Consider the following 56,966-nt stretch of genomic DNA (forward strand, 5'->3'; position numbering starts at 1 on the left):
GGCCCGCGGGGCCGAGGGTGGCGGGCACGGTGAACCCAAGGCCGGCACGTTGCCGCTCCTGGCCGAGGTACTCGACGCGGTGGAGTTACCGGTGCTGGCCGCCGGCGGGATCACGTCACCGCGCAGCGTGGCCGCGGTGCTCGCGGCCGGCGCCGCCGCGGCCTGGCTGGGCACCGTATTCACCACGTGCGCCGAGGCGTTGACGCCGGACGCTGCTCGTGACGCGCTGTTGGCGGGCACCGAGACCGAGCTCACCCGCGAATTCGACGTCGCAGCCGGATATCGTTGGCCGCCAACAATTCCCGAGCGAGTGCTCCGCGGTTCATCGGTCAACGCCGGGCAGGGTGTCGGGATGGTGAACCAGGCACTGCCGGCGGCGGAGGCAATCGAGCGGCTCTGCTGGGGCGCCGAAGCGCTGTTGCGGCGGTGGCTCTAGACACTCGCCGAACGTTGGCTTGTGTTCGAGATCTCGCGGAAAATTCGTACATAAGCCAACACTGGGCGAGGAGGACTATGTCGGGAAGACCGCCGTCCAGACTTCGGCTGGCTCTGGTGGGCGCCGTAGCCGCCGTCGGCTTCGCACCCCTGGCCGCCGCCATTGTCGCTGCGGTGTACCGGTTTCCGATCCCGTTCGCCGAGTATGTGACGGGTGTCGGCGGGATGCCCGCGGCGGCGCTGGCATCGGTGTTCTACCTTGCGCTGGGTGGCTTCGTCGTTCTTGGTGCGTTTGGCGGCGCGGCCGGTGCGTTGTTGGCTAGGACGGCCGCAGCCACGCGCCATGCCGTCGCGGCGTCTTTTGCGATCGCTGTAGTCGGCGCGCTGTCCTTGGCCCTACTCGAATACGTCATCGGGCCATGGTGAGCTCTACGATCTGTACGACCTTGCCGGCACCGTCTTCGGCGTCCAGGGCATCGGCGAGGCGCCGCGCATTCTCTTTGAACCTGCTCTGCGACAACGCCTTACGTATCGCGGCTGTCAAGGCGTCAACTGTCAGCCGACGTGACGAGATCGGTTCAGGCCCAACGCCGAGCGCGAAAAGCCGCCTGGCCCAGAACGGTTGGTCGCCGTAACCGGCGGGTACGGAGACGGTCGGGATGCCGGCGCGTAACCCGGCTGCCGCGGCGCCCGCGCCACAGTGGTGGACGACGGCAGCAGCGTGCGGGAAGAGCCAGTCGTGTGGCACGTCGCCGACGGCGATCACGTCGTCTCCGGACACGTCGAGCCCGGCCCAGCCCGCCTGGATCACACCGCGGACGCCGGCGGATCGAACCGCTTGTGTGACAAGGTCGGACAGCCGCTCGGCCTCGGCCTTACTGTTGACGGTGCTGCCGAAACCGATGACCACCGGAGCCCGCCCCGCCTGCAGGAAATCCGCGAGATCGGCGGGCGGTTGCCACCCGGCCGGGCGGGCCGGCCACCAGTAACCGACGACGTCGATGCCTGGCCGCCAGTCGGCAGGCCGCGGCAGGACCGTGGGCGAGTAGCCGTAGAGAATGGGCCACTGCGCTTCGGTGCGGCGGCGTCGCAGTGCCCTCGCCGACGCCTTCGGCAGACCGAGTTCGTCGCGAAAACCGTTGACCGTCTTGTTGTACACCCGGTCGATCACCACTTCGCCGAGCCGGGCGGCCGACTTGTTCCCGTAACGCCCGGCGCTCCAGGCGCCCAGCACGGCAGGCGGATGGTCCGCGGTGGCCGACAACGGCTGCAGCCGAACGCCGACGCTCGGGATGTCGAGCGCCTCGGCGAGCGGATGGCCGACCAGTTCGGCGAACGGCGAGAGCATCAGCAGGTCGAGCGGCTCGTCGCGCAACGCGGCAAGCACATCCTCGCCCAGCGCCCGCATGCCGCTTGGTGCGAAAAACGTCGCCATGGCCTTCGCGGCCTCCCGCGGCGCGACGTCCGACAGATCGGCGGCGTGGTCGTCCAGCCCACGAAACTCCAAGCCGCAGACGGTCACAAGGTCGGTGAACGCCGCATACGCGACCACGATGACGCGATGCCCCGCCTCTTGCAGGCGCACGCCCAGTCCGGTGAGCGGAGCGACGTCGCCGCGGCTTCCGATGGCGATGATGCCGATGGTGCTCATGGCTCAGTCGCCCGTTCGAAGAGTGCGACCACCTGTTCGCCGTAGCCGACGACGTCGTAGTCGGGATCGCGGGCATATTCGGCGGCGGCGCTGTCGAGCGCACCACGCAGCGCGTGCTTCATGAACACCGGTGACAGTTCGCGGAATTCGCCGTTCTTGAGACCGTCGTCGAAGATCGTCTGGGGATCCAGCGCGGCGAGGTCGCCGGTCGGCGGATGTTCTTGTACGGCCTTGGCGGCCGCTTGATCCAGCCGCAGGCCGTTCTCGTCACGGAAACCGGCCATCAGCTCGAGCATCGCGACCGCGGTCGACCGGTTCGCGGCGATAAACGCGATGTTGGTCCGAATATAGGCCGCTAGCTTGGCCGACGCGGACGTCTCGGCGACGACGGCGGGCACGATCGCCGCCGCACCGCGCTCGAAGATGTCGACGAACACCGCCTCGATGATCTCGGCTTTGGTCGTGAAGTGGTACAGCACAACGCTTTTGGCGACGCCGATGTGTGCGGCGATGCGGGCGAGCGAGGTCTGGGCATATCCGGACTCCGCGATCACCTCGGTCGCCGCGTCGATGATCTGGCGGCGTCGAGCTTGTTCGGTAAACGTCTTCGCACGTTCCGACCGCATGGTCCGAGATTAGACCGATCGGTCAGATCTTGGCAAGACTCTTTGGCCGAGCAGACGCTCCGGTACCCGAAACAAGACGATGTCGGGTACCGGAGCGTCTGCTCGCGAAACTCAGCGGATGGCGCGGCGATTCAGTTGCCGGGCACCGAGGATCAGCATGAACACGATGATCGACCCGACGACGCCCACACCCACGCGCACCGGGAGCGCGTCGGCCGGTGGGATCACCCCGGCGGCCTGAGCTGCCGACGGCTCTTCGGGTTTGGGCGGTTTCAGCGACGGATCGGGGTCGACGAGCGTGCCGACCTTGGTGCCCGGCGCGGTCGCAAAGCCGTAATCGAGAAGGCGGGCGGCCTGTTCCCACGGCGCGATCGGCACCCGCGTGCCTCTCAGCAGAACCGCGACCAGGCGCCGGCCGTCGCGTTCGGCGGCGCCGACGAACGTCTGCCCGGCATCGTCGGTGTAGCCCGTCTTGCCGCCGAGGGCCCCCGGGTAGTTGTAGAGCAGCTTGACGTCGTTCTCGACCGGATACGGCGGATTGCCGTCGCGCCCAGGAAAATCGAATGACTTCGTGGCGACGATGTCGGCGAACACCGGGTTCTGCCAGGCGTAGCGGTAGAACAACGCGACGTCATAGGCCGAGGTGCTCATCCCCGGACCGTCCAAGCCCGAAGGGGTCGCGGCGCGGGTGTCACGGCCGCCGAGCTTGCCCGCAAGAACGTTGATCTTCTGCATGGCGGTGTCCATGCCACCGAGCTGGGCGGCCAACGCGTGGGCGGCGTCATTGCCCGAGTGCATCAGCAGGCCGTGCAGCAGGTCATTGATCGTGTACTGGCCGCCGGGGCCGACACCGACGCGGGTGCCCTCGGAGTTCGCATCGTCCTGAGTGCCGGCCACGCGCTTGTTGAGGTTCAGCTCGTTGAGCGCAGCCATGGCCACCAGCACCTTGATGACGCTGGCGGGGCGGTGCCGGCCGTGCGGATCCTTGGCGGCGATGACGTCGCCGGTGTCGAGGTCGGCGACCACCCAGGCTTCGGCGGACACGTCGTTGGGCAGTGGTGGCGTGTCGGCCGCGGTGATGACACCGCAACCCGACAGTGCCTCACCGCCAACAGTCTTGACGGGAACCGGCAGCGGTCCGGGCGTGGGATCACCCGGTTTCGGCACCTCGGAGGCGTCGACGGCAGGGGGTGTGGTGACGCGGTAGGCGCAATCGGGCGCCGGGTCGGCGCCTGCCACGCCGGCACCCATCAACGCCGGACCGGCCAGCATCGCCAGTGCCGCCAGCGCGCCCAGCCCACGCTGTGAAGTCCTCCGCAAGGTCGCCATCGTGTCCGAAGGTTAGGCGATCCGGCCCGGATTTCCGGTTTGCCACGCTGTGACAAGTGTGACTGGTGTTAAAGATGGGTATACGCGAGCGCCGGATACTCGATCGTCGACATCCACAGCCGGTCGCCCGACTCGCACACGCCCGTGACGACACCGAACTCCGGGTGCTTGCATCGAACACCGCTGACGGCCGCACCGCTATCGGGGTCTAACGCGACCACCCACACCTGGGATTTGATCCGGGGCTGAAGTGCTTGCGGCAACCGCCAGATCAGTTGACGCAGGAGGGGTGAACGGGGCGCGAGCTTTTCGGCGGCCGGATTGATCGGACTCACCAGGGCCACCCAGATGCGCCCGTCGGATCCGGTGGAGATGTTGTCGGGCATGCCCGGCAGATTCACGGCCAGGGGTGTGACCGTGCCGGCTTGTGGGCCCGTGAGCCAGTATTTGGAAAGTCGTCGGCCCTGAGTCTCGGCGAACACCAGCGCCGACTCGTCGGCGGTCGCCGTGACGCCGTTCGTGAAGTACAGCCCGTCGACGAGCGTGGTCACCGCGCCGTCGGTGCCGAGGCGGAACAGACTGCCGCTGCCGCGAGCCTCCAGGACCGCGGCGCCGAAATGCTCATAGTGAAACCGGCTCGTCGACTCCGTGAAATATATTGTGCCGTCCGCTGTTTCGGTAACATTCGAGCAGAACATCAGCGGGCGGCCCTGCACTGATTCCACCAGCGTGGACAGCATGCCCGTCGCCGGATCGAGCGCGAGCAGCCCGCGGTGGCTGTCACAGATCAACACACGCCCGTCACGGGCGACATGCATGCCGAGCGGCCGGCCGCCGGTTTCGGCGACGACGGTGGCGCCACCGTCGGGGGAGACCCGAACGATGCGTCCGTCGACCAACCCCGTCCACAGGTGCCCGTCGGCATCGGCGACGACGTCTTCGGGTCCGTCCCCTGGCATGGGCACGATGGTCAGCTCGGCCGGGCCGAACTCGGGAAGGTCGTCGACGGGCGGTGGCGTCCAGCGGACGGGATCGATCGGCGGTTTGCGTGACACGCCGATGACGCTACGCCCGAAATGAGAACGGCCGGGCGGATCTCCGCCCGGCCGTCCTGACATCTAGCCCTTTACAGCATCTTGCCCGCTTCGCTGAGCACGCCGTGCAGGATGTCGTAGATGGCGTCGAACTCGGCCTGCCCGCTGATCAGCGGCGGCGCGAGCTGCACGACTGGGTCGCCACGGTCGTCGGCGCGGCAGTACAAGCCCGCCTCCCACAGCGCGGGCGTGAGGAAGCCACGCAGCAGCCGCTCGGACTCTTCGTCGTTGAACGTCTCCTTGGTGGTCTTGTCCTTGACCAGCTCGATGCCGTAGAAGAAGCCCTCACCGCGCACGTCGCCGACGATCGGCAGGTCGTAGAGCTTCTCCAGGGTGGACTTGAACGCCGGCGCCATGGTCTTGACGTGGTCGTTGAGACCCTCACGCTCGAAGATGTCGAGGTTGGCGAGTGCGACCGCCGACGAAACCGGGTGTCCGCCAAAGGTGTAGCCGTGCCCGAAGGTGGTCTTGCCGTCGTTGAACGGCTCGAACAGACGGTCGCTGGCGACCATCGCGCCGAGCGGCGAGTAGCCCGACGTCAGGCCCTTGGCGCTGGTGATGATGTCAGGGACGTAGCCGAAGTCGTTGCACGCGAACATCGAACCGATCCGGCCGTAGGCGCAGATCACCTCGTCGGACACGAGCAGCACGTCGTACTCGTCGCAGATCTCGCGGACCCGCTCGAAGTATCCGGGCGGCGGCGGGAAGCAGCCACCGGCGTTCTGCACGGGCTCCAGGAATACTGCGGCGACGGTGTCGGGACCCTCGAACTCGATGGCCTCGGCGATGCGGTCGGCGCAGTAGCGGCCGAACGCCTTCTCGTCGTGCGCGTATTCCTCAGGGGCACGGTAGAAGTTGGTGTTCGGGGCGCGGAACCCACCGGGGGTCAGCGGCTCGAACGGGGCCTTGAAGGCCGGGATGCCGGTGATCGCGAGCGCGCCCTGCGGTGTGCCGTGGTAGGCGATCGAGCGCGAAACCACCTTGTGCTTACCAGGTTTGCCGGTCAGCTTGAAGTACTGCTTGGCCAGCTTCCATGCGCTCTCGACGGCCTCGCCGCCACCGGTCGTGAAGAATACCCGGTTGAGGTCGCCGGGCGCGAAAGAGGCCACGCGCTCGGCCAATTCGATCGCCGGCGGGGTCGCATAGGACCACAGCGGGAAGAAGGACAGGGTCTCGGCCTGCTTGGCGGCGGCCTCAGCCAGTTCCTTGCGGCCGTGCCCCACCTGAACGACGAACAGGCCCGACAGGCCGTCGATGTAGCTCTTGCCCCGGTCGTCGAAAATTCGTACGCCCTCGCCGCGGGTGATGATCGGCGGGGTGATGCCTTCCCCGTGCCGGGCGAAATGGCCCCACAGGTGGCGGTTTGCCTTGGCGCCCAAGTCTGTGGACGTCGCTTCAGTGATATCTACGCTAGTCATCGCGTTCCCCAATTGTATTGCTGCTTAACGAGTTTCAAGTAAACGAGGGTTTCGGTGGATATCACTCCCGGTAATGCGCGGATTTCGGTGTTGAGTAGTTCGAGCAGGCTGTCGTCGTCTTCGCAGACCACCTCGCAGATGGCGTCGAAGGAACCTGCGGTCAGCACGACGTAGTCGACCTGCTCGATGTGAGCGAGCTTTTCGGCGAGCTTGGTGGTGTCCCCGGTGCAGCGGATGCCGATCATCGCCTGGCGTGCGAATCCCAGTTGCATCGGATCGGTGACGGCGACGATCTGCATGACACCGGCGTCGACCATCCGCTGCACGCGTTGGCGCACCGCGGCCTCGGAGAGGCCGACGGCCTTGCCGATTCCGGCATAGGAACGGCGGCCGTCCTGCTGCAACTTCTCGATGATCGCCTTCGACAGCTCGTCGAGCTGGAAGGCACCCGGTCGAGAGTGGTTCACGCGCAAGGGGACGGGCGCCAGCTCGTGACCATCAGGGTTGGTCATGCACCGATTGTGCACGGAATCCGTCGTTTGGGGCAACCGTATCGATGAAATCGTTTGTTTGAGGGTGCCTATGCCAGTGGAATACGTAGCCGAACCCTTGAAGCATCGGTTAGCGTTGGGCCATGAGTGTGGCGGTGAATGTTGCGAGCAGTTGGATCAATGGTGCCCCGGCGTCGACCACTGGGCCTACCCATTCCATCATCGATCCGGCGACCGGGAACACGGTTGCCGAATATGCGTTGGGTACGCCCGCCGATGTGGACACCGCGGTAGCCGCGGCCCGGTCCGCATTGCCCGAATGGTCGTCCGCAACGCCCGCGGAGCGCTCGGCGGTGCTGGCCAAGCTCGCCAAACTGGCCGACGAGAACGCCGAGCAGCTGGTGGCCGAGGAGGTCAGTCAGACCGGTAAGCCCGTGCGGCTGGCATCGGAATTCGACGTGCCGGGCAGCATCGACAACATCGATTTCTTCGCGGGCGCGGCCCGCCATCTGGAGGGCAAGGCGAGCGCGGAGTACTCGGGCGACCACACGTCGAGCATCCGGCGCGAGGCCGTCGGCGTCGTCGCCACCATCACGCCGTGGAACTACCCGCTGCAGATGGCGGTGTGGAAGGTCATCCCGGCGCTGGCGGCCGGTTGTTCGGTGGTGATCAAGCCGGCCGAGATCACGCCGCTGACCACCCTGACGCTGGCTCGGCTGGCCACCGAGGCGGGGCTGCCCGACGGCGTCTTCAACGTCGTGACCGGGGCCGGCTCCGACGTCGGAACCGCACTGGCCGGACACCGCGACGTCGACGTGGTGACGTTCACCGGGTCGACGGCCGTCGGCCGCAAGGTCATGGCCGCCGCGGCCGTGCACGGCCACCGTACCCAGCTTGAGCTGGGCGGCAAGGCGCCGTTCGTGGTGTTCGACGACGCCGATCTCGATGCCGCGATCCAGGGCGCGGTCGCCGGGGCGCTGATCAACACCGGACAGGACTGCACCGCTGCCACCCGCGCCATTGTCGCCCGCGACCTCTACGACGACTTCGTCGCGGGCGTCGCCGAGGTCATGAGCAAGGTCGTGGTCGGCGATCCGCACGATCCCGACACCGACCTGGGGCCGTTGATCACCGCCGCGCATCGCGACAAGGTCGCGGGCATGGTGGCGCGCGCGCCCGAGCAGGGCGGGCGCATCGTCACCGGCGGTGCGGCGCCGGATCTGCCCGGGTCGTTCTATCGGCCGACGCTGATCGCCGACGTGTCCGAATCCTCGGAGGTCTACCGCGACGAGATCTTCGGTCCGGTGCTGACGGTGCGGCCGTTCACCGATGACGACGACGCGATCCGCCAGGCCAACGACACCGTGTACGGTCTCGCGGCCTCGGCATGGACCCGCGATGTGTACCGCGCGCAGCGGGCGTCGCGGGAGATCAACGCGGGTTGTGTGTGGATCAACGACCATATCCCGATCATCAGCGAGATGCCGCACGGCGGCGTCGGCGCGTCAGGGTTCGGAAAAGACATGAGTGACTACTCGTTCGAGGAGTACCTCACCATCAAGCACGTCATGAGCGACATCACCGGTGTGGCCGAAAAGGACTGGCACCGTACGGTATTCACGCGTCGGTCCTGATCGCTCTTGCAGCCCGGAGTTGAGCCGTATATAACTGCCGGGAGGGTTTTGTGGCATTAAACACAGCTACCAAGGACAGGGTATGAGTTTGTACGCAGTAATCGATCCGGCGACCGGCGACGTGGTGCGCGAGTACCCGACGGCCACTGACGAGCAGATCGAGCAGGCGCTGGCCGCCGCCGCCAAGGCCCACCGGGAATGGTCGAAGAACTCGACGGTGGCCGAGCGCGCCGCACTGATCAAGCAGGTCGCCAAACTGCACGTCGAGCGCCGGGACGAGCTCGCCGCGATCATTCAGCGTGAGATGGGCAAGCCGCTGGAGCAGGCGCTCGGCGAGGTGGATTTCAGTGCCGCGATCTATGAGTACTACGCCGACAACGCCGAGAAGTTCCTCGCCGACGAGCCGATCGAATTGCTCGACGGTGAGGGCAGCGCGCTGATCCGGCGCAGCTCGGTCGGCGTGCTGCTGGGCATCATGCCGTGGAACTACCCGTACTACCAGGTGGCGCGGTTCGCCGGGCCCAACCTGACGCTCGGCAACACCATCGTGCTCAAGCACGCCCCGCAGTGCCCCGAATCGGCCGCCGCGATCCAGCAGATCTTCGACGACGCCGGGTTCCCCGAGGGCGCCTACGTCAACGTGTACGCCACCAACGAGCAGATCGCCGAGGCGATCGCCGACCCACGCGTGCAAGGCGTTTCGCTCACCGGGTCGGAGCGTGCGGGTGCGGCGGTGGCCGAGATCGCCGGACGCAACCTCAAGAAGGTCGTGCTGGAGCTGGGCGGGTCGGACCCGTTCATCGTGCTGTCCACCGACGACCTCGACGCCACCGTCGAGGCAGCCGTCGCCGGCCGGTTCGAGAACACGGGCCAGGCCTGCAACGCCGCCAAGCGGTTCATCGTCGCGTCCGACATCTACGACGAGTTCCTGACCAAGTTCACGGACAAGGTGCTCGCACAGGCCGACGGACTGGCGCCGCTGTCCTCGGTGGCCGCGGCCGAGCGGCTGGCCGAACAGGTCGACCGCGCCGTCGCGGACGGTGCCAAGCTCGTGAAGGCGGGCGAGCGTAAGGGTGCCTACTTCCCGCCGGGCGTGCTGACCGAGGTCTCCACCGACTCGCCGTCCTACCGCGAGGAACTGTTCGGCCCCGTCGCCACGGTCTACAAAGTGGACTCCGAAGAGCAGGCCGTCGAACTGGCCAACGACACCCCGTTCGGTCTCGGCTCCTACGTGTTCACGACCGACGAGGAGCAGGCCGCGCGGGTCGCCGACCGCATCGACGCCGGCATGGTGTTCGTCAACGTCGTCGGCGCCGACGGCGTCGAGCTGCCGTTCGGTGGGGTCAAGCGCTCCGGCTTCGGCCGCGAACTCGGCCGCTTCGGCATCGACGAATTCGTCAACAAGAAGCTCATCCGCCGGGGGTAGACGGACCTACCTAGACTTGCGCCATGACCGCGAGCGCTCGGGTCGGTGAGTTCGAAGACCTACGGCCACATCTGCTGGCCGTGGCCTATCGGCTCACCGGCACATTCGCCGACGCCGAGGACATCGTGCAAGACGCCTGGATCCGGTGGCAGGCCAACCGCGGGGAGATCAACGACCTTCGCGCTTGGCTGACCACGGTGGTGAGCAGGCTCGGTTTGGACCGGCTCCGGTCAGCCGCGCACCGGCGGGAAACCTACGTCGGGGAGTGGCTGCCTGAGCCGGTCGTCACCGGGTTCGACGGCAACGATCCGTTGGCGGCAGTGGTTGCCGGCGAGGACGCCCGCTTTGCCGCCATGGTGGTGCTGGAACGCCTGACCCCCGACCAGCGCGTGGCGTTCGTCCTGCACGACGGCTTCGGTGTGCCGTTCTCCGAGATCGCCGACGTGCTCGGTGTCAGCGCGGCATCCGCGCGCCAGCTGGCGTCGCGGGCCCGCCGCGCGGCGGCCGACACCCCGCCGCCGGTGACCGACGACACGCACAACGAGGTCGCCGGAGCGCTCATGGCGGCGTTGGCTGCCGGCGACATGGAAGGCGTTGTGCGCCTTCTGCATCCGGACGTCACGTTCACCGGCGACTCCAACCGCCGGGCGCCGACGGCACCGCGCGTCATCAACGGGCCGGAAAAGGTCGCCCGGTTCCTGTTCTCACTCGCCCGCCGCTACGGGCCCAACTGGCTGGCCGGCACTCAGATGGTTCGGGTCAACGGCGAGCTGGGCGCCTACACACCGGGCGCGCCACCCGTCGACGGCTATCCGGAACTGATGCCGCGCATCACCGCGATGACCGTCCGGGACGGAAAAGTCTGTGCCGTATGGGATATCGCGAACCCGGACAAGTTCACCGGCTCGCCGCTGCGCGGTGGTGCGGCATGATGCCGACCGATCCGGGCAATCTCGGGCAGACGTTCGGCAGGTTCATGTTCCGCGGCATGGACAAGATGCGTCACCGCGACGCGTTCGGCATCGGCGAGCCGACGGCGACCGATTTCACCGGGTTCGACCGCTACCGCCAGATCGTGTTGGTGACGTTCAAGAAATCCGGCGAAGCCGTCCCGAGCCCCATCAACCACGGTGTCGCCGACGGCAAACTCTACGTCCGCACCGACGCGTCCACCGCCAAGGTCAAGCGCGTCCGCAACAACCCGAATGTGCTTGTGGTGGGCAGCAATCTGCGTGGCAAGCCCAGCGGCCCGGTGGTCGCCGGCGTGGCGCGCATCCTGCCCGAGGAAGAACACGCGCACGCCGACGCCGTCATCGCCGCCAACTGGAGCCTGCCGATGAAACTGTTCGAGCGAAGCCTCGACCGGGGCAGTCAAACCTTCGGTGTGGCAATGGCTTTCATCGAGATCACGCCTGCTCGGGCTGGTCGGCCCACGGAACCCGGCACGCATCCCCAGAGTTGAAACCCTGCTCGGTGATGCCCAGCGCCGAGTACATCCGCGCGCGCATGTTCTCGGTACCGATCTGATACGTCAGCTCGATGACGCCGTCGTCGCCGAACCGGCGGCGCAGATCGGCGACCTGCTCGTCGGAGATGGTGTGCGGGTCTTTCGTCATGGCGTCGGCGTAGGCGATCGCGGCACGCTCGTCGTCTGTGAACAACGGTGACGTCGCGTAGTCGTCGATCGACTTCAGCCGGTCCACGTCCAGGTTGTCGAGTCGCATGAGCATGGACCCGAAGTCCACACACCACGAGCAGCCGACGGTACGGGCCGTCCAGAACACCGCCAGTTCACGCACGTTGGCCGGCAGCTTCTTCGAGCCGCTTTCCAGCAGGCCCTCATGGGCGGCGTTGGCGATCAGCAGCCGCGGGTGGTGGGCTGCCACGGTGAACGGTTCCGGCACCTCACCGAACTTGCGCTTGGCGAAGCTGTACATCATGCGGGTCATCAGGCCGGCTTGTTTGGGGGGCAGGGGAGCGATTCTCGGTGTCATACCTGTCTGACGAGACAGCCACGCGATGTGTGACAGCCGAGCGTGAAGAAGATGGCGAGATTCCGGCCAAACCTCGCGATCTTCTTCACGTTGGCGGGCGATGGAACGGCACTGACCCGCGTTGCGTCCTACCTTTATGCCGTTTCTGGGTTCGGAGGCGTTGGCCGCGGGCAAGCTCAACCGATACCACCTGACCACCCGCTACGAGATGCTGCACCGGGATGTCTACGTCCCGCGCGGCGCGAAGCTGACCCCGGTCGACAAGGCCGTCGCGGCATGGCTGTGGTCGGGGCGACGCGCAACCGTGGCCGGGTTGTCGGCGGCCGCGCTCCTTGGATCGAAATGGATCGACGCCAGGCATCCCGCCGAGCTGAACCACTCCAGCCGGCACGAAACCGCTGGCATCGTCCTGCACAGCGACCGACTGACCGACGACGAGGTTCGGATGGTCCGGGGAATCCGGGTCACGACGCCTGCCAGGACTGCTTTCGACCTGGGCCGCAGGCCAGGATTGACGGAAGCCGTCGTGCGGGTAGACGCGCTGCTGCAGGCCTGTGATCTGAAACTTGTTGATATACAAGCGCTTGTCGATACCCACCGCGGCGCGCGCGGCCTCGTGCAGTTAAGACAGGTGCTCGACCTCGCTGACTACGGCGCCGAATCGCCGCAGGAGACCAGGCTCCGGTTGCTGTTCACCGAGGAGGGCATGCGACCCGACGAGACCCAGATCGAAGTGTTCGGGCATTGGGGTGAACTGGTAGGGCGCATCGATATGGGGTGGCCTGACTGGAATGTCGGCGTGCAGTACGACGGCATTCAGCACTGGACCGACCCGAGACAGCGGACAAAGGACATCGACCAAGACGCGGAATATCGCGAGCTCGGCTGGAACATCATCCGCGTGGGCAATGACCTGTTGCGCTATCGCCAACGCGCCATCATCACCCGTACCCGCGCGGCTCTGGAAAAAGCAGGGCGTCCAACGTGAAGAAGATCGCGAGATTCTCGAGGATTCTCGCGATCTTCTTCACGTTCGAGTACAAAGACTTAGCGCGCAAACATCAACGCGCGCTTGACCTCCTGGATCGCCTGGGTCACCTGGATGCCACGTGGGCAGGCCTCGGTGCAGTTGAACGTGGTGCGGCAGCGCCACACGCCGTCGACCTCGTTGAGGATGTCGAGCCGTTCGGCGGCCGCCTCGTCACGTGAGTCGAAGATGAACCGGTGTGCGTTGACGATCGCGGCTGGCCCGAAGTAGGACCCCTCGCTCCAGTACACCGGGCAGCTCGTGGTGCAGCACGCGCAGAGGATGCACTTGGTGGTGTCGTCGTAGCGGGCCCGGTCGGTCGGGCTCTGGATGCGCTCCTTGGTGGGCGCGTTGCCGCTGGTCACGAGGAACGGCTTGACCGCGCGGTAGGCGTCGAAGAACGGCTCCATGTCCACCACGAGGTCCTTCTCCACGGGCAGGCCGCGGATGGGCTCGATGGTGATGGTCAGCTGCTTGCCCGCCTTCTTGGGCAGCATGTCGCGCATGAGGACCTTGCAGGCCAGCCGGTTGACGCCGTTGATCCGCATGGCGTCCGAACCGCACACGCCGTGGGCGCAGGACCGGCGGAACGTCAGCGTGCCGTCGAGGTACCACTTCACGTAGTGCAGCAGGTTGAGCAGCCGGTCGCTGGGCAGGCACGGCACGCGGAAGCTCTGCCAGCCTGCGGCGTCCGGATTGTCCGGGTTGAAGCGGGCGATCTTCAGCGTGACCATGACCGCGCCCTCGGGGACGGGCGGCAGCTCCGGGTCGCCGGTCTCTGGCTTGTCTATGACGGGTGCGCTCATCAGTACTTACGCTCCATCGGCTCGTAGCGCGTCTGGACCACGGGCTTGTAGTCCAGCCGGATGTCGGACAGCAGGTCGGTGCCCTGCTTGTAGGCCATGGTGTGGCGCATGTAGTTGGTGTCGTCGCGGTTGGGGTAGTCCTCGCGCGCATGGCCGCCGCGCGACTCCTTGCGGTTGAGCGCACCGACGACGGTGACCTCGGCGAGCTCAAGCAGGAAGCCGAGCTCGATGGCCTCGAGCAGGTCGCTGTTGTAGCGCTTGCCCTTGTCGTGCACGGTGATTCGCGAGTACCGCTCCTTCAGCGCGTGAATGTCGGTGAGCGCCTGCTTGAGCGTCTCCTCGGTGCGGAACACCGCGGCGTTGTTGTCCATCGACTGCTGGAGCTGGGTGCGGATGTCGGCGACGCGCTCGTTGCCGTGCTCGGAGAGGATGTCGCCGACCCAGCCGACCACCATCTCGGCCGGGTTCTCCGGCATGTCGACGAAGTTGTGGTTCTGGGCGTACTCGGCGGCGGCGATTCCGGCGCGGCGGCCGAACACGTTGATGTCGAGCAGCGAGTTGGTGCCGAGGCGGTTCGCGCCGTGCACCGAAACACACGCGCATTCACCGGCGGCGTACAGGCCGGGGATGACGTTGGTGTTGTCGCGCAGCACCTGACCGTGGACGGTGGTGGGGATACCGCCCATGACGTAGTGGCAGGTCGGGTAGACCGGCACGAGCTCCTTGACGGGGTCGACGCCCAGGTAGGTGCGGGCGAACTCGGTGATGTCGGGCAGCTTGGCCTCGAGCACGTCCTCACCGAGGTGGCGCACGTCGATGTAGACGTAGTCCTTGTTCGGCCCGGCGCCGCGGCCCTCGAGGACCTCGAGCACCATCGAGCGGGCGACGATGTCGCGCGGCGCGAGGTCGACGATCGTGGGCGCGTAGCGCTCCATGAACCGTTCACCCTCGCCGTTGAGCAACCGGCCACCCTCGCCGCGCACGGCCTCGGAGATCAGGATGCCGAGACCGGCAAGGCCGGTCGGGTGGAACTGGTGAAACTCCATGTCTTCCAAGGGAAGTCCCTTGCGGAAGATGATCCCCAGGCCGTCACCGGTCAGGGTGTGGGCGTTGGAGGTGGTCTTGTACATCCGGCCCGACCCGCCGGTGGCGAACACGATCGCCTTGGCGTGGAAGACGTGGATGTCACCGGTGGCCAGTTCGTAGGCGATGACGCCGGTGGCGACCGGCCCGGCGGGCGTGTCGGTCAGCGCGATGTCGAGTGCGTAGAACTCGTTGAAGAACTGCACGTCGTGCTTGACGCAGTTTTGGTACAGCGTCTGCAGGATCATGTGGCCGGTGCGGTCGGCGGCATAGCAGGCGCGGCGGACCGGGGCCTTGCCGTGGTCGCGGGTGTGCCCGCCGAAGCGGCGCTGGTCGATGCGGCCCTCGGGGGTGCGGTTGAACGGCATCCCCATCTTCTCGAGGTCATAGACCGCGTCGATGGCCTCGCGGCACATGATCTCGACGGCGTCCTGGTCGGCGAGGTAGTCGCCGCCCTTGACGGTGTCGAAGGTGTGCCACTCCCAGTTGTCCTCTTCGACGTTGGCCAGCGCGGCGCACATGCCGCCCTGGGCCGCGCCGGTGTGGGAGCGGGTGGGGTAGAGCTTGGTCAGCACTGCGGTGCGGGCCCGCGGCCCGGCTTCGACCGCGGCGCGCATGCCCGCGCCGCCTGCGCCGACGATGACGACGTCGTAGCGATGTTCCTGAATCATTTGCCTAACCCCCGATGTTCGCGTCGAAGGTGACCAGGACGTAGGTGCCGAGCACCAACGTGAATCCCGTCGCCAGCAACAGAAGCGAGTTCAGCCAGAACTTGGTGGTGTTCTTGCGGGCGTAGTCGCCGATGATGGTGCGCATGCCGTTGGCGCCGTGCAGGTTTGCCAACCACAGCAGCGCCATGTCCCAGATCTGCCAGAACGGCGAGGCCCAGCGCTGCGCGACGTAGTTGAAGTCGATGCGGTACACGCCGTCCTGCCACATCAGCATGACGAAGAGGTGGCCGAGCGCCAGAAACACCAGTGCCACACCGGAGAACCGCATGAACAGCCAGGCGTACTTCTCGAAGTACGGGATGCCGCGCGGCTTGCGGGGGGCGCGGGGGTGATCGAGCGCGGCCGGGCGGTCGTGCTCACGTTCCATGACGGGCGCGGGACGCCCCAGCCGGGATTCGCCGGCTCCTGGCGCGCTCACAGGAACCGCTCCACCATGTGCATGCCGATAACTCCCAGTGATGCGATGAGGACGATGAGGAAGACGCCGGCGACGACGGCCAGCATGTGCCGCTGGTAGCGCGGGCCCTGCTGCCAGAAGTCGATGAGGATGACCCGGATGCCGTTCAGCGCATGGAACAGCACCGCGCCGACCAGGCCCATTTCCATCAGCCCGACGATCGGCGTCTTGTACGTCTCGATGACCGCGTTGTAAGCCTCTGGGCTCACGCGCACGAGTGCGGTATCAAGGACGTGGACGAACAAGAAAAAGAAAATGGTGGCACCGGTAATACGGTGCAGCACCCAGGACCACATTCCCGGATCACCGCGATAAAGGGTGCGCCGGCGCAATTTCCTGGGTTGCGGAGCCGGTACCTCCGTCTGCGTACTCACTTGTCCCTCCAACGCCATCGGTGGACGTCTGGGACCGGTCTGTCGACTAGCCCCAAACCTCGGGGCGACTCTAAACCCATTTGTAGTACCGAACGAACTACGGTGGAGCGGTTCGGGGCGCTCAGCAGGGCAAAGTTAGGCTTACCTATCCTACTGCGCGGGTCGGGAATTGGTATTTTCGGAATGCATTCAGAACCGAAGTGGCGGTGCCGGTATGACCATCGAAATTGACTGGAATGTCTTGCGGCGCAAGGCGATTGAGGTGTCATCGAGCGCATATGCGCCCTACTCGGGATTTCCGGTCGGTGCCGCGGCACTGGTCGACAATTCCCGGATCGTGACCGGATGCAATGTGGAGAATGTCTCATATGGCCTAGGTCTCTGTGCCGAGTGCGCTGTGGTCTGCGCCCTCCATTCCGGAGGCGGTGGCCGGCTCCTCGCGCTGACGTGTGTGGGCCCCGACGGCGGTCTGCTGATGCCGTGCGGGCGGTGCAGGCAGGTGTTGCTCGAACACGGCGGGCCGGAGTTGCTCATCGACCATCCGCAGGGTCCGCGCCCACTGCGCGAGCTGCTGCCCGATGCCTTCGGTCCCGACGATCTGGCGCGACGGTAACGCCAAGCGGTTCAACGGCTCCGGGTCTCGCGACGGCTCCGGAACGTCGGCAGCGGGACGGCGATCGCGCCCGCCGCCGCGACGCCCGCGGCGACCAAGAATGCTGCTGAGAAACCGTTACTCGTCGGTAGCCCGGTGAACGACGCGGTGTTACTGGCGAGTAGGGCTGCGGCGAGCTGCCCGCCGACCGCGCCGCCGACGGTTCGCGCCACGGTGTTGACTCCGTTGGCGCTGCCGCTCTGTGCCTGCGGGCAGGCGGCGTTCACCATCCGCGGCAGCGACGCCATGGCCAACCCCCAACCCGCGCTGGCGATCGCGTAGTTCAGCACGGCCTGCCACACGGTGCCGTGCGCGAGCGCGAGAAGCGTCGCACCGATCGCGGCGACTGCCAGGCCGGCAACCAGCGGCCCGCGCACGCCGATGCGCCGCTCGAGCCACGGTGTCGTCCAGCTCGCCGGCACGGTAAGCAGGGTGCCGGGCAGCAGAATCAGTGCCGCGCCGGTGACCGACAACCCGAAGCCGGGGCTGCCCGTCGCGGGCAGTTCGGCGAGCTTCGGCACCAACACGTAGACCGCGAACTGATTGACGCCGAGCAGCAGTGCGCCCAGATGTGCTGCGGCAAGCGGACGCTCGGTGATCAACGAGGGGTCGACGAGCGGATGGGCGACGCGCGACTCGACAACGCCGAACGCCACCAGGAAGACGAGTGCGGCGCCGAACAATCCCATGACCGACGGTGACCGCCAGCCCCACGTGGGGCCCTGGGTGATGGGGAGCAGTGCCGCGATGAGCCCGGCCGTCATCAATGCCATGCCGGGGAGGTCGAGGCGTCCGGGATGGCGCTCGCCGCCCTCGGGAATCCACCGCGCGGTCATCGCGAGCGCGGTGATCACGAGGCCGGCACCGATCACGAACAGCCAGCGCCACGACCCGTGATCGACGACGAGGCCGCCGACGAGCAGGCCGAGCCCGGCCGTGCCGGTCACCAGTCCGGACGCCAAGGCGATGCCGGCGTGCACGCGCTCGGGCGCGAGCGCGTCGCGCATCACGGCGAACGACAGCGGCAACAGTGTCAGGCCGACTCCTTGGACGGCGCGGCAGGCGATCAGCACGCCGATGCTCGGCGCGACGATCGCACCAAGGGTTCCGGCGAGATAGACCGCGAGCATCCACAGCAGGATCCGGCGCTTGCCGTAGCGGTCGCCGAGCCGGCCCGCCAAGGGCGTGATGACGGCGCTGGCGAGCAGCATCGCCGAGAGCACGGCCCACGAGGCGGCGCCCGTGGTGGTGTCCAGATCGCGCTGCAGGACGCCGATTGTGGGCACCAGCATGGTCTGCATCAGCCCGTACGACACGACCACCGCCGAAACCGCGGTCAGCACGTGTGCCGGTCGGTGACGCGCCTGCGGGGATGGGGCATGCTGGCTGGCGATGACGTCCATCGATCTCCTGATCGCGCTGCGAAGACGGGTGCGAACACTGTTCGCGGCAAGCGCGGACAGCTTAACGCGAACACCGTTCGCATGGGGATCCACGTGAGCGGCGGGCGCCCTGTGCTGAGCAGGGACACGATCAGGGCGGTGGCCTGGCGGGTCGCCGACGCGGAAGGCCTGCCGGAGGTGACGTGTCGCCGGATCGCCCGCGAACTTGGCACCGGGCCGGCCTCGCTCTACCGCCACATCGCCGATCGTCGGCAAGTGCTGAACCTGCTCGCCGAGGACCTGGCCGCCGGCTATCCCTTGGTCGAGGTGGCGGGTCGGCCCGAGGCGCGGTTGATCGCGCAATGGCTGGCGATGCGCGACTACCTCGTCGCCCATCCGTGGGGGGCGCCCCTCATCGCCGACGGCGAGCACACGGTGTCGTCGGCGCAGCCGGTGGCCGACCGGTGCATGTCGCTGCTACGCGAACTCGGCCTCGATGACACCGTCGCGCAGCGCGGCTACCGCGCACTGTGGCGGCTGTTGATCGGTCACCTGCTCAGCCGCCACCCATTCGGGCACCTGCAGGGCGCGCCGCCCGAGGACGACGACTTCGAATGGGCCATGCGCACACTGCTCACGGGCCTTGTCGCCGAGTCGGGAAAATAGGAGTCCGCCATCGATACCTCAAGTGCAGTAACGCAGTTCGACGCTCCGTCGGTGATCCGCGCCAAACGCGACGGCGGTGCGCTGTCCGATGCGGCGATCGACTGGGTGATCGACGCCTACACCAACGGCCGGGTCGCCGAGGAACAGATGTCGGCGCTCCTGATGGCGATCTTCCTGCGGGGCATGACGCCGGCCGAGATCGTGCGGTGGACAGCGGCCATGATCACGTCGGGGGAGCGCTTCGACTTCACCGACCTTCGGCGCGACGGACGGCCACTTGCCTTGGTGGACAAGCATTCCACCGGAGGCGTCGGCGACAAGATCACCATTCCGCTGCTGCCGGTGGTCATGGCGTGCGGCGGGGCCGTCCCGCAAGCCTCCGGGCGCGGGCTCGGCCATACCGGCGGCACACTCGACAAGCTGGAATCGATTCCCGGCTTCTCCGCCGAGTTGTCGAAAGACCGGATCAGGCAACAACTTCGCGATGTCGGCGCGGCGATCTTCGCAGCCGGTGAGCTCGCGCCCGCCGACCGGAAGATCTACGCGCTGCGCGACATCACGTCGACGGTCGACTCGCTGCCACTGATCGCCAGCTCGATCATGAGCAAGAAGCTCGCCGAAGGTGCGCGCGCCCTGGTACTCGACGTCAAGGTGGGCCGCGGGGCGTTCCTCAAGACCGAACCCGAGTCGCGCGAGCTGGCCCGCACGATGGTCGAGCTCGGAAACGCCAACGGCGTCCCGACGCGCGCTCTGCTCACCGACATGAACCGGCCGCTCGGGCGCGCTGTCGGGAATGCGGTGGAGGTGGCCGAGTCGCTGGAGGTGTTGTCCGGCGGTGGGCCGGACGACGTCGTCGCCCTCACACTGGCACTGGCCACCGAGATGCTCGACGCGGCCGGGATCGACGGCGTGGACCCCGCCGACACACTGCGCGACGGGTCGGCCATGGACCGGTTCCGCGCACTGGTCGCCGCGCAGGGTGGTGACCTGAGCCAACCCCTTCCCGTCGGATCGGCTCCCGAAACCGTGACCGCGCCGCGCGACGGCGTCATGGGCGACATCGACGCCATGGGTGTCGCCATGGCCGCGTGGCGGCTCGGTGCCGGCCGGGCTCAGCCCGGTGAGCCGGTGCAATTCGGTGCGGGGGTGCGCATTCATCGCCGTCCGGGGGAGCCGGTGTCCGCGGGTGAGACGCTGTTCAGCCTCTACACCGACACCCCCGACCGGTTTCCCGCCGCACTCGCCGAACTCGACGGCGCATGGTCCGTCGGCGAATCCGCGCCGGCGGACCCGCCGCTGCTCATCGACCGGGTCGGTTAGGGCGTTGCGAGTGGTGCGGGCGCCGGCGGTGCGGGTGGTGCGGGTGCCGGTGGAGCCTGTGGTGCGGGTAGCTGGTCCCATTGAGCGGGTGGCGCCGCCGGTGGGCCGGGTTCCAACCCGAGGCGGCTCGCGGCGAAATCGACCCCTTGGGTGATCAGACCGTCATAGCCGTAGGAGGTGTGCGCGGCGAAATTCAGCCCGTCCGAGCAGACGAAGTCCTCGGGGGCGCACACCTTGAGGGTCTTCGGCTCGTACTCCGGGCCGATGATGACGGGCGGTTCACCGAGGAAGTTCATCGCCCGGAGGTTCGGCGTCCCGTAGAGCACGACGGCCGCGACGTGCTCGGCGATATCGGGCTCCAGCGGTTTGGGCACGGTCGCGGGATCGACCCCGTCGGGTACGGCAGCCGAGGTGACGAAGCCCATGACGGCCGCGCCCTGCGAGTACCCGCCCAACACCATCTTGGTGTCGGGGCACGTGGCGGCCATTCTCGTGACGTGGGCACCCGCATCGCGGATACCGTCGACACCGGTGGTCCATTGGTCGGTCGCGGGGTAGTTGACCGGATAGACCCCGAGTGTCTTGTCGCCGACCCGTTGGCGCAGGGAGTCGACGAACGCCTGCCCCGTCGGCCCGACCCCGGGCGGCTCACCGGTGCCCCGGGCGAACACGACCTCCACGTCGGGACACGGCTCGGCCGATGCCGGCGGGGTGCCGATCGCGAAAAACATCGGCATCATGGCGATTGCGGCCGCAGTCAGAACATCTACACGCACGTTTCGTATCCTTTGCTGACTCGAAATACCTTGTCGTGCAGTGGCCGGCGTCGTCATCGACTCCCTGCCACGTGGTGTGTGGTTGCTCGCCAGTCAGGTAACTTTTGCACCGACGCCAAAGCCGCTGTGAGAGATTCGCTTACCGGCAGCACACCGTCGCGATCGCAGCTTCTCAGCAGTCGCGACACCGCGCGGCCGGCGACCAGTGACCACCTCACATCGAAATGTGCGCAGCGGGCGTTGACGGTGTGCAGCGCGTTCATGCTTGCGACGTCAATGAATTCGACTGCGGTCAAGTCCAACACGAGCCATTCGCAACACATCGCACGGTGGACGTGATCGAGGAGCTGGTCGGCATTGTCGGCGGCGAGTTTGCCGGCAACACTCAGCAGTCTCCCGGTACGGCCTTGGTGCGTGGTGAAACGGGCGACAGCCTGCTGGGCCGATCCGACGATCGGTGATCTTGATTGTGTGATCATGACATCGACGACCCCCGAGTCGATGATTCGGTGCCGCTGGGGCAACGCGAAGGTGCCACAGCATGCCAGTGATTTATCGCGGCAGGCTCGGGCTCAACCTTGTCGCAAAAACTACTCCCACCCGTCAGGGTCGGCAACCGTTTTCGGCGACGAGCCGGTTGAACGGCGGCATAACTGTTCGGGGATCCACCGCCCGCGATGGGTGACGTCGCGGATGATGGTGACATGAGTACGCCGCTGACCCTCGACAAGATCCGCCACGCCCCCAAGGCCCTCCTGCATGACCACCTCGACGGCGGCCTGCGGCCGGCCACCGTGCTCGATCTGGCCGGGAAGTTCGGCTACGACGACCTGCCCGCCACCGATGTCGACGAGCTGGCGACGTTCTTCCGCACGGCAGCGCACAGCGGGTCGCTCGTGCGTTACCTGGAGCCGTTCGCCCACACCGTCGGCGTCATGCAGACTCCCGAGGCGTTGCACCGGGTCGCTCACGAATGCGTCGAGGATCTGGCCGCCGACAATGTCGTGTACGCCGAGATCCGGTTCGCGCCCGAACTGCACATCGACCGGGGCCTGTCGCTCGACGATGTCGTTGATTCGGTACTCGCGGGATTCGCCGACGGGGAGAAGGCGGCCGCCGCGGAAGGGCGTTCGATCAAGGTGCGGTGCCTGGTGACGGCGATGCGGCATGCCGCGCGGTCACGCGAGATCGCGGAGCTGGCAATCCGATTCCGCGACAAAGGCGTGGTGGGCTTCGACATCGCCGGAGCCGAGGCCGGCTACCCTCCCACCCGTCACCTCGATGCGTTCGAGTACATGCGAAGCAACAACGCGCGCTTCACCATTCACGCCGGTGAGGCGTTCGGTCTGCCGTCCATCCACGAGGCCATCGCGTTCTGCGGCGCCGACCGGCTGGGGCACGGGGTGCGGATCGTCGACGACATCACCGAACTCGACGACGGCTCGCAGAAACTCGGCCGCCTGGCATCCATCCTGCGCGACAAGCGCATTCCGCTGGAGATGTGCCCGAGCAGCAACGTGCAGACCGGTGCGGCGCCGAGTATCGCCGAGCACCCGTTCGACCGGCTGGCCCGGCTGCGGTTCCGCGTCACCGTCAACACCGACAACCGGTTGATGAGCGACACCACCATGAGTCAGGAGATGGCGAGCCTCGTGGAGGAGTTCGGGTACGGGTGGAGCGACCTGGAGCGATTCACCATCAACGCGATGAAATCAGCGTTCATCCCGTTCGACGAACGGCTCGCGATCATCGACGAGGTCATCAAGCCGCGGTACGCGGTGCTGGTCGGCTGAGGCGGGCGCCTGATCTCACGCCGCGCGGTAGACGGTCTGGCCGCCGACGATGGTCTCGACGGGCCGGACCGCCCCGATGTCGCCCGCGGTGAGAATGTTCTGGTCGAGCACCACCAGGTCGGCCAGCATGCCCTGGGCGATGCGGCCGGTCCGGTCCTGGCCATTGGCGTGGGCCGAACCCGCGGTGTAGGCGTGTATCGCCGACGGCAGCGTGATGCCTTCCTGCGGTTGCAGTGGTGTGTCGAAGACGCCGTCGCCGATCGCATGTGGATCGGCGGGCGTGCCGGTGCGGTGCACGGCCGTGTGGATCGCCCACAACGGGTTCGGATCGGTGACCGGCCAGTCGCTGCCCATCGCCAGGATCGCTCCGTGCCGCTGGATCGACGCGAACGGGAAATGCCACGGTTCGCGTTCCGGTCCGAGCAGCGGGAGCTTGCGTTCGACGATCTCTTTGTCCCGTCGCGCCCACAGTGCCTGAATGTTGGCGATCACTCCGAGTCGTCCGAATCGGGGGATGTCTTCGGGGTCGACCACATCGAGGTGGGCGATCTGATGCCTGCCGTCGAACTCCGGGTGCTGAGATATCGCATGTTCGAGTGCGTCGAGACATTCGCGCACCGCACGGTCGCCGACTGCGTGCATGTGGATGCCGAACCTCTCGGCCGCCAGCAGGGCGGTGACCTTGCGCAGGTCGTGCGGATCGATGAACGACTGCCCACTCGGGATGTCGTGACCGGACACGGCGCGATAGGGCGCGAGCATCGCGGCCGTGCAGTTCTCGCAGATGCCGTCCTGCATGACCTTGACCATGCCTGCGGTGAAACGCGAATGACCGGCGCGCTCGCGGCGGGCACACAGGTGGCCGAGCTGCTCGGTCCCCTGCGCCGCCTCCCACCACAATGCGCCGACCACCCGAGCGGTCAGCTCGCCCGCCTCGTCGGCGTCGACGTAGGTCGGAAAGTTGTCCTTGAGCCCGAAGAAGTCCGCGCCAACCGCGGCGTCCTGCCAGCCGGTGACACCCACGGAATGCATGCGGCGTTGCGCCTCGAGCAGTGCGCGGCGCATGAATTCCGGTGTCACCTCCGGAAGTAGGGCGTTGACGGCGTCGCCGCCGCGATCCAACAGCACCCCGGTCGGTTCGCCCTCGTCGTCGCGGACGATCCGTCCGCCGGCAGGATCGGCAGTGGCCGCATCGATGCCGGCCAACTCCAAGGCGCGGGTGTTGACCCAGGCGCCGTGGTAGTCGTGACTGGTCAAGATGACGGGCCGATCGGCGACGACGGAATCGATGTCGTGGCGCGTGGGGAAGCCGTGCGGAAACGCGTCGCCGTACCAGCCGGCACCGGTGATGACCGCCTCGTCGGGGTGGCCGGCGGCGTAGTCGGCGACGGCGGTGAGATACGCCTCGCGGCTATGGGCCAGGCCGGAGAGATCGCATCGGAGCGCGGCCATCCCCGCGGCGACCGGATGTGCGTGCGCGTCGACGAACCCGGGCAGCAGACTCGCTCCGCCGAGATCACTGACCTCGGTGTGCTTGCCGATCATGCTTCGGTCCACGCCGTTGCCGACACCCACGATGACGTCGCCCTGCACGGCGACGGTGTCGGCAGGGGAGTCGCCTGGGGCTACGAACACCGCCGCGTTCGTGAAGATGCGGTCGGCGTGCCCGCCGACGGGTGGAGTGCGATCCGTCATCGTGAAGTCCTTCAGGCTCGGCCGACGGTTACGGTCTGCCGGTCGGCGAGCACCAGTGCACTGGCATGTTCGGCGACCGCCATGATCGTTCCGACCGGGTTGACCGAAGGGATGGTGGGGAACACCGAGGCGTCGACGACCCGCAGACCGTCGACCCCGCGGACGCGCAACTGTGAGTCACATACCGCCATCGGATCGCCGTCGGCGCCCATCCGACAGGTGCCGGAGACGTGGTACACGGTTTGATGCGTGGCCCGCAGCGCCTCGGAGAGGTCTTCGTCGGACTGGGCGTCCGGGCCGGGGAAGACCTCGCGGACCAGCCAGCCCGCCATCGGCTCGGTCGCGGCGATGCGCCGGGCGAGCCGGATACCGGCGATCAGGACCGCCTCGTCGTGGCCGTCGGGGTCGGTGAAGTAGCGGTAGTCGATCGACGGCCGGTCGGCGGGATCGACCGAGGTGATCCACACGCGTCCGCGGCTGCTCGGCTTCGCCACGTTCGGTGCTATCGACACGATGCGCTCAGGCATCGTCACCCCGTACGTCACGGCGTGATCGGCCACGGCTTCGACCGGGAAGTGCATCAGCACGTCGGGCCGGGCGGGGCCGTCGTCCGACAACCGCACCGCGGCACCGGCATCCCAACCGGTCGCGCAGCTGCCGGGGACGTCGGCGCCGGCCTCCCAGACGATCAGGCCCTCGGCGTGGTCCATCAGGTTCTCACCGACGCCGGGGGATGCCACCACGGTTCGCACGCCTGCGGCTTCGAGCACGTCACCCGGGCCGATTCCCGAGAGCTGCAGCAGCTTTGGGGTATCGATGGCACCGCAGCACACGATGACCTCGCGCTCGGCGCGGAATTCGCGGCGGTCGCCGTGGTCGTCGCGGGTGATCACCCCGACGACCCTGCCGTCCTCGATCACGAGCCGCTCGGCGTGCCTGCCGTGTTCGACGACGAGGTTGTCGCGGTCGGCGATCGCGTCATGCAGATAGTGCACCGAGGTGGAGGACCGCAAGTGGTTGTCCGGGGTGTAGCCGATTTCGAAGAAGCCGGCGCCGATTCCGGTGGTGGCGAACTCGGGATCGGAGTTCCAGGCCCGGCGGGCGGGAAGGTCCAACGCCCGCCGGGCGGAATCGACGACATCGCTGACATACGCGTTGCGGTCCTTGTCGGCGACCGGTCCCACCGGAACGCGGAGCCGGTCGAAGGCGCCGTGCACTGTCGCGGCATCCCACCCGGTGACACCCAGGGCTGCCCATTCGTCCAGATCGGCCTTGAGTGGCCGCCAGGTGATCATCGTGTTGGCCGTCGAGCAGCCGCCGAGTATGCGCATCCTGGCTTGCCGGATACCGGAGTTGCCCCGGTCCTGCGGCACACTGCGGTAGTCGAGGTCGTATTCGCTCTCAAGCATCTCCGCCCAGCGGCGGATGTCGCGGGCACGGGGCTCGTCCCGGTCGGAGGGGCCTGCTTCCAGCACCGTGACCGTGATGTCGGGATCTTCCGAGAGCCGGGCCGCGACAATGCATCCGGCGGTTCCGCCGCCGACGATCAGATATTCGCTCATGCCCGCACCACCGCGGGCTGCGCCACCGGTGCCGACACCTTCGAGCGCATGAGCGCGTAATACAACGGGCAGATGACCGCGAGCCCGACGATCCATGAGATGTCCACCCCGCCGAGGGCCGCCGCCGCGAAACCGGTGAACAACGTGGTGGACAGGAACGGGATCTGCACCGCGATGCCGATGAAGTAGCAGGCAATGGCGACCCAGTTGAACGTACCGTAGCGGCCGCCATCCCGTTCGAACAAGGCTTCGATGTCGTACTCGCCGTGGCGCAGCAGGTAGTAGTCGACGAGATTGACTGCGGTCCAAGGGATCAGCACACACAGCAGCAACGCCAGGAAGTTCGCGTAGTTGGCCAGGAAGTCGTCGGCGCTCACCAGTGCCGGGATGATCGCGATGACGAACAGGACCACCGCGGTCACCGCGCGGCTCATCGCGGCGGGCTGCCAGCGTGGGAACAGGTTCTGGCCCACCGTGATCGTCGACAGCGAACCGCAGTAGAGGTTCATGGCGTTGGTGGCCGCGATACCGGTCGCGAAGATCGCGAACACGCCCGTGCTGACTCCGTGGGTCAGCGTGGAGAGCCCGACGAGTGTGTCATCGGTCGGCAATGCGGCGCCCACCAATACCCCGAGCAACATCGGCAGGACGGAGCCCAGTACACATCCGGCGTACGTGCCCCAGAACGCGGCGCGCTGGCCGGTGTCCTTGGGCATATACCGGGTGTAGTCGGAAACATAAGGCGCATAGGCGATCTGCCACAGTGCGGCGACCGACAAGGTGGCCATGAACCCGGCCCAGCTGAATCCGTCGGTGTGCCAGGTGTCGGCGGGTACCCCGTTGACCCAGATCATCCAGACGAATGCGATGACCAGTGCTCCGCCCGCGACGACCGACAGGACCGCGGTCACGCGGTGGATGAGCCGGTACCCGACGATGGTGGCGACCACGCTGATCAACCCGATGACGGTGATGGACCAGTTGGTCGGCAGCCCGGTCACCTTCGACAGGGCCTGGCCGCCGAGAACCGCATTGGACGCGAAAAAGCCCAGGTACATGAACACCACGAGGATGACCACGAGAAGGCTTCCGTACGAGCCGAACTGGGCTCTGGTCTGCAGCATCTGGGGTACACCCAGCTGGGGCCCCTGTGCGGCGTGCAACGCCATGACCGCACCGCCGATGACGTTGCCCAGCACGATCGCCGAGGCGCCGGCCCACAGCGGCAAACCGAACACCGTCGTCGCCAGCGCACCGGTGATGATGGTGAGCAGCATGATGTTCGAGCCGAACCAGACGGTGAACAGGTCACGGGCGCGGCCATGCCGCTCGTCGAGCGGAACATGCTCGATGGTCCTGCGTTCCACGGATGGCGGCACCGGCGTTTGCTCGTTCATGTGATGAGTGGCTTTCTCGTGCGGGCAGTGCGGCATCATGCCGGTGATCGCGACTCCGACCAATTCAGTATTCGCACTGATGCCGTGAACGCAAAATGCATATTTCCGACGTTATTCATCACTTTTCGAGATGACGAAAACGTTACCGGACCATTGTCGCCGTGTTTCGAATTCGATTGGCGGCTAACAGTTCACAGTGCTATCCAGGTCGTCTTGAGGCCGGTGTACTTGTCGAGTGCGTGCAGCGACAGATCGCGGCCGAATCCCGATTGCTTGAATCCGCCGAAGGGTGTCTGTGCGCTCAGCGCGTCGACGGTGTTGACCGAGACGGTACCTGCCCGCAGCGCGGCGGACACCCGGTGGGCGCGCGAGAGGTCACGGGTCCACACCGACGCGGCCAGACCGTAGACGGTGTCATTGGCCATCGCGATCGCCTCCGTCTCGTCGGCAAATGTCTGCACGGCCAGCACCGGCCCGAAGACCTCCTCGGTGACCAGCTCGGCGGTCGCAGGCAGGTTCGCGACGATCGTGGGGGACACGAAACAGCCACGGCCGTCAACGGTCTCGCGGGCCCCGCCGGTGAGGATCTCGCCGTCGGCGCGGGCGCGGTCGATGAACCCGATCACCCGCCGGGTGTGGTGCTCGTCGACGAGCGCGCCCAACGTGGACGCGGGATCCAGCGGATTGCCGGGCCGTACCTCGGCCGTGCGTTTCACGAGCTCGGCCAGGAACTCGTCGGCGATCGAGTCGTGCAGCAGCAGCCGGGAATTCGACGAGCACACCGCACCCTGGTTGTAGAACGCCCCGAAGATCGCCTTGTCCACCGCGGCGTCCAGATCGGCATCGGCGAACACCAGGTTGGGGCTCTTGCCGCCGCACTCAAGCCACACCTGCTTGGCATTGGAGTCCGCCGCGTAACGCAGGAAGCGCTTGCCGGTCTCGGTCGACCCGGTGAATGCGATGACGTCGACATCCGGGTGGCGGCCCAGAGCCTCACCGGCTGTCGGGCCGAGCCCTGGAACGACGTTGAGCACGCCCTCGGGCAAGCCGGCTTCCACTGCCAACTCAGCCAGCCGGATAGAGGAAAGCGGCGCCTGTTCAGCGGGTTTCAGAACGACGGAGTTCCCGGCCGCCAGGGCGGGTGCCACCTTCCACACCGCGAGGTCGAGCGGGAAGTTCCACGGCGTGACGGCTCCGACGACACCGAGCGGTTCGCGGGTCACCAGTGCCAGATTTCCGGGTTCGGTGGGCGCGATCTCACCCGACTGCTTGTCGAGGGCCTCACCATAGAACGCGAAAAGCTCAGCGGCCGATGGCACATCGACGGTGTGGGCTTCGGCGACCAACTTGCCCATGTCGATCGAGTCCAGCAGCGCGAGTTCCTCGCCGTTCGCCAGGATCAACTCGGACAACTGCCGAAGTACACGTTTGCGGTGTGATGCCGAGGTGCGCGACCAGGCGCCCGATTCGAAGGCCGCGCGCGCCGAGGCCACGGCCGCGTCGACGTCCGCGGAGTCGCCCGAGGCGACCGGGGCGATCAGTTCACCGGTGGCGGGGTTCACCGAGTCGAACGTCGCGCCGGACAGCGCGGCCCGATACTTTCCGTCGATGAAAACCTCGGTGCGCGGCGTGATCTCACCGGCACGCCGGGTCCAGTCGTCGAGCGTCGTCATGTGCCTGCCTCTCAGGGGACGTAGATCGCGAACTGCTTGACCAGCGGCTCGGTGACGCGGTATTCGCCGCGCCAGCCCTTGGTCAGGGTGAACGAGTCGCCGGGGCCGAACGTGTGGGCGACGCCGTCGTCACCGGTCAGGGTGATCGATCCTTCCAGCACCCGGGTGTACTCGTCGCCCGGGTAGCTCTCGATGAACTCGGCGTAGGGCTCGGCGCGCCATGAACCGACCGTGAACTTCTCGTCGGAACTCGCGAGGTGCACGGCCTCGGTCTCCGCCGGGTCACCCTCGCGCAGGGTTTCGGCGGTGACATAGCTGCTGGGGGTCATGGCCGCGACGGCGTCGGGGCCGGCGGGGATCAGTTCAGGCATGGATTCTCCTCAGACGGTGGCCGGCTGGGCCGGCGTGATGGGTAAATAGGCACGGGTGCCCCGATTTTCAGGTGCGAGCTCTGCGGTTTCGCGTAGATACGGCACGGGGCCCGTGGACTGTGGTTCGTCGAGCTCCTCGGCGTAGCGGTGGCCCGACCACACGGCTGCGGCGATGGTGGCCGGGGCCCACACGTCGCCGATGGCCCGCACGCTCAGCAAGCCGGCGTCCGCCCATTCGCCCTCGCGGCTCAACAGCTCCTGATAGAGGCCGTCATGGGGCAGGCGCGCGGTCACCATGACCACCGAATCGGGGCTCACCGCGCCCTCGTCACCGGTGTAGACACACGCGGTCCGCACGCCGTCGGCCGTGACGGCCGTGACCGCGGTGTTGGTGCGCACATCGATGCCGGCCCGGATCACGCGCTTGCGGATCCGAGCGACCTCGAGCGTGTTGGTGGTCCACTGCGACACGTGCGCGGCGGGGGTGATCAGGGTGACGTCGAGGCCCTCCTTGGCGAGCAACTCGGCGATCACGCCGCCCATGTAGTAGTGGTCGTCGTCGAACACCACGACGCGCTGACCGCGCGGGCGGCTGCCGGCCATGATGTCGTCAGGGCTCAGAATGTCTGCGCCGTCGGCGATTTCGAGCGGCTTGGTGTGCCAGCGGCCGACACCGTCGGTGCGCCAACCGGCGCCGGTGGCGATCACGACGTGGTTGAAGTCGTTTTCGATGATGTCGTCGGCGGTCATCTCGCTCTGCATGAAGACCTCGACGTTGCCGAGCTTGGCCAACTGTTGCTCGCGGTAGTCCACGACGCGGATCCACGCCGACAGGCTCGGCAGCTTCGACTCGCGCGCGACGCGGCCGCCCAGGGTACGGGTGGCCTCGGCGAGGCTCACGGTGTAGCCGCGGTTGCCCAGTGAGCGGGCAGCCTCCAGCCCGGCCGGGCCGGCTCCGACCACCAGTACCGAGGAATCGCTGGCCTTGGGGCGGATCTTCTCGGGGTGCCAGCCGCGGCGGAATTCCTCACCCATGGTGGGGTTTTGAGTGCAGCGGATCGGCGACATGGTGAAGTCACCGGACACGCAGATGTTGCACCCGATGCATTCGCGGATGTCCTCGAGGTTGCCGCTCTCGATCTTGCTGGGCAGGAACGGATCCGCGATGGACGGCCGGGCCGCGCCGATGAGATCGAGCACACCGGTCTTGACCTGGTGCACCATCATGTCCGGTGAGGTGAAACGGCCGACGCCCACAACGGGTTTGGTGGTCAGCGCCTTGAGTCCGCGTACGTAGGGTTCCTGCTCGGCCTCGGGGCCGAAGCGTGACGTGACCGAATCGTCTTCCCAGCTGCCCAAGACGAAGTCCCACAGATCCGGATGCTCGCCGAGCATGCCGATCACGTCTTCGATTTCGGCCCGCGTGATGCCCTCGTCGCCGAGCAGCTCGTCGACCGAGATGCGGCACGCCACCGCGGCCTTGCCGTCGCACATCTCGCGGGTGTCCTCGAGGATCTCGCGCAGCAGGCGGGCCCGGTTCTCGATGCTGCCGCCGTATTCGTCGGTGCGGTTGTTGTAGCGCCGCGACAGGAAGTGGTGCAGACCGCCGATGGCGTGGCCGGCGTAGACGTAGATGATGTCGTACTCGGCCTGCAGTGACCGGCGCACGGCCTCGCGATGCCAGAACCGCATGTCGGCGATGTCGGACTTCGTCATCTCCCGCGCTTGCACCGGGTCGTAGTTCCACGACACGACCGGCAGGTTCTGCGGTCCCAGCGGGGCTTCGCGACTGATCAGGTTCGGCGAGTTCAAGCCGTTGTGGGCCAGTTCGATTCCGGCCAAGGCGCCGCCCTCGTGGATCTTGTCCGCGATGCGGGCGACGGCGGGCAGATCCTGGTCGTCCCACAACCGCAGTTCGATGAACGGGCCGATGTCGGAGGTGGGGTGGATCTCGACCTGCTCGGTGCACACCACGGCCCAGCCGCCCTCGGCCTTGATCCGGCGCATGTAGGCCTCACCCGACGGGTCGCGGTAACCCATGCCGTTGCAGTGGGGCACCTGGTAGAAGCGGTTGCGCGCGGTGACCGGGCCGATCTGTACGGGTTCGAAAAGGATGTCGTACCGGGGGTCTCGCATCGAGTCATTCCTAAAGTTCGTGACGTGGCTCACGCCTGGGCTACCAGCTATCGTGGTGCGCTCCAAAACCCCGGTCAACTAGTGGTTTCAGCGGTTTTGCATCTGTTTTGGTGATGCATTTTGTCCGGAACGGAACACGGTGTGGACGGGTTTCCTGATCGCCGGACCCGGACCCGGACCTGGACCGGGGAACAGGCGTCCCGGCCCGCGTTGTTGGGCCCACCCTCTGCGTGTCCCTGCGCAGACGCTGTGGCGAGCGTGCAACGTTTCGCGGCATCTGCGCCGGGACGGCACAGAACCCTGCACGTTCGTCACAGTGCGCTGGGGAGCTATATGGCCGCCCGGTGGACGTACGCCTCATCGGAAATTCTGATGCGAATTCACAGAAAACAATGTTTTACAGCTGTGGGGGTGTGGGCTCACTGTGGGGGCCATCACATTCACGCTCCAGAACAGAGGGTCCACCGTGGAACCACAAGTGGAAACACAGACTGCGCAGGCTGATCGCGAGGTCAAACACCTCAAGAAAACCCTGGGTCGCCTCGACATCGTGTTCCTCATCGTCGCGGCCGTCGTCTCGATCGAAGCGCTCGGGCAGGTATCCGGGTTCGGCGCCGAGACCTTCACCTGGGCGTTGGTGCTCGCGGTGTTCTTCCTGGTGCCCTACGGGCTGATCTTCGCCGAGACGGGCGCGGCCTTCACCGGTGAGGGCGGCGTATATGTCTGGTGCCGCAAGGCTTTCGGCAGGCCCGTCGCGGCGATCGCGTCTCTGCTGACCTGGGTCACGCAACCGGTGTGGGTCGGCGGGTCGATGGCCTTCATCGCCTCGGAGGCGTGGAGCACCTACGTCATGCACTTCGAGCACGGCTCGTTCGCCGACTACGGATTCAAACTCGTGTTCATCTGGCTCACCGTGCTGGCCGCGATCATCAGCCTCCGGCACGGGAAGTGGATCCCCAACATCGGCGCGATCCTGAAGATTCTCTTCCTGGTCGTCTTCCTCGTGACCACGGTGATCTACGCCGTCCGCAATGGGGCCGCGGGGCTGTCCGCCAGCGATTTCGCCCCCACGATCGGTGGGCTACTCGGAGTGACGCCGCTGCTGCTGTTCTCCTACCTCGGATTCGAGTCCGGCAACAGCGCCGCAGGCGAGATGAAGAACCCGGCGCGCGACGTGCCGTTCGCGATCGCCCGCTCCGCGGGCATCGCGGCGGCGGCCTACCTCCTGCCGATCTTCGCGATCCTCATCGTGCTGCCGGCCGATCAGATCACCGGCATCGGCGGCCTCATGGAAGCTGTGTCGACGGTGTTCAGCGTGTACGGTTCCGCAGCGCCGGCGATGCTCACCATCACCGGGGTGGTCTTCGCGATCGTGCTCATGACGCAGGGTTCGGCCTGGATGATCATCAGTGACCGCATGCAGGCCATGGCCGCGGCCGACGGCGCGTTCTTCGGCGGTTTCTTCGGCCGGTTCCACCCGCAGCTGGGCACCCCGGTGCGCGTCAACCTGCTGTCGGGTGTGGTGGCGACCGTGTTCTGCCTGGTCGCCATGCAGGTCACCGGATCGTCCGCGGCGATTTTCGGTGTGGTACTCAGCATCTCGATCTCCACGTTCCTGCTGAGCTACGTCATCACGATCCCGGCGGCGGTTCGCTTGCGCACGCGCTTCCCCGACGTGCCCCGGCCGTTCCGGGTGCCGACCGGCCACGCGGGCTTCCGTGCCCTCGGCGCGTTGTGCTTCGCGTGGGTGGCCCTGGGGTCCTGGGTGGCGGTGTTCCCCGGCACGCTGGATCGGCTGTTCGGCCTCGACTACGACTTCGTCGAGACATGGGGTGTCAGCCAGCTGACGTTCGAGGTGTTCACCCTGGGCACCTTGGCCGTGCTGGGCATTCTCGGCGCGGTGGGATACCTCCGGGCGCGGCCGGTGCGGGCCGAGCGACCGGTCGGCGCGCCGCTGGACGGCTCAGTCGCTGGTAAGGAAGCCGCACAGCTGTAATGCTGATAGGCCGCGACCCAGAAGGGGAGTCAGTAAGGGGTACCACCATGCGCAGACGTCCCGACGTCACGCTCACTCAGCTGCGGTACTTCGTAAAAGCTGCCACCTACCTGTCCATGACCAAGGCCGCCGACGAGCTCCACATCGCACAGTCGGCGGTCTCGGCCGCCATCAGCCAGCTCGAGCAGCAGATCGGTACGCAGCTGTTCATCCGGCACCGGGCGCGCGGTCTGGCGCTGACTGCGGCCGGCGAGGAGATGTTGCGCGACACCCGGGCGCTGCTGGCCCATCTCGATGAGGTGCTCGACAGCGCCAGCGGCAGCGTCGATCAGGTGCACGGAACCGTGCGGCTGGCGTGCTTCATCACATTGACCCCGTTCGTGTTGCCACGGCTGCTGTCTGACCTCGGGGCCCGTCACCCCGACCTCGAGGTCGACGTCATCGAGACCTCCGCCGACGCGGTCCGCACGGTGCTGCGCAACGGAACCGCTGAACTCGCACTCACGTACGACCTGGGGCTCGGAAGTGGTGTCGACGCCGAACCGCTCGGCGTCGCGGCGCCATACGTGGCATTGCCGCCCGAGCATCGGCTGGCGAGCCGGAAATCCATCCGGCTGACCGAGCTTGCCGACGAACCCATGGTGTTGCTGGATCTGCCCGACAGCCGCGACTATTTCGAGTCGATGCTCGCGAAAGCCGGTGTGACGCCCCGGATCCGGTACCGGTCGGCCAGTTACGAGGCGGTGCGCGGGCTGGTCGCGCGCGGCCACGGGTTCTCGATCCTCAACCAGATACCTGCGCACCGGGGCACCTACGACGGCGGCGAGGTGAGCGTCGTCCCCATCCGTGACGACCTTCCTGGCTTACCTGTTGTGTTGGCCCGGTTGCAGTCGGTGCGCAGTACTGCCCGGGCGCGAGCGGTCGCCGAGGCGGCCCGCGCGATTTTCGCCGACCGCCGCTGAAAAGCTCACCGCCGCAGGGGATCGTTGGGTCGGCACAGGTTCTCGGGGCTGAATACCCGGTCGAGCACCGCATCGTCGACGAGGGCCGAACGTCGTACGAGCTCCGGAATCGACGCACCGGTCGCGATGGCTTCGGCGACCAAGGCGGTCGCGGCCTCGTAGCCGAGCACCGGGTTCAGCGCGGTGGCGATACTTGCCGACTGCAGCACGGCTTGCCGCATGCGGTCGGCGTTCGCCGTGATGCCCGCGATGCAGCGGTCGCCGAGGACGGTCACGGCCGCCGTCTGGTGGGTGAGCGACGACAGGAGCGCGCGGGCGATGATCGGTTCGAATGCGTTGAGCTGCAATTGCCCCGACTCGGCGGCCATGGTGACGGTGAGGTCGTTGCCGATCACCTCGAACGCGACCTGATTGACGACCTCGGGAATCACGGGGTTCACCTTCCCGGGCATGATGCTCGAGCCGGCCTGCACGGGCGGCAGATTGATCTCACCGAAGCCGGCGCGTGGTCCCGAGGACAGCAGTCGGAGGTCGTTGCAGATCTTCGACAGCTTCACCGCGCTGCGTTTGGCCACGCCGGACAACTGCACGAACGCACCCACATCGGACGTGGCCTCGACGAGGTTGCCCGCGGTGGTGAGCGGCAGGCCCGTGAGGGCACGCAGCCGTTCGCACACCAGTGCCGCGTAGCGCGGATGTGTGTTGAGCCCCGTGCCGATTGCCGTGCCGCCGAGGTTTATCTCGGCGATGAGGGCTGACGCCTCGCGGAGCCGATCGGCATCTTCGATGATGGTCACCGCGAACGCACCGAACTCCTGGCCGAGGGTCATCGGCACCGCATCCTGCAGCTGAGTGCGGCCGAGCTTGAGCATGTCGGCGAACTCGAGAGATTTGGTGCTGCAGTGATCGGCGAGGCCTCGCAACGCCTGCTCGAGCGTGCGGGTCGCGGTTCCCAGCGCAATCTTCACGGCGGTCGGGTAGACGTCGTTGGTGCTCTGCCCGAGGTTGACGTGTTCGAGGGGATGCACGATGCGGTAGGCGCCGCGGTCGTGGCCCAGGAGCTCACACGCCCGGTTGGCGATCACCTCGTTGGCGTTCATGTTGGTCGACGTGCCTGCCCCGCCCTGGATCTGGTCGACCACGAACTGGTCGTGCAGCGCACCGCCGCGGATCTCGACGCAGGCCCGAATGATCGCGTCGGCGGTTGTGTCGTCGAGCTGGCCGAGTTGCCGATTAGCCTCGGCGGCAGCCTGTTTCACCGCGGCCAGCGCGATCACCAGGTCGGGGTGCCGGGATATGGGCACGCCGCTGATGGGAAAGTTCTCCAGCGCCCGCGCCGTGTGGACGCCGTAGTAGGCGTCGGCGGGAACCTCAAGGTCACCGAGTAGATCGTGCTCGGTGCGCGTCGGGCGTACGGACGTCATTGTCTGCTCAGCAGTCGCTGCCGGATGTGGATAAGGGATGCGCCGTCAGCCACTGTGCCCGCCAGCGCGAGCGCGCCATGGGCGATGGCGGTCTCGGCCGCAGGAGTGACAGTGGCAGCGGCGAATTCGGGTTGGTGGTTGACCGCGGGCAGCGAGTCGATACCGATGTAGGGATGGATCGCGGGCAGCGTCTGGGAGACGTTGCCCATGTCGGTGGAGGCCCGCGCCATCATGGTGTCGGGTCCGGTCGCGAAGTGCCGGCCCACGGCCGTGGCACGCCGCTCATAGCACGCGAGAAGCTCGTCATCGGTGCGGAATTCCGCGTATGGCTTGGACTCCGGTGTCACGGTGAGCTGCGCCCCGGAAGCCAGCGCGCCCGCTTCGAAGCAGCGCATCACTCTCGGTTCGATCTCGGCCAGTTGGGCCAGCGTCTCGGCGCGCACATACCAGCGGCCCTCGGTGCGTTCGGCGATCGCATTCGGAGCCTCACCACCGCGCGTGACCATCCCGTGAACCCGCACCGACGACGGGAGTTGCTGGCGCAGCAGCCCGATCGCCACCTGGGCGATGGTGAACGCGTCGGCCGCGTTGACGCCGCGTTCGGGGTAGGCGGCGGCATGGGCCGACTTGCCGTGATACTCGATGTGGCTGTGCGACACGGCAAACGGCCGGGCCCGCGCGACGTCGACGGGTCCAGGATGCACCATTGCTGCCGCGTGCTGCCCGCTGAACCCGTCGCGTTCGAGCAGTTCGATCTTGCCTCCGCCGCCCTCTTCGGCAGGCGTCCCGATCACGCTCAGCGTCAGGCCCAGATCGTCGACGACGGGTGCCAGGGCAAGCGCGGCGCCGACCGTGATGGCAGAGATCAGGTTGTGGCCGCAGGCATGACCGAGGCCGGGCAGCGCATCGTACTCGGCGCACAGCGCGACGTGCAGGTCACCGCTGCCGATGCGCGCGGCGAACGCGGTTTCGAGGTCACAATAACGTTCGGTGACGTCGAATCCGCCGTCCGACAGCGCCCCGGCCACCCGTCGCGCGGAACGCACCTCTTCCCAGGCGATCTCGGGGTGGTCGTAGAGGTCACGGGACAGCCCGATGAGCCCCGGATGGGCCCTCGCGACCCCCGCTGCGATGGCGGCATCGCTACTGGTCACCTGGAACTCCGTATGACGGGGCCTGCGTCGGATCGATGCCACGGACGCGGTAGTCGTTCTTCTGCGGCTGCCATAGCCGCCACAGTGCGGCCAGATCGCCGATCGGGTCGTCGGAGTAGTCGACCCGCAGATCCGTCACGGGCCACGGAACATCCTCCACCACAAGCATTCCCGCCGAGTGCACGGGACCTGCTTCACCGCCCGCGGCCAGCGCGGCCAGCAGGCCGTCGAGCAACCGCTCCTCGAATACCGCGGCAGCGCTCTTCGCGTAGCCGCCAAGGAGTTCGGCGATCACGTTCTCGTCGGCCAGGAGATTGCCGGCGCCAACGGCTTGGTCGCCCTCGATGTGGGTGTGGATGCCTAGGCTGTTCGAGCCCGAGTGCACGGCGGTGTTGCCGTTGGCGTCGACGACGGTCAGCTGCCGGTAGTCGGGGTATCGTTCTTGGGCCAGTGCGGCTTTGAGCGCGGCCTCGGCATCGGACCCGGCGGCCAGCGAGTCCAGCACGAGCGGGCCGAGGGCGGGGTTGGTGACGTTCTGCGATGCGACCACCCCGATGCCCGCCCGGCAGTGGGCACAGCGCGATGCGACCGCGGGGCTCGATGAGCAGATCACGATGCCGAAGGCGCCGGTGGCAGGGTCCCGGGCGACAAGGGAGAACGTCATTTGGCTGCCTCGCTGATGACTGCGGTCGCGTCGATTTCCACGAGCCATTCCGGGCGGGCGAGCGCCTCCACGACCAGGCCGGTGGACACCGGATAGACGCCCTTGAGCCAGCGGCCCATGATCCGGTACACGGTTTCGCGGTAGCGGATGTCGGTGAGATACACGGTGACCTTGACGATGTCGCGCAGCGAGCTGCCGGCCTCGTCGAGCAGCATGGCGATGTTGCTCATGGCTTTCTCGGTCTGTGCGGCGACGTCGCCGATGCCCACCGACTCGCGGGTTTCGAGATCCTGCCCGATCTGGCCGCGCAGATAGACGACACCGCCCGCGACGACGGCCTGGCACAGGTCGTTGTCGAGGTTCTGCTCGGGGTAGGTGTCCTTGGTGTTGAAGGGTCGGATACGCGTGTGGGTGGGTGCTGCGATATCGGGCATTGCCTGCGCTCCTACTTCTGGTCGGTGGCTTTGTAGGCGAGATAGCTTCGCTGGATCGCGATCTGGTCGGCGAGGTACTTGGCGTCGTGCCACACGCCCCAGATGAAGCTCGAACCGCGTCGCGACTGCCAGGGCAGGCCGAGGAAATACACGCCCGGTTCCGAGGAGACCCCGCGTTGGTGTTTGGGTCTGCCGCACTCGTCGAACGCGTCGACCTGCAGCCAGCCGTAGTCGAATGCGAAGCCGACAGCCCAGATGATCGATGTGATACCCGCCGCGGCGACGTCGAGTTCGAGGATCGGGTGGGTCACGCAGTCCGGGTCCGGGCCCAGTATGCGGGCCTGTGGCTCCTCGGGCAGGTCGAGGCCGTTGCGGGCGACGTAGGCATCGGCCTCGTCGAGCATGGAAAGGTAGTTCGCGTCGCCGCTTTCGATGTTCTTACGTAGGTCGGGCGCAATACGCATGACGCCGTCGGCGAACGGACCTGCCATGCCGAGCAACGTGATGCCGCTGGCGGCCAGGGAGCGGAAGTCGACCGTGTGCCCGCCATGCGCGCCGCTCACGGCGATGGTGACGTGCTCGGCGCCGCGCGGTGGAGTCGCCATGTCCCACTTGCCCAGAACACCGAGCCACCAGCAGAAGTCGCGCCCGCGGTAGCTGCGGGGCGGGCGGTCGTGCGGTCCGACCGCGAGGTAGACCTGGCGGCCCGCCTGCTGCAATTCGTCGGCGATCTGCACGCCCGACGACCCGGCCCCGACCACCAGGACGGAGCCGTCCGGCAGCTGCTGCGGGTTGTGGTAAGCACTCGAGTGGATCTGGTGGATGCCCGCGCTGTCGGGGACGACCGGCGGGATGACCGGCTTCTGGAACGCGCCGGTCGCGGCCACGACGTAGCGTGCCTCGATGGGACCGTCGGACGTTTCTACGTGGAATCCCGCGCGGCCGTTGTTCTTCCGTACCGATCTCACCTCGACGCCGGTGCGGATCGGCGCGTCGATCTTCTCGGCGTACGAGACGAGGTAGTCGGCGACCTGCTCCTTGCCGGCGAAGGCGTCGGGATCGATGTTGAACTCCTGGCCCGGGAACCGGTCATGCCATGCGGGCCCGTTGGCCACCAAGGAATCCCACCGCCAGGAGCGCCAGCGCTCGGCGATCCGATCCCGCTCGACGACGAGGTGGGGCACACCGTGCAGCCCGAGATGCTCGCTCATCGCGATACCGGCCTGTCCCGCGCCAACCACGAGCACTTCGGTCTCTTGGCTCGACATCTCATCCTCCACTGTCAGCAAGTGTCGTTCGTCATTCCATGATTCAATTTGCCGCTGCATCTGTACAGCTCATATATCCGATGTAGTTCATCGCCAAAATCGATCTATGGCGACATGAACGAGCCGAGCGGCGGCTTCACCTTCGAGTGCGAGGTCAAGTGGGGTCGACGCCCGTCATTCCTCGGGTTGTGCGGTGAGACAACCGGTTTTGCCCGCGCTGTGGACGTCGGGTCCACGCCGGCCACGGTGGGATCGGTGCCGCGGCGCACCAGCAGCAGATAGATCGGGCCGGTGACGATCAGACCGGCCAGCCAGGACAGATCGGCTCCGCCCAGGTGGTCGGCCACGGGCCCGGTGTACAAAGACGTTGCCATGAACGGTATCTGAACCGCGATGCCGACCACGTAGGCGATGATCGCGGCCTTGTTGTACCGGCCGTAGATGCCGCCGTCGAACCGGAATATCGACTCGAGGTCGTAGACGCCTTTGTGCACGATGTAGAAGTCGATGAGGTTGATGGCGGTCCACGGCACAAGTACCACGAGCAATGCCACAACCAGATTGACGAAGTGCGAGACGAAGTCGGCGGACAGCGCGATGGCGACGATCGACGCGCCGACCAGGATCACCACGGACAGGATCACCCTGGCTCGTGCCGTGGGAATCCAACGCGCCCGGAAGGTTTGCACACTGGTGATGATGGACAGCACTGCGCCATAGAGATTCAGCGCGTTGTGGCTGATCACACTGAGCACGAAGAGTACGAGCATCGTGGTGCCGAGGGCGCCGGTGGTTGCCTTGACGCCGTCCATGGTGTCCATGCCGACCGGGGCGGCCAACGCGACGACGGCGCCGAAGGCGAAGGCCAGGAACGATCCGAGCACGCAGCCGAGATAGGTGGTCCAGAACGTCGATGCGACACCGACATCCTTCGGCAGGTAGCGCGAGTAGTCCGACACGTACGGCGCGAAGGCGATCTGCCAGAGTGCGCCCAGGGACACGGTGGCCAGCCAGCCCGCGAAGTTGAACCCGCCACGGCTCAGGAAGTCGGCTGGCAGGTCGGAGGTCAGGATCGCGAAAAACCCTGCCGCGATGGCCAATCCGAGAACCCAGGTTCCGATTCGGTTCAGGAAGTGGATCAACCGGTAGCCGATTATGCAGATCACCGCCGAGCCGACCGCCCCGAGGATGATGCCGACGTTCACCGGTACGGCTCCGGTGATGCCGTGGATGGACTGGCCGGCCAGGACGATGTTCGAGGCGAAAAAGCCGAGGTACATGACCGCGGCGATCACGACGATGATCAGGGCGCCCAGCGTCCCGAACTGGCCGCGGCTCTGAATCATCTGGGGTATGCCCATCTGCGGGCCCTGTGCCGAATGCAACGCCATGAGCGCACCGCCGATGACATGGCCGACGGCGAACGCGATCAGGCTCCACCACAAATCGAGGCCGAACAGGCTCGGGCCGAGCGCGCCGGTGACGATGGGCAGAGGTGCGATGTTGGTGCCGAACCAGAGTGTGAACAGGTCGCGTACTTTGCCGTGCCGGTCGGACGCCGGGACGAAGCCGATCGTGTGCTGCTCCAGCATCGGGGCAGTCTGGCCAGGAATGTCCGCCATGTGTTCCTCCGTGATGTGGGCCGGGTGAATCCGTCAGCCCGCGGTGGTGATGAGGACCACAATGAACCAGGGGCCATCGATCTGTAAAACACAAGTAATCGATGTAGTTTTTCTGAAATTCAGATGCTGGCGCGCCTCGATAGGCGGTGTCGCGGGCTCAGCTGCTCAGCAGCTTCTTCTGTACCTTGCCCATCGCGTTGCGCGGCAGCTCATCGAGAAAGATGATCTCGCGGGGCCGTTTGTGGTTCGACAGGCTGCCGGCAACGAATTCGATCAGCCGGTCGGCAAGCGCGGTCCGGTGCGCCGAGTCGGTGACCACATAGGCCACCACACGCTGGCCGAGATCGACATCGGGTTGCCCGACGACAGCCACCTCGCGCACTGCCGGATGGGTCAGCAGCGCGGTCTCCACCTCGCCGGCACCGATGCGGTACCCGCCCGACTTGATCAGGTCGACCGATTCGCGGCCGACGATCCGATGGAATCCGTTCACGTCGCGGGTCGCGACGTCACCGGTGACGAACCAACCGTCGGGCGTCCATGCGGCGGCGGTCGCCTCCGGCCGGTTTAGATAGTCGGTGAACAGCATCGGGCCGCGCACCTGCAACCGTCCGATGCTCTCGCCGTCGTGGGGTACGGCCTGCCCGTCCTCGGTGCACAGCCGGGCTTCGACGCCGGCCACCGGTTGGCCGACCGAGCCGGGCCGTCGTTCGCCGTCCGAGCGGGTGGACAGCGTGATCATGGTTTCGCTCATGCCGTAGCGCTCGATGGGTGAGCTGCCAGTGAGTTCGGTGATGCGCTCAAAGACGGGTGTCGGCAACGGCGCACTACCCGACACCAGCAGGCGCGCCCGGTGCAGCGCCCGCGCCGAATCCGCGTCGGATGCGATACGTGACCACACCGTGGGCACGCCGAAGTACATGGTGCCCGCCGCGGCGGCGTAGCGCTCCGGGCGCGGTTTGACGGTGTGCACGACGCGCGAGCCGACCCGCAGGGAGCCGATGATGCCGAGCACCAGCCCGTGCAGGTGAAACAGGGGGAGGCCGTGCACGACGGTGTCGTCGACGGTCCACTGCCACGCCTCGGCGACAGCGTCGATACCTGCCGCAAGGGCACGGTGGCTGAGGTTGACTCCCTTTGGCGCGCCAGTGGTTCCGGACGTGTAGAGGATCATCGCGATGGCGTCGTCGGCCGGCGGACGAATCGCCCCGCCTGCGGGGTGCCCACGCGTCGGCACGACCGGCAGGCCGGAGCCGGGATGTGCCGGCCCGGCCCAGCACGCGACATCGGCATCGGTGAGGACATGGCGCAGCTCGGCGCTGCCGGAGTCGGGCGGGACGGGCACCACCGGGACTCCGGCCAGAAGGCATGCGGTGACGGCGATGACGGTGTCTCGCGTGGGCTGCGCGTGTACGGCCACCGGGCGCTCACTCGGCAGCGCGGCGGCGAGTGCAGCTGCCGCCGACACCAGTTCGTCCCGCGACATGCTCTGCTCACCGATGGTGATCGCCGCGGCGGTGTCCGCGGCGGACTCAAGTGACGTCAGAAGCATGGAAGGCCTTTCATCCGGTTACTACTCCGCCGCGCTTGAAGGTCTGCAGCAGCAGGGTCGAATGCACCGATTCGACGCGACCTTCCCACGGGCCGGTGGTCAGGAAACCGCGCAGCTCGGCGGTGTCGTGAGCCGTCACGTCGACGACGACGGGGTATTCGCCCATCACCATGGCGGCGTACCGCACGAGAGGTGAACGGGCGAGCGTGGTTCCGATGTGTTCCGCGTGCTGGGGGGCGCACCGGATCCACAGCAGGGCCTCGACGGGCAGGCCGAGAAGTGCCGGGCCGACGACGGCGCGAATGCGAACGAAGCCGCGCTGAATCAGTTGGTCGATGCGCCGGCGGGCGGTCGCTTGCGAGAAGCCGGCGAGGGATGCGATCGTCTCGAACGGCGTGCGCCCGTCGGCGACCAGGGCATCGATGATGGCCCGGTCCACGTCGTCGACCTGCAGCCCGGTGCGGGTCTGTTCGGGTGGCACGTCGGGCAATTCGAGCGCGGCCACTTCGTCTGGTGTCAGCACACCGGCGCGCCACTCCGCGACCGTCCGGAAGTACTGGAGCACCGGGGTCAGCCGATGGGTGATGACGCCGTCAAGTTCCATGACGAGAAGGCTTGGAAGGGCATCGAACTCGGATGTCACCTCGGCGATGACCTCCGCGGATTCGGCCAGCGCGTACACGAACACGGTGTCCGGTCGGGCCGCCAGGGCGCGGGCCACCGACTGCACGGCGTCAGGTCGGCACTGCACCCGCAGCAGATGAGTCGGGGCCAGCGCGGTGAGCCCGACCACTTGTACCGTGCGGTCCTCGAGCAGCGCGGCCCCCCGCCGGGCGACGGTGCGGACGGGCTCGTCGAGCACCTCCGCGATCCGCCGCCACGACGCCCTGCCGTTGACTTGCAGAGCTTCGGTAATCCGAAGGGCGAGGGGGTCGAGCATTTCCAACGGTCGGGTCACCCCACCACAGGTACTTCAGATTTGACCGTGGTGCCAGCCGGTTTGGGGAGTCGGCGGCGGATCGCCTCGGCGACGATCAGGACGACGAGGTTGGGTCCCAGTGCGATGAACCCGGAATCCCAGCTGCCGATCGGGATTTCGAAGAACGTGATCCAGCTGACCACCAGAACACCGACGACGATGCCGGCCAGCACAGGAACGGCACCCACGGTGACGCGTCCGCGCAACGCGACCAGGATCGCCGGGGCGAGCTGGGTCAGGCCGCCGTAGGTGAGCAGCAGCAGACTGGCGATGCTTGCCCCGCCGAGCCCGAACACGAGCGCAAGCGTGATGGCAGCCGCGACGACGACGGTGTTCATGCGCATCCGGGTCTTCTCGTTTCCGACCTTGATGAGGTTGCGCGACACCAAGGTTGAGATTCCCATCGCGATCGCGGCCGCAGGCACCATGGCGGCCGAGGCGCCGCTGATCGCGACGACGGCGACCAGCCAGTCCGGCAGCGTGTGTGTCGCGGTATCCAACAGCACGTGATTGCCCGTGGTATCGGCAGGCAGGATCAGGATGGCGCCGAGGCCGACGATGATCGGAGCGAACAACAGCAGCTGATACAGCGCCAGCCACGTGTAGTTGCTGCGCAGGATCTCGCCGCTGCGGGCGGCGAACACCGGGGGCCACAGATGCGGAAAAACGTTGAGCCCGGCCCCGATCGAGGTGACGACGACCGCCGTGAGGAAGAACGTCGTGTCGTATCCGGGTGCCGACAGTGTCAGCAGCACAGGCTGGTCGCGGTGCACCTGGGCGAAGACGTCGGGTATGCCGGTGATCCCGAACGCAACGCCGCCGACCACGATGAGCAGCGCGACGACCATCAACGCGTCCTTGAGCACCGCGACCCGCGACACCCCGCGGATGCCGGCCCACACCACGAACACGATTACCAGCGCGCTGGCGATGACCATGGACAGTCCGCGGCTCGACTCGCTGCCCGTCGCCAGTTCGACGATGAGGCCCAGGCCGGTGATCTGCAGTTCGAGATAGGGCAGCAGGAATATCGCACCGACCACCGCGACCACCTTGCCCAGCACGGGACTGTTGAAGCGGTCGATGAAGAAGTCGGCCATCGTGAGGTAGCCGCGGCCTTTGCCGAGCTGCCACAGTCGCGGTGCGACGAAGTAGAGGCCGATCGCCGAAATGGACAGGTAGGCAAGGGCAAACGTGGCGCTGACACCACCACCGAACGCGATACCGGACAGGCCGAGGAAGCTGAACGTGGTGAGCGACTCGCCGGCCTGCAGGAACCATGACCGCCACCGGCGGAAGCTGCGGCCGCTGACGGTCCATTCGTCGAGTTTCGTGGCGCGCCGGCCTGCGACCCCCAGCACGCCGATGGCCACCAGGCCGATGACGATGAAGACGGTGAGCGCGTTCACCGTTCGTCTCCGCCCGCGGCTTCGGCGTCGAGTGCGGCGCCGCCGTCACGCCGATAGGTGGCCTCGACGATGCGCAGGGCGACCACCGTGCCGACCACACAGATCGCGGTCCAGACGAGCACCGACGGGACGCCGAACCAGAGGTGCGGTCCGTTGACGAACGGCAGGAACGGCGTGATCAGAAATCCGAGGATCGGCACCGCGGCGATGGCGAGTCGTCGCGGGCTTGTCAGAACGGGGTGGGTCATGAGCGACACTCCAGGGTGGGTACGGGTCGCCGCCGGCCATGGCCGGTGGCTTCTTCAAAGGCCGCGGCCACCGCGAGCAGCATCTGCTCGGTGCGAGCGCGGGTGACGATCTGCAGCCCGACCGGCAAGCCGTCGGAGGTGAACCCCGCGGGCACCGAAATCGCCGGGACGCCAAGGGTGGTGATCAGATAGCAGGACGCCATCCAGTCGAGGTACGTGTGCTGGGGCACCCCGGCGACCTCGGTCGGCCACAACTGGTCGGCGTCGAACGGCGCGACCTGGCTGACCGGTGCCAGCAACACGTCGTAGGTGTCGAAGAACGCGCTGGCCGCGCGTTGCAGCCGGGTCAGCTCGGCGAGCGCCCGGCCGATGTCGCGGGCGGTCCTGGCCCTGCCTTCGCGGATGTTCCATGCCAGATCGGCCTTGAATGCTTCTGGGGTGGCGTCGAGTTGGTCGCCCCACATCGCGTCGAACTCGACCGCGCGCAGTGTGCGGAAGCTGGCGTCGGCGCCGTCGAGGTCGGGACATGCCGGCTCGACGTGCGCACCGAGGTCCGCGAACACCGCGGCCGCGGATTCCAAGGGCGCCAGCACTTCTGCGTCGACCGGGATGCGGTCACCCAGGGTGGGTGCCCACGCGACCCGAAGTCCTTTCAACTCGGCCGGGTTCAGCGTGGCGAACGTGGCCGGGTCGTCGCTCAACGATGTCGGGTCATCCCGGTGAGGCCCGGCGATCACGGACAACAGCAGCGCGACATCGGCGACCGTGCGAGCCATCGGGCCTGCCGTCGCGAGGTTGGGGTATGCCCATGCCGCGCCCGGGTCGGGCACGCGGCCCGGTGTGGGGCGCAGGCCCACCACGTTGCAGAACGATGCGGGATTGCGCAACGAACCACCCATGTCGCTGCCGTCGGCGATCGGCTGCATCCCGCTGGCCAAGGCCGCGGCGGCGCCCCCGCTGCTGCCGCCGGCCGACCGGTCTATGGCGTACGGGTTTCGGGTGGTCCCGAAAATCGGGTTGAACGAATGCGATCCGGCCGCGAACTCCGGAACGTTGGTCTTACCCAACCGAACTGCCCCGGCATCCTGGATGCGTCGGACGATCTCGTCGTCGGTTTGCGGAATCCAGTTGCTGTGCAACGGAGAACCGAAGGTCGTGCGCATGCCCGCCGTCGCGTGGGTGTCTTTGAACGCGATCGGCAATCCGTGTAACCGGCCCAACGGCTCGCCCGCCGCGCATCGGCGATCGGCTTCGGCGGCTGCGCGTTCGGCGCCGTCGACGTCAAGGCTCACCACCGCGTTCACCGCGGCGTTGCGCCGGTCGATCTGTCCGAGGTGAGCCGCGAGTACTTCACGTGCCGACACATCGCGGCGCCGCAGCGCCGCGGCCAGGTCGGTTGCGGTGCCAAAAGTCAATGAGTCGTCCACGGGTATCCGGTTTCTCTCCGCACCCCGCGCGGCGGGCGTCGGTCGATGACCGCGCAGGGCATCACACACGGGGCGCTCGGCGAGAGATCCCCGTCACACTGTCGATATGAGCCACAAAGTTAGCAAGAGAGATTGATTTGGACAATAGGAGAATGAAAATGATCTTTTGGGCCATATCGGGCTGCGATATGGAACTTCTGCGGCATGGCGGGCCGACCGGGGGATGTGCGCACGGAAAGCGCCGCCGATGGGCGGCTCGCGCTCATCGGCAAAGGCGATCAAACGGCGTGACGGGACCCCGGGAGTGGTTCACCATGGGACCGCACGCAGGCGTCAGTGAAACCCCTTGCGGGGTAGATGAATTCGTACGGCCGCCGGAACCGACACCGGCGGCGTGTGCGGGGCTACTCCGCCCGCAGACGCGACTCCACGAAGCGCTCCAGGGACTCCCACTGCTCGACCGCATCGGCGTAGGGACCGGCCGGTTTGTCGGCCTTGTCCGGGTCGAGCACGTAGGCCACGAACGCACCGAGCGGTTCGTCAGTGCTCAGCGTCTCGTCGACGGTCTTGTCCTCGGAGTAGTCGCTGACATCGCGCAGCAGTTCGACGGCCAGCTCCAGCTGATCGCGATCGATCGCGTCGGGACCGTCGGCGATGTCGTCGGCGAGACCGCTCAGCACATAGACGTTCTCGTCCGAGACGTCGACGCGCAGTGACCCGTCGGTCGCCGCGGTACGGATGTCGTCGTAGGTGGCGAGATCCGACAGGTCGTGGTCGTGCTCGTCGGCCAGATAGCGGGCGAGCGCACGCTCCGAGCTGAACACGCTGATGCGGCCGTTGCGCCCGAGGAACACCGGTTCGTCATCGAGATAGCAGCGCAGCGTGTACACCGTGCCCGAACCGGTCATGATCCGCACCGGGTCGATGCCGACCTTGAGCCAGAAATCCTCGTCGCCACCGAGCACGGCCCGGTCGTCGGCGCTGCGTTCGGGCTCCTCGGCCTCGTCCGTGTCGTCGGCCTCGCTGTCGTCGGCTACCGCCTCGACGCTGATGTCGTCCTCGTCTTCGTCTTCCTCGGGAGCAGGCTCCTCGAGCTCGGCTTCGGCCTTCTTGACCGCGTCGGCGTCGATGCCCTCGGGCACGGTGACGATCTCGTCGATGGCGTCGAGAACGCCGTCCCAGCCGCGGCCGATCACTGCTTCGATCTCGGCCCAGCGCTTACGCCCGCTGCGGCCGGTGAACGATTCGATCCCGCCGCCCAGCGTGCCGAGCACCGGGTTGCCGTTGAAGAACTTGCTGATGGCCGCCAGCTCACACACCGAGCCGATCGACGACACGATCGCCAGGGTCTGGTGCAGGGCTTCCACCGATTCCTCGGTGGGCTTGTCGGCGACGACCTCGGGAACGCCGACGAGATCGTGTATGCGGTCCTCGGACGGGTCGAACTTATGTGCCGACGCCGTGGTCAATTTCTCCCACGCCGGGTGGTCCGTCAGGTCGTTGTCGCTGTTGGTGCGGACGAACGCGGCGAGGTCAGCGACCGATTCGAAGGCGTAGAGGTCGTCGTCCTTGCCGAGGAAGGCCTCCCACTCGTCGCCGGCATCGCGCCAGCGCGGAGCCCACAGTGTGTAAAGGTCGCCCTTGGTCAGCCCGAGCCGGACCGGCACGATGTCAGCAGCCATGCGGCACAGCCTAACGGCGTGCCCCCGGGGTGCATTCAGGTTGCCTCCCGTTCGTGGCCGAGGTCGGCGACGAGACCACCCAGGAGCTGCCGCCGACGCGTTGCTGCGTCGTCCGCGTCGCGTAGACCGGCCAGGCCGTCGGCCGCACGTTCGAGTGCCATCAGTCGGCCACGCGCCCGCGCCATCGCCTCTTCGAACAGGCCGCTCATGCGGTCGGCCGCCAGAAACCCTGGAACCCCTGACCCGCGTTCGTGGTCCGGATCGGGGAGAGCTGAACCGGATCGCCTGCCTCGATCATCGTGTTGGCGCTCACGACCATGGCGACGTGTCCGTCCCACACCGCCAGGTCACCGGGCCGCAGCGCATCCGCCGACACGGCCGCGCCGATGTCTTGTTCCTGGGCGAGCCGCGGGATGTTCAGACCTGCTTCGCGATATGCCCATTGGGTCAGCCCGCTGCAGTCCAGCCCGACGCCCGGGGTGGTGCCGCCCCAGTGGTACGGCACGCCCAGCTGCGTGAGGGCGTGCCGGACGGCGGACGCGGCCACCGAATTCGGGGCCAGCGCGCTGCTGCCGTCGGGTAGCCGGACGGCGACGCCGTCGCCGAACAAACCTGGGTCGCGTAACGCGCTGGCGACCTCGCCCGGCGCAGGCAGGGACGAGGCGGGACTTCCGGCGCTGCCACCGGACCAGCCGCTCGACAACATGCCCGGTGACATGCCCGGCGACGTACCGAGCGAGGTGCCCGGTGCGCCTCCGGAGAACCCGGCGGGGACCGTCGGAGCCGGAGCGCCGGCCGGCATGACGGCGACGGCCTGCCGGTCCAGCTCGGCCCGGAGTTCGTCGATGACGGCGATGGCCTCCCGTAGTGAGCGCTGGGCCTCGGCCAGCAGTTCCTCGGCGACGCCGGGTTCCTCGAGGTGCGGTTCCAACTCCGCGGCGCGGTCCTCGAAGCGGTCGACGATGGTCTGCAGCCGGGCACCGGCGGACGACACGGCCCCGCCGGCCTGCTGCGCGCCCGCACTGAGCGCTTCGGCCCGCTCGGCCAAGGCCGCGATCGTCTCGGTTGTCGTGGTGGCGATGTCGGCGGCCGCGTCGGCCGCCGCGCCCGACCAGCCGGTCCCGGCTTGGGCCCAGGACCGGCCGGCGGCGGCACCGATGTCGGCCAGTGTGGTGCGTGCGGCATCGAGGGTCGTCACCGGTGTGGCGCCGGCCGGCCACCCGGGGCCGACGAGGGCGCGAACCTCGTGCAGTGGTGCGGCGAGTGCGCTGACCAGTGCGCTAGGCACGGTCAGACCTGCGGCAGCAGCCCGGCGGCCCGGTCGCCCGCCGCATCGAAGGATGCCGCGTTGTGTGCGGCCGTGCGGCTCGCGGCCTGGGTACGTTCACCCAGTGCCGCAACGGCATTGGACTGGTCCGACAGCGCGGCGGTGAACGCCGTCAGGAATCGGTCGCCGACCGGGCCGAGCGCGTCCGGCGGCGACGGTATCGCCCGCAGGGCCGCGGCGACAGCTGCGAGGTCGGCCGCGTGGGTGACGTATGCGCGGCCAAGGGTGCGGATGGTGGCGGTGTCGGCGAGCATGACGTTATGACGCTCGCCGGCACCGTTCGGTTCCATCGCGTCAGGCGGCTACCCGCAGGTGCTTGCGTTGCTCCAGTTCGTCGTCGTCGACGAAGACGAGCATCGGCTTGCCGGGCGCGCACAGCATCGTGACGGTGAAGCGGACCGGGATGTCATCGCGGTTGTTGCCGTCCTGATAGTGGATGGCGTCGCCGCCGGGTTCCCAGAACGCTTCGCCGGCCTTCACTACGCGCGGCGGTTGGCCTTCGAGCTCGAAGAGCATCTCGCCCTCCAGCACGTACCCGAACGCCGGCCCCGAATGACGGTGGGGTGGGGTGCCGGGATCTCCCGGCGGGAACTCGACGACGATCGTCATCGCGTGCGCGCCCTCCGGGACTTGTGGCGGCTGGGCTTCCTGCACGACGGTGAGGGCCGATTGCCAGGCGTCGCTCCACCAGTACTTCTTGGTGTCTGACATGGTGTTACCTTTCAGATTGCCGCCCCGCCGCCGTCGGCGTGCAGGGTCGAGCCGGTGATGAAGCTGGAGCGTGGCGAGCAGAAGAACAACACTGCGTGCGCGATCTCCTCGGGCCGGGCGGTGCGGCCGAGCGGCAGCGCGCGTCCGAGTTCCTCGTTCGTATCGCCCCACTCCGCCTCGACGCCTTCGGTTTTGGTGGGCCCGGGCGCGACGCTGTTGACCCGCACGCCCTGCGAGCCGAACTCGGCCGCCCAGGTGCGGGTGAGGGATTCGACCGCGGCCTTGGAAGCGCTGTAGGTCGACGCGCCGGGAACGCCTTTCGACGCGACCATCGACGTGACGTTGACGATGCTGCCGTTCCCGCGCTTGAGCATGGCCGGCACGAGTGCGGCGACCAGGAAGTAGGTGCCGCGCACGTTCGTGTCGAACGTCCGCTCGAACGACTCGACGTCCTGATCGACCGTGAGCGCGCCGGGGAAGCTGGCGGCGTTGTTGACCACGATGTCGACGCCATCGCATTCTCGGGCAAGCGCTTTCACCGACTCGATGTCGGACAGGTCCGCCTGCACGAAGTTGACGTTGTCGCCGAGTTTGGCGGCGGCCGATTCGCCTCGCTGCGCGTCTCGTCCGGTGATGGTCACCGTCGCGCCCTCGCTCGCCAGCAATTCAGCACAGGCCAGGCCGATGCCTGCGGTACCTCCGGTGACCAGGGCGCGATATCCGCTGAGTTCCATTGATTCCTCTCATTTTCCTCTTGTGATCCCACGAAAGAGCTCGATCAGGCAGCGCATGCGGCCACGGCCGGCTGTGCCAGCTCGTGGTCGGACAGTGCCGCGCGCAGCCGTTCGCGTCCGCGCGAAATCCGGGACATCACGGTGCCCAGCGGGATTCCCATGAGCACGGCCGTCTCGGCGTACGTGTAACCCTCGATGTCGGCGTAGTACAGCACCCGCTGGAAACCTTCGGGCAGTGCCTGCAGCGCCACTCGGATCTGGTGATCACCCAGTACGTCCAGCGCTTCGTCCTCAGCTGAGCGACCGCCGGTGTCGGAGTGGATCGCGCTGCTGGCGATGTCGCTGTCGGTGATCTCGTCGACGCAGAAGGTGTCCGGGCGGCGCTGCTTCATCCGGTAGGTACTGATCCACCGGTTGTGCAGAATCCGGAACAGCCACGCCCGCAGGTTGGTGCCCTGCCGGAATTTCCGGAAGCCCACATAGGCGTTCATGAGCGCGTCCTGCACGAGGTCCTCCGCGTCGACGTCGCTGTGGGTCAGTCGCCGCGCCGTACGCAGCAAGACCGGCCGAAACGGCATGGCTTCGCGTTCGAAGCGCGCCGCGAGTTCTGCGTCGGACTCGACGTCCACCGCCGAGACGATTTGTACCGATGTCATCGAAATCCCCGCTCTTGTCGTGGTGTGGCCATTTCAGATTCGTCCCAGTGGCCCCGTAGCGGACCCTTGAAAGTCCGTGGTCTCCGTGGTCGGGGGGTGACCACGGGTGGGCAGCCAAGGGCACGGCCGACGCCTCATGTGTCACTCCCGCCTCGCGGGCAGCCACGTGCGGACCGCCGGTGAGGCGCGGCGCCATGGCGTGGCCGGCCGGTTGTGGGCGAACACGACGATGCAGTGGGGCGCCGCGAACGGGCGGACCGAGGGGGTGCGCTACTCGACCAGCTTCCCGTGTGACGACACCTCGCGCATGAGTGCCGAAATACCTTGTGGGATATCGGGTATCGGTTCGTGGGCGAGCTTACCCGGGCCCGACCAGACCAGGTTGACCTGTAGGGATTCGTCGATGTCCGGGTAATCCGAGCGGTTGTGGCAGCCCCGGGTCTCGCGGCGTTCCAGCGCCGCCTCGAGCGTCGCACGCGCGGCGAGAATTCCGGATCTCAGATCGAATGCATGTGCCAGATCGTGGAACCCGGCGATGTCGGGATGGACGGCCAAGTCGGTCAACTGGCTCTCGACGTCGTCGAGTTTGCGCAGGCCCGCCCGCAAGCCGGCGTCGTCGCGGACCACACCGGCGTGCTCGGTCATGATGTTGCGCACGGAGCGCTGGAGATAGCGCACGGTCTGCGACCCGCGGCCGGACAAGGCGGCGTCGATCTCGTCGCGAGCCCTGGATACGGCTGCGGGACTACGCTGTTGCGCCGCAAGCCGCGTCGAGTACGCGGCTGCTGCCCGGCCGACGATCCGGCCGTAGACGAGAAGTTCGATGAGCGAGTTGCCACCGAGCCGGTTGGCGCCGTGCAGACCGCTCGCCGCTTCACCGATCGCGTACAGCCCCTCCACGTCGGTGCTGTGGTCCTCGGCGCGAACCCACACTCCGCCCATCGAGTAGTGGGCGGTCGGCGCGATCTCCATCGGCGTGGTGGTGATGTCGAGCAACTGCAGTTCCATGAGCGTCTGGTAGACGCGGGGCAGGCGATGCATGATCTGCGTCCGCGGCAGATGGGAGACATCGAGCCAGACGCCGCCGCGTGGGGTGCCGCGGCCCTCGCGGATCTCGGTGTAGGCAGCCAGAGCAACCCGGTCGCGGGTCGACAGTTCCATGCGTTCGGGGTCGTAGCGCTCCATGAATCGTTCGCCGAGGTTGTTGCGCAGGATGCCGCCCTCGCCGCGGGCGGCTTCCGAAACCAGCGTTCCGGCAGCGTCTTCGGGCTCCAGCAGGCCCGACGGGTGGAACTGGACGAGTTCGGGGTCGCGGATGCGTCCGCCTGCCTGCACCGCCAAGCGGAAGGAATCGCCGGTGTTCTCGTCACGTCGCGACGACGTGTGGCGCCAGATGCGAGTGTGGCCGCCTGCGGCGAGTATCACGGCGTCGGCATGGATGGTGTACCGCGTGCCGTCGCGCAAGTCGAAGCCGTACGCGCCGAAGACAACGTTGTCGCGGACGAGGAGTCGCGTGATGTAGACCGAGTCGAGGATCGGCACGGCGAGCTGTTGGGCCCGGTCCACGAGGGTGCGCTGCAGTTCGAGACCCGTGTAGTCACCGGCGAATGCGGTGCGGCGGAACGTGTGCGCGCCGAAGAAGCGCTGCGAGATCCGGCCGTCCTGTTCGCGCGCGAAAGCCATGCCCCAGCGCTCGAGATCCGCGATCGACTCCGCGGCATATTCGGTCACGGTCTGCACCGTCACGGGGTCGGCGAGCAGATAGCTCTCGGTGATGGTGTCCGCGGCGTGCTGCTGCCAGCTGTCCTCGGGGTCGACCGTGGCCAGCGCCGCGTTGATGCCGCCTGCCGCCAGTGTGGTGTGCGCATCGGCCTTGGGCCGCTTGCCGACGGCCAGCACATCGATTCCTCGCTCGGCCAGTTCGATCGACGCTCGCAGCCCGGACCCGCCGGTACCGATGACGAGCACGGAGGTGGCTATCTGCTGCACGGAATCGTTCACAGTCGGTCAAACGCCGCGCCGCCCGCCTTCACATCCGGATGAACCCGCGACCGCTGCCGGGCGACCGATTAAGGTCGGCGCATGGATGTACGCGTCGTCGATCACCCCTTGGCCGCCGCGCGGTTGACCACCCTGCGGGACGAACGCACCGACAACGCGGCGTTCCGGGCGGCGCTGCGGGATCTGACTCTCATGCTGGTGTACGAGGCCACTCGCGACGCCGCGTGCGAGCAGATCCCGGTGCGTACCCCGCTCGTGGAGACCACCGGTTCCCGGCTGGCCAATCCACCGCTGCTGGTGCCGGTGCTGCGGGCCGGCCTGGGGATGGTCGATCAGGCGCACGCGCTCATACCCGAGGCGCAGGTCGGTTTCGTCGGCGTCGCCCGGAACGAGGAAACTCACCAGCCCACACCGTATTTGGCCTCGCTGCCCGACGATCTGAGCAGCCGGTCGGTGTTCGTGCTCGACCCGATGCTGGCCACCGGCGGGTCGATGGCGCACACCATCGGCCTGCTGCGGGAGCGCAATGCCGTCGACATCACCGCGGTGTGCGTGGTGTGCGCGCCCGAAGGCATTGCCGCGCTTGAGGCCGTCGCGCCCGACATGCGTCTGATCACCGCGACCGTCGACGAGGGGCTCAACGAGATCGCCTACATCGTTCCCGGTCTCGGTGACGCGGGGGATCGCCAGTTCGGGCCGCGCTGACGCGCGGTCAGATACGGCCACGACAGGACGAGCGCGACGGCTGTCGAGACCACCAGCACGTAGACCGGCAGCAGGTGGATGAAGTTCGTGTAGCCGATCGCGTAGTGCACGGCGAGCGCCGGCGCGGTGCCTGCGACGAACCCGGCCAGCAAGGTCCACCACACCCAGCGCTCACCGCGGCGAAACCCCCACATCGCGATCAGGGTCACGGCCAGGCCGGAACCGATCAGTGCGCCACCGAAACCGGCACGGTCATGGGCGATGAACGGCACGAGCTGGGGATCGGCGCTGCGCAACGCGTCCCCATGGGTGTGCATGTACTGCAGATCGGTCGGCACGAACACGTCGCTGAGCCCCACCAGTGAGATGACCAGCCCGGCGACGGCCAGCCCGCCGCCAACCCCGATGATGATCAGTTGTGCCCACAGGGCGCGGCGGCGCTCCGATTCGGGTCCGTCCGGCAGGGCCCGCCACCGCGGCGGGTACGGCTTGTTCCACACCGCGGCCAACAGCATGGGGAACAGCACGACCACCACCATGGTGTGCAGGGGATCGACGAAACCGGTTCCGACGAAATAGAACAGCGTGAGAAAGGCGACCAGGCCGGAGATCAGCATGACGTTGCGGGCCCACACCCGGCCGCGTCGCAGGCCGCCCCAGGACAACCCGACATACAGTGCGCCGAGACCGATCATGTTGCCCGCCATGCTGATCCGGTCATGGCGGATGAAATGGACGAGGTTGGCGTTGATACGGCGCAGATCGTCGACACCGAGACCGAGGTAGTCGCGATCGTAGCCGAGCAGCACCGGACCGGCCGCGATGGCTCCCGCGCCGACGCCTGCGACGATCAAACCGATCCCGGCGAGCATGCCCCACACCCAGGACGGCCAGCGCACCGGATTGGGCCCGATGCTGCGCAAACCAGGTGGCTCTCCGGTCGGTGTCGACGCTTCGATGACACGGTTGAACCAGCCCGGCCCGCTGTCGAGCAATACCGACGGTCGCGCCAGCACGACGGCGTCCGGATCGGCCAGGGCGGCCGCGGCGGTGTCGATGTCAGGGTCGGTCAGATAACGGCGGTGCGGTGGCGTACCGACGATGACCTCGTCGACGTGCGGTGCGACGAGGTCGGCGACGCCGGAGGATTCCGCGTGGGCGACGACGTGACAGCGGCGCCCGGCCGCGGCGTCGCGCACGGTCCGGACATCGGCGGCCGTCACGGGCGAGATCTCGACGATGCTCGCGCCCTGTACCGGCAGCACGCGGATCGCGTCGCGCGCGACCGATGGCGGGACGACCGCGCCGAACCGGCCCGTCCACTCCTCGGGTACCGCTGGATGATCGAACACCCGCGGGATCCAGCGATGCCCGCCTGCGGCGACCAGCGTGGCCAGAAAACGCAACGCCCACCGCCGGGTGCGTTGTTCGCCGAGCACCGCAGCCGCGACCGGGCGCAACGGCTGGTATGTCCAGTCGGGCATCGACGGTCTCGGCTACCAGCGGTTGGCGGCGTCGGCGAGTTCGGCGCTCAGCTTGTTCGCCCGTTCCCGGGCGGCGGCCAGATCCTCGGTGGGTGCGCACCGAACTTCGGTGTAGGACTTGAGTTTCGGTTCGGTGCCCGACGGGCGGACCACCACACGGATGCTGGTTCCGGAGTCCTCCCCAGTGAAGATCAGTGCGTCGGTGCGCTGTTGGCCGCGCCGGTCGAGGAGGTCTTCGGCGGTGACGGCGAATCCGGCGAGTTCGGTCGGCAGATCGGATCGCAATCGCATCATCGCCGCTTCGGCATCGTCGTCGGGATCGTCCAGGTGACGCGACACGGCGCGCGTGACGTGCACGCCGTGGACCCGGGCCAGGTCGTCGAGCGCGTCGAGCACGGTGCGGCCCTGATCGCGCAGCGCGGCGACCAGATCGCACGCCAGGATCGCTGCGGTGATGCCGTCCTTGTCGCGGACAGCGGCCGGATCGACGCAGTGCCCGATGGCTTCCTCGTAGGCATAGACCAGGGT

At 67.3% G+C, this 56,966-nt stretch carries 56 protein-coding genes (2 of these 56 cut by a window edge); 15 read left to right on the forward strand and 41 right to left on the reverse strand.

Annotated features, from left to right (window positions below):
• Together AWC31_RS25880 and AWC31_RS25885 are read left to right on the forward strand one after the other, a co-directional pair.
• Positions 1-436, forward strand: the 3' portion of a protein-coding gene (locus tag AWC31_RS25880; protein ID WP_085146826.1) for a nitronate monooxygenase. Its footprint begins 383 nt before the window's first position; only the last 436 of its 819 coding nucleotides appear in the window; the start codon falls outside the window, past its left edge; it ends in the stop codon at positions 434-436.
• Between the two features lie 77 nt (positions 437-513).
• Positions 514-861, forward strand: a complete 348-nt coding sequence (locus AWC31_RS25885) for a hypothetical protein (RefSeq protein WP_133060226.1) — start codon at positions 514-516, stop codon at positions 859-861.
• On the opposite strand, the gene AWC31_RS25890 is transcribed toward AWC31_RS25885, so the two are convergent.
• From AWC31_RS25890 to AWC31_RS25915, 6 genes are all read right to left on the reverse strand, one after another.
• Positions 845-2,086 carry a glycosyltransferase gene (locus AWC31_RS25890; RefSeq protein WP_085146830.1) on the reverse strand — a complete coding sequence of 414 codons (1,242 nt, stop codon included), beginning with the start codon at positions 2,084-2,086 and terminating at the stop codon, positions 845-847. The two genes, AWC31_RS25885 and AWC31_RS25890, sit on opposite strands and share 17 nt — an antisense overlap.
• Complete coding sequence (locus tag AWC31_RS25895; RefSeq protein ID WP_085146832.1) at positions 2,083-2,712, reverse strand: TetR/AcrR family transcriptional regulator; 630 nt, start codon at positions 2,710-2,712, stop codon at positions 2,083-2,085. The genes AWC31_RS25890 and AWC31_RS25895 overlap by 4 nt, the downstream gene beginning before the upstream one ends.
• Before the next feature lie 111 nt (positions 2,713-2,823).
• A complete protein-coding gene (locus AWC31_RS25900) occupies positions 2,824-4,041 on the reverse strand; it encodes a D-alanyl-D-alanine carboxypeptidase family protein (protein WP_085146834.1) in 1,218 nt (405 codons plus the stop codon).
• 68 nt (positions 4,042-4,109) lie between these two features.
• Positions 4,110-5,096, reverse strand: coding sequence for an SMP-30/gluconolactonase/LRE family protein (locus AWC31_RS25905; RefSeq protein WP_234816994.1), 987 nt, complete (start codon positions 5,094-5,096; stop codon positions 4,110-4,112).
• A gap of 71 nt (positions 5,097-5,167) precedes the next feature.
• The gene (locus tag AWC31_RS25910) at positions 5,168-6,553 is read right to left on the reverse strand and encodes an aspartate aminotransferase family protein (protein WP_067842997.1); all 1,386 of its coding nucleotides are present in this window, start codon (positions 6,551-6,553) and stop codon (positions 5,168-5,170) included.
• A complete protein-coding gene (locus tag AWC31_RS25915) occupies positions 6,550-7,065 on the reverse strand; it encodes an Lrp/AsnC family transcriptional regulator (protein WP_067843000.1) in 516 nt (171 codons plus the stop codon). The genes AWC31_RS25910 and AWC31_RS25915 overlap by 4 nt, the downstream gene beginning before the upstream one ends.
• A gap of 122 nt (positions 7,066-7,187) precedes the next feature.
• Here AWC31_RS25915 and AWC31_RS25920 point away from each other — a divergent pair, with 122 nt between their 5' ends.
• From AWC31_RS25920 to AWC31_RS25935, 4 genes are all read left to right on the forward strand, one after another.
• Entirely contained in the window at positions 7,188-8,678 is a 1,491-nt protein-coding gene (locus AWC31_RS25920) for a gamma-aminobutyraldehyde dehydrogenase (protein ID WP_085146838.1), read from the forward strand.
• Between the two features lie 82 nt (positions 8,679-8,760).
• A complete protein-coding gene (locus AWC31_RS25925; protein WP_085146840.1) occupies positions 8,761-10,104 on the forward strand; it encodes an NAD-dependent succinate-semialdehyde dehydrogenase in 1,344 nt (447 codons plus the stop codon).
• A gap of 23 nt (positions 10,105-10,127) precedes the next feature.
• On the forward strand, positions 10,128-11,036 hold the full coding sequence (locus AWC31_RS25930; protein ID WP_067843010.1) for a sigma-70 family RNA polymerase sigma factor: 909 nt from the start codon (positions 10,128-10,130) through the stop codon (positions 11,034-11,036).
• Positions 11,033-11,566: a PPOX class F420-dependent oxidoreductase gene (locus AWC31_RS25935; RefSeq protein ID WP_409371574.1), complete on the forward strand. Its 534-nt coding sequence runs from the start codon at positions 11,033-11,035 to the stop codon at positions 11,564-11,566. Before AWC31_RS25930 ends, AWC31_RS25935 begins: the two co-directional genes overlap by 4 nt.
• Here AWC31_RS25935 and AWC31_RS25940 read toward each other — a convergent pair.
• Positions 11,511-12,098: a carboxymuconolactone decarboxylase family protein gene (locus tag AWC31_RS25940; RefSeq protein ID WP_085146842.1), complete on the reverse strand. Its 588-nt coding sequence runs from the start codon at positions 12,096-12,098 to the stop codon at positions 11,511-11,513. The two genes, AWC31_RS25935 and AWC31_RS25940, sit on opposite strands and share 56 nt — an antisense overlap.
• Positions 12,099-12,234: 136 nt before the next feature.
• Between AWC31_RS25940 and AWC31_RS25945 the strand changes: the two genes are divergently transcribed.
• Positions 12,235-13,086 carry a type IV toxin-antitoxin system AbiEi family antitoxin gene (locus AWC31_RS25945; protein WP_067843016.1) on the forward strand — a complete coding sequence of 284 codons (852 nt, stop codon included), beginning with the start codon at positions 12,235-12,237 and terminating at the stop codon, positions 13,084-13,086.
• 59 nt (positions 13,087-13,145) lie between these two features.
• Here AWC31_RS25945 and AWC31_RS25950 read toward each other — a convergent pair whose 3' ends face one another.
• From AWC31_RS25950 to sdhC, 4 genes are read right to left on the reverse strand one after another with little or no spacing between them, the layout of a single operon-like run.
• Complete coding sequence (locus AWC31_RS25950; protein WP_067843019.1) at positions 13,146-13,931, reverse strand: succinate dehydrogenase iron-sulfur subunit; 786 nt, start codon at positions 13,929-13,931, stop codon at positions 13,146-13,148.
• On the reverse strand, positions 13,931-15,685 hold the full coding sequence (gene sdhA / locus AWC31_RS25955) for a succinate dehydrogenase flavoprotein subunit (RefSeq protein WP_085146844.1): 1,755 nt from the start codon (positions 15,683-15,685) through the stop codon (positions 13,931-13,933). The genes AWC31_RS25950 and sdhA overlap by 1 nt, the downstream gene beginning before the upstream one ends.
• A 4-nt stretch (positions 15,686-15,689) precedes the next feature.
• Positions 15,690-16,112 carry a succinate dehydrogenase hydrophobic membrane anchor subunit gene (locus tag AWC31_RS25960; protein WP_275082853.1) on the reverse strand — a complete coding sequence of 141 codons (423 nt, stop codon included), beginning with the start codon at positions 16,110-16,112 and terminating at the stop codon, positions 15,690-15,692.
• Positions 16,113-16,159: 47 nt separating this feature from the next.
• Positions 16,160-16,594 (reverse strand): succinate dehydrogenase, cytochrome b556 subunit, encoded by a 435-nt coding sequence (gene sdhC / locus AWC31_RS25965; RefSeq protein ID WP_085146846.1) that lies wholly within the window; start codon positions 16,592-16,594, stop codon positions 16,160-16,162.
• Between the two features lie 196 nt (positions 16,595-16,790).
• Between sdhC and AWC31_RS25970 the strand changes: the two genes are divergently transcribed.
• Positions 16,791-17,189 (forward strand): cytidine deaminase, encoded by a 399-nt coding sequence (locus AWC31_RS25970; protein WP_085146848.1) that lies wholly within the window; start codon positions 16,791-16,793, stop codon positions 17,187-17,189.
• 11 nt (positions 17,190-17,200) lie between these two features.
• Here the strand turns inward: AWC31_RS25970 and AWC31_RS25975 are convergent, their stop codons facing one another.
• Positions 17,201-18,631, reverse strand: a complete 1,431-nt coding sequence (locus AWC31_RS25975; protein ID WP_085146851.1) for an MFS transporter — start codon at positions 18,629-18,631, stop codon at positions 17,201-17,203.
• A 138-nt stretch (positions 18,632-18,769) separates the two neighbouring features.
• On the opposite strand from AWC31_RS25975, the gene AWC31_RS25980 reads away from it, so the two are divergent.
• Both AWC31_RS25980 and AWC31_RS25985 read left to right on the forward strand, forming a co-directional pair.
• Positions 18,770-19,276: a TetR/AcrR family transcriptional regulator gene (locus AWC31_RS25980; protein WP_234790687.1), complete on the forward strand. Its 507-nt coding sequence runs from the start codon at positions 18,770-18,772 to the stop codon at positions 19,274-19,276.
• A gap of 9 nt (positions 19,277-19,285) precedes the next feature.
• Positions 19,286-20,596: a thymidine phosphorylase gene (locus tag AWC31_RS25985; RefSeq protein WP_085146853.1), complete on the forward strand. Its 1,311-nt coding sequence runs from the start codon at positions 19,286-19,288 to the stop codon at positions 20,594-20,596.
• Here the strand turns inward: AWC31_RS25985 and AWC31_RS25990 are convergent.
• Positions 20,593-21,336 carry a cutinase family protein gene (locus tag AWC31_RS25990; RefSeq protein WP_110775257.1) on the reverse strand — a complete coding sequence of 248 codons (744 nt, stop codon included), beginning with the start codon at positions 21,334-21,336 and terminating at the stop codon, positions 20,593-20,595. The genes AWC31_RS25985 and AWC31_RS25990 overlap by 4 nt on opposite strands.
• A gap of 89 nt (positions 21,337-21,425) precedes the next feature.
• A complete protein-coding gene (locus AWC31_RS38325) occupies positions 21,426-21,764 on the reverse strand; it encodes an STAS domain-containing protein (RefSeq protein WP_085147325.1) in 339 nt (112 codons plus the stop codon).
• Between AWC31_RS38325 and AWC31_RS38165 the strand changes: the two genes are divergently transcribed.
• The gene (locus tag AWC31_RS38165; protein WP_264051888.1) at positions 21,702-21,833 is read left to right on the forward strand and encodes a hypothetical protein; all 132 of its coding nucleotides are present in this window, start codon (positions 21,702-21,704) and stop codon (positions 21,831-21,833) included. The genes AWC31_RS38325 and AWC31_RS38165 overlap by 63 nt on opposite strands.
• A 243-nt stretch (positions 21,834-22,076) precedes the next feature.
• Positions 22,077-23,165, forward strand: a complete 1,089-nt coding sequence (locus AWC31_RS26000; protein ID WP_067843708.1) for an adenosine deaminase — start codon at positions 22,077-22,079, stop codon at positions 23,163-23,165.
• Between the two features lie 15 nt (positions 23,166-23,180).
• Here AWC31_RS26000 and AWC31_RS26005 read toward each other — a convergent pair whose 3' ends face one another.
• From AWC31_RS26005 to AWC31_RS26030, 6 genes are all read right to left on the reverse strand, one after another.
• The gene (locus AWC31_RS26005; protein WP_085146855.1) at positions 23,181-24,860 is read right to left on the reverse strand and encodes an amidohydrolase; all 1,680 of its coding nucleotides are present in this window, start codon (positions 24,858-24,860) and stop codon (positions 23,181-23,183) included.
• 11 nt (positions 24,861-24,871) lie between these two features.
• Complete coding sequence (locus AWC31_RS26010; RefSeq protein WP_085146856.1) at positions 24,872-26,422, reverse strand: GMC family oxidoreductase; 1,551 nt, start codon at positions 26,420-26,422, stop codon at positions 24,872-24,874.
• Entirely contained in the window at positions 26,419-27,819 is a 1,401-nt protein-coding gene (locus AWC31_RS26015; RefSeq protein ID WP_085147327.1) for a purine-cytosine permease family protein, read from the reverse strand. The genes AWC31_RS26010 and AWC31_RS26015 overlap by 4 nt, the downstream gene beginning before the upstream one ends.
• A 191-nt stretch (positions 27,820-28,010) precedes the next feature.
• Complete coding sequence (locus AWC31_RS26020; RefSeq protein ID WP_085146857.1) at positions 28,011-29,492, reverse strand: aldehyde dehydrogenase; 1,482 nt, start codon at positions 29,490-29,492, stop codon at positions 28,011-28,013.
• Between the two features lie 11 nt (positions 29,493-29,503).
• A complete protein-coding gene (locus tag AWC31_RS26025; RefSeq protein ID WP_067843049.1) occupies positions 29,504-29,863 on the reverse strand; it encodes a cupin domain-containing protein in 360 nt (119 codons plus the stop codon).
• 9 nt (positions 29,864-29,872) lie between these two features.
• A complete protein-coding gene (locus tag AWC31_RS26030) occupies positions 29,873-31,999 on the reverse strand; it encodes an oxidoreductase (protein WP_085146859.1) in 2,127 nt (708 codons plus the stop codon).
• A gap of 478 nt (positions 32,000-32,477) precedes the next feature.
• Between AWC31_RS26030 and AWC31_RS26035 the strand changes: the two genes are divergently transcribed.
• Both AWC31_RS26035 and AWC31_RS26040 read left to right on the forward strand, forming a co-directional pair.
• The gene (locus tag AWC31_RS26035; RefSeq protein ID WP_110775259.1) at positions 32,478-33,995 is read left to right on the forward strand and encodes an APC family permease; all 1,518 of its coding nucleotides are present in this window, start codon (positions 32,478-32,480) and stop codon (positions 33,993-33,995) included.
• Between the two features lie 47 nt (positions 33,996-34,042).
• Positions 34,043-34,957, forward strand: coding sequence for a LysR family transcriptional regulator (locus tag AWC31_RS26040; protein ID WP_067843055.1), 915 nt, complete (start codon positions 34,043-34,045; stop codon positions 34,955-34,957).
• A gap of 5 nt (positions 34,958-34,962) precedes the next feature.
• On the opposite strand, the gene AWC31_RS26045 is transcribed toward AWC31_RS26040, so the two are convergent.
• The 19 genes from AWC31_RS26045 to AWC31_RS26130 all read right to left on the reverse strand — a co-directional run bounded on the left by AWC31_RS26045 (position 34,963) and on the right by AWC31_RS26130 (position 54,237).
• Entirely contained in the window at positions 34,963-36,381 is a 1,419-nt protein-coding gene (locus AWC31_RS26045; protein ID WP_085146861.1) for an aspartate ammonia-lyase, read from the reverse strand.
• Positions 36,378-37,535: a M20 family metallopeptidase gene (locus tag AWC31_RS26050; protein ID WP_085146863.1), complete on the reverse strand. Its 1,158-nt coding sequence runs from the start codon at positions 37,533-37,535 to the stop codon at positions 36,378-36,380. The genes AWC31_RS26045 and AWC31_RS26050 overlap by 4 nt, the downstream gene beginning before the upstream one ends.
• Positions 37,525-38,199 carry a DUF1028 domain-containing protein gene (locus AWC31_RS26055; RefSeq protein WP_085146865.1) on the reverse strand — a complete coding sequence of 225 codons (675 nt, stop codon included), beginning with the start codon at positions 38,197-38,199 and terminating at the stop codon, positions 37,525-37,527. Before AWC31_RS26055 ends, AWC31_RS26050 begins: the two co-directional genes overlap by 11 nt.
• Positions 38,196-38,633 (reverse strand): RidA family protein, encoded by a 438-nt coding sequence (locus tag AWC31_RS26060; protein ID WP_067843067.1) that lies wholly within the window; start codon positions 38,631-38,633, stop codon positions 38,196-38,198. Before AWC31_RS26060 ends, AWC31_RS26055 begins: the two co-directional genes overlap by 4 nt.
• An 11-nt stretch (positions 38,634-38,644) precedes the next feature.
• On the reverse strand, positions 38,645-39,901 hold the full coding sequence (locus AWC31_RS26065) for a flavin-containing monooxygenase (RefSeq protein ID WP_085147331.1): 1,257 nt from the start codon (positions 39,899-39,901) through the stop codon (positions 38,645-38,647).
• Between the two features lie 104 nt (positions 39,902-40,005).
• Entirely contained in the window at positions 40,006-41,523 is a 1,518-nt protein-coding gene (locus AWC31_RS26070; protein ID WP_234816996.1) for a purine-cytosine permease family protein, read from the reverse strand.
• A gap of 157 nt (positions 41,524-41,680) precedes the next feature.
• Positions 41,681-43,075 carry an acyl-CoA synthetase gene (locus AWC31_RS26075; RefSeq protein ID WP_085146867.1) on the reverse strand — a complete coding sequence of 465 codons (1,395 nt, stop codon included), beginning with the start codon at positions 43,073-43,075 and terminating at the stop codon, positions 41,681-41,683.
• A 10-nt stretch (positions 43,076-43,085) separates the two neighbouring features.
• Positions 43,086-44,033 (reverse strand): Lrp/AsnC family transcriptional regulator, encoded by a 948-nt coding sequence (locus AWC31_RS26080; RefSeq protein WP_207626428.1) that lies wholly within the window; start codon positions 44,031-44,033, stop codon positions 43,086-43,088.
• The gene (locus AWC31_RS26085) at positions 44,030-45,463 is read right to left on the reverse strand and encodes a sodium:solute symporter family protein (RefSeq protein ID WP_067843081.1); all 1,434 of its coding nucleotides are present in this window, start codon (positions 45,461-45,463) and stop codon (positions 44,030-44,032) included. The genes AWC31_RS26080 and AWC31_RS26085 overlap by 4 nt, the downstream gene beginning before the upstream one ends.
• Complete coding sequence (locus AWC31_RS26090) at positions 45,460-45,711, reverse strand: hypothetical protein (protein WP_085146872.1); 252 nt, start codon at positions 45,709-45,711, stop codon at positions 45,460-45,462. The genes AWC31_RS26085 and AWC31_RS26090 overlap by 4 nt, the downstream gene beginning before the upstream one ends.
• Entirely contained in the window at positions 45,708-47,138 is a 1,431-nt protein-coding gene (locus AWC31_RS26095; RefSeq protein WP_085146874.1) for an amidase, read from the reverse strand. The genes AWC31_RS26090 and AWC31_RS26095 overlap by 4 nt, the downstream gene beginning before the upstream one ends.
• 404 nt (positions 47,139-47,542) lie before the next feature.
• Positions 47,543-48,820 (reverse strand): protein export chaperone SatS, encoded by a 1,278-nt coding sequence (gene satS, locus AWC31_RS26100; protein ID WP_085146876.1) that lies wholly within the window; start codon positions 48,818-48,820, stop codon positions 47,543-47,545.
• Between the two features lie 35 nt (positions 48,821-48,855).
• Positions 48,856-49,029 (reverse strand): hypothetical protein, encoded by a 174-nt coding sequence (locus AWC31_RS37525; protein WP_165766050.1) that lies wholly within the window; start codon positions 49,027-49,029, stop codon positions 48,856-48,858.
• Positions 49,026-50,108, reverse strand: coding sequence for a C40 family peptidase (locus tag AWC31_RS26105; RefSeq protein WP_085146878.1), 1,083 nt, complete (start codon positions 50,106-50,108; stop codon positions 49,026-49,028). Before AWC31_RS26105 ends, AWC31_RS37525 begins: the two co-directional genes overlap by 4 nt.
• A gap of 2 nt (positions 50,109-50,110) precedes the next feature.
• A complete protein-coding gene (locus AWC31_RS26110) occupies positions 50,111-50,437 on the reverse strand; it encodes a hypothetical protein (RefSeq protein WP_234816997.1) in 327 nt (108 codons plus the stop codon).
• A gap of 4 nt (positions 50,438-50,441) precedes the next feature.
• Positions 50,442-50,858 (reverse strand): cupin domain-containing protein, encoded by a 417-nt coding sequence (locus AWC31_RS26115; RefSeq protein WP_085146880.1) that lies wholly within the window; start codon positions 50,856-50,858, stop codon positions 50,442-50,444.
• Positions 50,859-50,869: 11 nt separating this feature from the next.
• Positions 50,870-51,592 carry an SDR family NAD(P)-dependent oxidoreductase gene (locus AWC31_RS26120; RefSeq protein ID WP_085146882.1) on the reverse strand — a complete coding sequence of 241 codons (723 nt, stop codon included), beginning with the start codon at positions 51,590-51,592 and terminating at the stop codon, positions 50,870-50,872.
• Between the two features lie 44 nt (positions 51,593-51,636).
• Positions 51,637-52,248: a sigma-70 family RNA polymerase sigma factor gene (locus AWC31_RS26125; protein WP_067843101.1), complete on the reverse strand. Its 612-nt coding sequence runs from the start codon at positions 52,246-52,248 to the stop codon at positions 51,637-51,639.
• 270 nt (positions 52,249-52,518) lie between these two features.
• On the reverse strand, positions 52,519-54,237 hold the full coding sequence (locus AWC31_RS26130) for an L-aspartate oxidase (RefSeq protein WP_234816998.1): 1,719 nt from the start codon (positions 54,235-54,237) through the stop codon (positions 52,519-52,521).
• Between the two features lie 93 nt (positions 54,238-54,330).
• Between AWC31_RS26130 and upp the strand changes: the two genes are divergently transcribed.
• Complete coding sequence (upp, locus tag AWC31_RS26135) at positions 54,331-54,954, forward strand: uracil phosphoribosyltransferase (RefSeq protein WP_067843104.1); 624 nt, start codon at positions 54,331-54,333, stop codon at positions 54,952-54,954.
• Here upp and AWC31_RS26140 read toward each other — a convergent pair.
• Entirely contained in the window at positions 54,900-56,438 is a 1,539-nt protein-coding gene (locus AWC31_RS26140) for a hypothetical protein (protein WP_085146887.1), read from the reverse strand. The two genes, upp and AWC31_RS26140, sit on opposite strands and share 55 nt — an antisense overlap.
• Before the next feature lie 12 nt (positions 56,439-56,450).
• Positions 56,451-56,966, reverse strand: the 3' portion of a protein-coding gene (locus tag AWC31_RS26145; protein WP_085146889.1) for a phospho-sugar mutase. It continues 1,113 nt past the right edge of the window; the window shows 516 of its 1,629 coding nt (coding positions 1,114-1,629); its start codon lies beyond the right edge, outside the window; it ends in the stop codon at positions 56,451-56,453.

The organism is Mycolicibacterium wolinskyi (assembly GCF_002101965.1).
Lineage (GTDB): Bacteria > Actinomycetota > Actinomycetes > Mycobacteriales > Mycobacteriaceae > Mycobacterium > Mycobacterium wolinskyi.

Coding starts and splice junctions, on each gene's coding strand:
- AWC31_RS25885 (WP_133060226.1), top strand. CDS start 514: ATGTCGGGAAGACCGCCGTCCAGACTTCGGCTGGCTCTGGTGGGCGCC.
- AWC31_RS25890 (WP_085146830.1), bottom strand. CDS start 2,086: ATGAGCACCATCGGCATCATCGCCATCGGAAGCCGCGGCGACGTCGCT.
- AWC31_RS25895 (WP_085146832.1), bottom strand. CDS start 2,712: ATGCGGTCGGAACGTGCGAAGACGTTTACCGAACAAGCTCGACGCCGC.
- AWC31_RS25900 (WP_085146834.1), bottom strand. CDS start 4,041: ATGGCGACCTTGCGGAGGACTTCACAGCGTGGGCTGGGCGCGCTGGCG.
- AWC31_RS25910 (WP_067842997.1), bottom strand. CDS start 6,553: ATGACTAGCGTAGATATCACTGAAGCGACGTCCACAGACTTGGGCGCC.
- AWC31_RS25915 (WP_067843000.1), bottom strand. CDS start 7,065: ATGACCAACCCTGATGGTCACGAGCTGGCGCCCGTCCCCTTGCGCGTG.
- AWC31_RS25920 (WP_085146838.1), top strand. CDS start 7,188: ATGAGTGTGGCGGTGAATGTTGCGAGCAGTTGGATCAATGGTGCCCCG.
- AWC31_RS25925 (WP_085146840.1), top strand. CDS start 8,761: ATGAGTTTGTACGCAGTAATCGATCCGGCGACCGGCGACGTGGTGCGC.
- AWC31_RS25930 (WP_067843010.1), top strand. CDS start 10,128: ATGACCGCGAGCGCTCGGGTCGGTGAGTTCGAAGACCTACGGCCACAT.
- AWC31_RS25935 (WP_409371574.1), top strand. CDS start 11,033: ATGATGCCGACCGATCCGGGCAATCTCGGGCAGACGTTCGGCAGGTTC.
- AWC31_RS25940 (WP_085146842.1), bottom strand. CDS start 12,098: ATGACACCGAGAATCGCTCCCCTGCCCCCCAAACAAGCCGGCCTGATG.
- AWC31_RS25945 (WP_067843016.1), top strand. CDS start 12,235: ATGCCGTTTCTGGGTTCGGAGGCGTTGGCCGCGGGCAAGCTCAACCGA.
- AWC31_RS25950 (WP_067843019.1), bottom strand. CDS start 13,931: ATGAGCGCACCCGTCATAGACAAGCCAGAGACCGGCGACCCGGAGCTG.
- sdhA (WP_085146844.1), bottom strand. CDS start 15,685: ATGATTCAGGAACATCGCTACGACGTCGTCATCGTCGGCGCAGGCGGC.
- AWC31_RS25960 (WP_275082853.1), bottom strand. CDS start 16,112: ATGGAACGTGAGCACGACCGCCCGGCCGCGCTCGATCACCCCCGCGCC.
- sdhC (WP_085146846.1), bottom strand. CDS start 16,594: ATGGCGTTGGAGGGACAAGTGAGTACGCAGACGGAGGTACCGGCTCCG.
- AWC31_RS25970 (WP_085146848.1), top strand. CDS start 16,791: ATGACCATCGAAATTGACTGGAATGTCTTGCGGCGCAAGGCGATTGAG.
- AWC31_RS25975 (WP_085146851.1), bottom strand. CDS start 18,631: ATGGACGTCATCGCCAGCCAGCATGCCCCATCCCCGCAGGCGCGTCAC.
- AWC31_RS25990 (WP_110775257.1), bottom strand. CDS start 21,336: ATGATGCCGATGTTTTTCGCGATCGGCACCCCGCCGGCATCGGCCGAG.
- AWC31_RS26000 (WP_067843708.1), top strand. CDS start 22,077: ATGAGTACGCCGCTGACCCTCGACAAGATCCGCCACGCCCCCAAGGCC.
- AWC31_RS26005 (WP_085146855.1), bottom strand. CDS start 24,860: ATGACGGATCGCACTCCACCCGTCGGCGGGCACGCCGACCGCATCTTC.
- AWC31_RS26010 (WP_085146856.1), bottom strand. CDS start 26,422: ATGAGCGAATATCTGATCGTCGGCGGCGGAACCGCCGGATGCATTGTC.
- AWC31_RS26015 (WP_085147327.1), bottom strand. CDS start 27,819: ATGAACGAGCAAACGCCGGTGCCGCCATCCGTGGAACGCAGGACCATC.
- AWC31_RS26020 (WP_085146857.1), bottom strand. CDS start 29,492: ATGACGACGCTCGACGACTGGACCCGGCGTGCCGGTGAGATCACGCCG.
- AWC31_RS26025 (WP_067843049.1), bottom strand. CDS start 29,863: ATGCCTGAACTGATCCCCGCCGGCCCCGACGCCGTCGCGGCCATGACC.
- AWC31_RS26030 (WP_085146859.1), bottom strand. CDS start 31,999: ATGCGAGACCCCCGGTACGACATCCTTTTCGAACCCGTACAGATCGGC.
- AWC31_RS26040 (WP_067843055.1), top strand. CDS start 34,043: ATGCGCAGACGTCCCGACGTCACGCTCACTCAGCTGCGGTACTTCGTA.
- AWC31_RS26045 (WP_085146861.1), bottom strand. CDS start 36,381: ATGACGTCCGTACGCCCGACGCGCACCGAGCACGATCTACTCGGTGAC.
- AWC31_RS26055 (WP_085146865.1), bottom strand. CDS start 38,199: ATGACGTTCTCCCTTGTCGCCCGGGACCCTGCCACCGGCGCCTTCGGC.
- AWC31_RS26060 (WP_067843067.1), bottom strand. CDS start 38,633: ATGCCCGATATCGCAGCACCCACCCACACGCGTATCCGACCCTTCAAC.
- AWC31_RS26065 (WP_085147331.1), bottom strand. CDS start 39,901: ATGTCGAGCCAAGAGACCGAAGTGCTCGTGGTTGGCGCGGGACAGGCC.
- AWC31_RS26070 (WP_234816996.1), bottom strand. CDS start 41,523: ATGGCGGACATTCCTGGCCAGACTGCCCCGATGCTGGAGCAGCACACG.
- AWC31_RS26075 (WP_085146867.1), bottom strand. CDS start 43,075: ATGCTTCTGACGTCACTTGAGTCCGCCGCGGACACCGCCGCGGCGATC.
- AWC31_RS26090 (WP_085146872.1), bottom strand. CDS start 45,711: ATGACCCACCCCGTTCTGACAAGCCCGCGACGACTCGCCATCGCCGCG.
- satS (WP_085146876.1), bottom strand. CDS start 48,820: ATGGCTGCTGACATCGTGCCGGTCCGGCTCGGGCTGACCAAGGGCGAC.
- AWC31_RS37525 (WP_165766050.1), bottom strand. CDS start 49,029: ATGAGCGGCCTGTTCGAAGAGGCGATGGCGCGGGCGCGTGGCCGACTG.
- AWC31_RS26110 (WP_234816997.1), bottom strand. CDS start 50,437: ATGGAACCGAACGGTGCCGGCGAGCGTCATAACGTCATGCTCGCCGAC.
- AWC31_RS26115 (WP_085146880.1), bottom strand. CDS start 50,858: ATGTCAGACACCAAGAAGTACTGGTGGAGCGACGCCTGGCAATCGGCC.
- AWC31_RS26120 (WP_085146882.1), bottom strand. CDS start 51,592: ATGGAACTCAGCGGATATCGCGCCCTGGTCACCGGAGGTACCGCAGGC.
- AWC31_RS26125 (WP_067843101.1), bottom strand. CDS start 52,248: ATGACATCGGTACAAATCGTCTCGGCGGTGGACGTCGAGTCCGACGCA.
- upp (WP_067843104.1), top strand. CDS start 54,331: ATGGATGTACGCGTCGTCGATCACCCCTTGGCCGCCGCGCGGTTGACC.
- AWC31_RS26140 (WP_085146887.1), bottom strand. CDS start 56,438: ATGCCCGACTGGACATACCAGCCGTTGCGCCCGGTCGCGGCTGCGGTG.